77 protein-coding genes and 1 tRNA gene (2 of these 78 cut by a window edge) are annotated in these 54,071 nt (G+C 35.5%); 28 read left to right on the top strand and 50 right to left on the bottom strand.

Annotation, left to right across the window (positions count from 1 at the left end):
* A protein-coding gene (locus ACQY2P_RS00710) for a chemotaxis protein (protein WP_428326517.1) crosses the window boundary here: on the top strand, positions 1-1,128 show its 3' portion. The gene continues 402 nt to the left of window position 1, outside the view; the window shows 1,128 of its 1,530 coding nt (coding positions 403-1,530); its start codon lies off the left edge, out of view; the stop codon is at positions 1,126-1,128.
* On the opposite strand, the gene ACQY2P_RS00705 is transcribed toward ACQY2P_RS00710, so the two are convergent.
* The 4 genes from ACQY2P_RS00705 to ACQY2P_RS00690 are packed head-to-tail and all read right to left on the bottom strand — an operon-like array spanning position 1,125 to position 5,394.
* Positions 1,125-3,197: a cellulose synthase family protein gene (locus tag ACQY2P_RS00705; RefSeq protein WP_428326516.1), complete on the bottom strand. Its 2,073-nt coding sequence runs from the start codon at positions 3,195-3,197 to the stop codon at positions 1,125-1,127. The genes ACQY2P_RS00710 and ACQY2P_RS00705 overlap by 4 nt on opposite strands.
* A gap of 54 nt (positions 3,198-3,251) precedes the next feature.
* A complete protein-coding gene (locus tag ACQY2P_RS00700; protein WP_428326515.1) occupies positions 3,252-4,199 on the bottom strand; it encodes a 4Fe-4S dicluster domain-containing protein in 948 nt (315 codons plus the stop codon).
* Positions 4,200-4,235: 36 nt separating this feature from the next.
* Positions 4,236-4,547, bottom strand: a complete 312-nt coding sequence (locus ACQY2P_RS00695) for a hypothetical protein (protein WP_428326514.1) — start codon at positions 4,545-4,547, stop codon at positions 4,236-4,238.
* A 1-nt stretch (position 4,548) separates the two neighbouring features.
* The gene (locus ACQY2P_RS00690) at positions 4,549-5,394 is read right to left on the bottom strand and encodes a sulfurtransferase (RefSeq protein ID WP_428326513.1); all 846 of its coding nucleotides are present in this window, start codon (positions 5,392-5,394) and stop codon (positions 4,549-4,551) included.
* Between the two features lie 61 nt (positions 5,395-5,455).
* Between ACQY2P_RS00690 and ACQY2P_RS00685 the strand changes: the two genes are divergently transcribed.
* Positions 5,456-6,292 carry an NAD(+)/NADH kinase gene (locus tag ACQY2P_RS00685; RefSeq protein ID WP_428326512.1) on the top strand — a complete coding sequence of 279 codons (837 nt, stop codon included), beginning with the start codon at positions 5,456-5,458 and terminating at the stop codon, positions 6,290-6,292.
* The gene (locus tag ACQY2P_RS00680; RefSeq protein ID WP_428326511.1) at positions 6,282-6,761 is read left to right on the top strand and encodes an NOB1 family endonuclease; all 480 of its coding nucleotides are present in this window, start codon (positions 6,282-6,284) and stop codon (positions 6,759-6,761) included. The genes ACQY2P_RS00685 and ACQY2P_RS00680 overlap by 11 nt, the downstream gene beginning before the upstream one ends.
* 2 nt (positions 6,762-6,763) lie before the next feature.
* Here the strand turns inward: ACQY2P_RS00680 and ACQY2P_RS00675 are convergent, their stop codons facing one another.
* From ACQY2P_RS00675 to ACQY2P_RS00630, 10 genes are all read right to left on the bottom strand, one after another.
* Positions 6,764-7,450 carry an ERCC4 domain-containing protein gene (locus tag ACQY2P_RS00675; RefSeq protein ID WP_428326510.1) on the bottom strand — a complete coding sequence of 229 codons (687 nt, stop codon included), beginning with the start codon at positions 7,448-7,450 and terminating at the stop codon, positions 6,764-6,766.
* A 51-nt stretch (positions 7,451-7,501) separates the two neighbouring features.
* Positions 7,502-7,891: a prefoldin subunit beta gene (locus ACQY2P_RS00670; protein WP_428326509.1), complete on the bottom strand. Its 390-nt coding sequence runs from the start codon at positions 7,889-7,891 to the stop codon at positions 7,502-7,504.
* A gap of 71 nt (positions 7,892-7,962) precedes the next feature.
* Complete coding sequence (locus ACQY2P_RS00665) at positions 7,963-8,715, bottom strand: sensor histidine kinase (protein WP_428326508.1); 753 nt, start codon at positions 8,713-8,715, stop codon at positions 7,963-7,965.
* A gap of 111 nt (positions 8,716-8,826) precedes the next feature.
* Positions 8,827-9,072 carry a KEOPS complex subunit Pcc1 gene (locus ACQY2P_RS00660; protein WP_428326507.1) on the bottom strand — a complete coding sequence of 82 codons (246 nt, stop codon included), beginning with the start codon at positions 9,070-9,072 and terminating at the stop codon, positions 8,827-8,829.
* Positions 9,056-9,268 (bottom strand): 50S ribosomal protein L37, encoded by a 213-nt coding sequence (locus tag ACQY2P_RS00655; RefSeq protein ID WP_012214817.1) that lies wholly within the window; start codon positions 9,266-9,268, stop codon positions 9,056-9,058. The genes ACQY2P_RS00660 and ACQY2P_RS00655 overlap by 17 nt, the downstream gene beginning before the upstream one ends.
* A gap of 1 nt (position 9,269) precedes the next feature.
* Positions 9,270-10,088, bottom strand: a complete 819-nt coding sequence (rrp42, locus tag ACQY2P_RS00650) for an exosome complex protein Rrp42 (RefSeq protein WP_428326506.1) — start codon at positions 10,086-10,088, stop codon at positions 9,270-9,272.
* Between the two features lie 2 nt (positions 10,089-10,090).
* The gene (gene rrp41 / locus ACQY2P_RS00645; protein WP_428326505.1) at positions 10,091-10,825 is read right to left on the bottom strand and encodes an exosome complex exonuclease Rrp41; all 735 of its coding nucleotides are present in this window, start codon (positions 10,823-10,825) and stop codon (positions 10,091-10,093) included.
* Entirely contained in the window at positions 10,825-11,505 is a 681-nt protein-coding gene (gene rrp4, locus ACQY2P_RS00640) for an exosome complex RNA-binding protein Rrp4 (RefSeq protein WP_428326504.1), read from the bottom strand. The genes rrp41 and rrp4 overlap by 1 nt, the downstream gene beginning before the upstream one ends.
* A complete protein-coding gene (locus ACQY2P_RS00635; protein WP_428326503.1) occupies positions 11,505-12,191 on the bottom strand; it encodes a ribosome assembly factor SBDS in 687 nt (228 codons plus the stop codon). Before ACQY2P_RS00635 ends, rrp4 begins: the two co-directional genes overlap by 1 nt.
* A gap of 102 nt (positions 12,192-12,293) precedes the next feature.
* Positions 12,294-12,647: a DUF6659 family protein gene (locus ACQY2P_RS00630; protein WP_428326502.1), complete on the bottom strand. Its 354-nt coding sequence runs from the start codon at positions 12,645-12,647 to the stop codon at positions 12,294-12,296.
* Between the two features lie 89 nt (positions 12,648-12,736).
* Between ACQY2P_RS00630 and ACQY2P_RS00625 the strand changes: the two genes are divergently transcribed.
* Genes ACQY2P_RS00625 through ACQY2P_RS00605 form a run of 5 tightly spaced genes read left to right on the top strand, consistent with a single transcriptional unit; the run spans position 12,737 to position 15,419 of the window.
* The gene (locus ACQY2P_RS00625) at positions 12,737-13,402 is read left to right on the top strand and encodes a DNA-directed RNA polymerase subunit D (protein ID WP_428326501.1); all 666 of its coding nucleotides are present in this window, start codon (positions 12,737-12,739) and stop codon (positions 13,400-13,402) included.
* 43 nt (positions 13,403-13,445) lie between these two features.
* A complete protein-coding gene (locus ACQY2P_RS00620; RefSeq protein ID WP_428326500.1) occupies positions 13,446-13,793 on the top strand; it encodes a 50S ribosomal protein L18e in 348 nt (115 codons plus the stop codon).
* Positions 13,786-14,250, top strand: a complete 465-nt coding sequence (gene rplM / locus ACQY2P_RS00615) for a 50S ribosomal protein L13 (protein WP_048069251.1) — start codon at positions 13,786-13,788, stop codon at positions 14,248-14,250. The genes ACQY2P_RS00620 and rplM overlap by 8 nt, the downstream gene beginning before the upstream one ends.
* Positions 14,247-14,696, top strand: coding sequence for a 30S ribosomal protein S9 (gene rpsI, locus ACQY2P_RS00610; RefSeq protein WP_012214808.1), 450 nt, complete (start codon positions 14,247-14,249; stop codon positions 14,694-14,696). Before rplM ends, rpsI begins: the two co-directional genes overlap by 4 nt.
* A gap of 3 nt (positions 14,697-14,699) precedes the next feature.
* Positions 14,700-15,419, top strand: coding sequence for a nucleotidyltransferase family protein (locus ACQY2P_RS00605; protein WP_428326499.1), 720 nt, complete (start codon positions 14,700-14,702; stop codon positions 15,417-15,419).
* On the opposite strand, the gene leuD (ACQY2P_RS00600) is transcribed toward ACQY2P_RS00605, so the two are convergent.
* From leuD (ACQY2P_RS00600) to ACQY2P_RS00585, 4 genes are read right to left on the bottom strand one after another with little or no spacing between them, the layout of a single operon-like run.
* A complete protein-coding gene (leuD, locus tag ACQY2P_RS00600) occupies positions 15,397-15,981 on the bottom strand; it encodes a 3-isopropylmalate dehydratase small subunit (RefSeq protein ID WP_428326498.1) in 585 nt (194 codons plus the stop codon). The two genes, ACQY2P_RS00605 and leuD (ACQY2P_RS00600), sit on opposite strands and share 23 nt — an antisense overlap.
* A 1-nt stretch (position 15,982) precedes the next feature.
* Positions 15,983-17,398, bottom strand: a complete 1,416-nt coding sequence (gene leuC, locus ACQY2P_RS00595; RefSeq protein ID WP_428326497.1) for a 3-isopropylmalate dehydratase large subunit — start codon at positions 17,396-17,398, stop codon at positions 15,983-15,985.
* Between the two features lie 8 nt (positions 17,399-17,406).
* On the bottom strand, positions 17,407-17,889 hold the full coding sequence (leuD, locus tag ACQY2P_RS00590) for a 3-isopropylmalate dehydratase small subunit (protein ID WP_428326496.1): 483 nt from the start codon (positions 17,887-17,889) through the stop codon (positions 17,407-17,409).
* Entirely contained in the window at positions 17,886-19,157 is a 1,272-nt protein-coding gene (locus ACQY2P_RS00585; RefSeq protein ID WP_428326495.1) for a 3-isopropylmalate dehydratase large subunit, read from the bottom strand. Before ACQY2P_RS00585 ends, leuD (ACQY2P_RS00590) begins: the two co-directional genes overlap by 4 nt.
* Positions 19,158-19,230: 73 nt before the next feature.
* Between ACQY2P_RS00585 and ACQY2P_RS00580 the strand changes: the two genes are divergently transcribed.
* Both ACQY2P_RS00580 and ACQY2P_RS00575 read left to right on the top strand, forming a co-directional pair.
* Positions 19,231-20,010: a coenzyme F420-0:L-glutamate ligase gene (locus ACQY2P_RS00580; protein WP_428326494.1), complete on the top strand. Its 780-nt coding sequence runs from the start codon at positions 19,231-19,233 to the stop codon at positions 20,008-20,010.
* 45 nt (positions 20,011-20,055) lie between these two features.
* A complete protein-coding gene (locus ACQY2P_RS00575; protein ID WP_428326493.1) occupies positions 20,056-20,610 on the top strand; it encodes a hypothetical protein in 555 nt (184 codons plus the stop codon).
* Positions 20,611-20,613: 3 nt separating this feature from the next.
* On the opposite strand, the gene ACQY2P_RS00570 is transcribed toward ACQY2P_RS00575, so the two are convergent.
* Positions 20,614-20,943 carry a hypothetical protein gene (locus tag ACQY2P_RS00570; RefSeq protein WP_428326492.1) on the bottom strand — a complete coding sequence of 110 codons (330 nt, stop codon included), beginning with the start codon at positions 20,941-20,943 and terminating at the stop codon, positions 20,614-20,616.
* Positions 20,944-21,045: 102 nt separating this feature from the next.
* Between ACQY2P_RS00570 and ACQY2P_RS00565 the strand changes: the two genes are divergently transcribed.
* The gene (locus tag ACQY2P_RS00565) at positions 21,046-21,579 is read left to right on the top strand and encodes a hypothetical protein (protein WP_428326491.1); all 534 of its coding nucleotides are present in this window, start codon (positions 21,046-21,048) and stop codon (positions 21,577-21,579) included.
* Here the strand turns inward: ACQY2P_RS00565 and ACQY2P_RS00560 are convergent.
* Genes ACQY2P_RS00560 through ACQY2P_RS00545 form a run of 4 tightly spaced genes read right to left on the bottom strand, consistent with a single transcriptional unit; the run spans position 21,572 to position 25,119 of the window.
* On the bottom strand, positions 21,572-22,012 hold the full coding sequence (locus tag ACQY2P_RS00560) for a hypothetical protein (RefSeq protein WP_428326490.1): 441 nt from the start codon (positions 22,010-22,012) through the stop codon (positions 21,572-21,574). The two genes, ACQY2P_RS00565 and ACQY2P_RS00560, sit on opposite strands and share 8 nt — an antisense overlap.
* A gap of 49 nt (positions 22,013-22,061) precedes the next feature.
* The gene (locus tag ACQY2P_RS00555) at positions 22,062-23,012 is read right to left on the bottom strand and encodes a 2-oxoacid:ferredoxin oxidoreductase subunit beta (RefSeq protein ID WP_428326489.1); all 951 of its coding nucleotides are present in this window, start codon (positions 23,010-23,012) and stop codon (positions 22,062-22,064) included.
* Between the two features lies 1 nt (position 23,013).
* On the bottom strand, positions 23,014-24,924 hold the full coding sequence (locus tag ACQY2P_RS00550; RefSeq protein ID WP_428326488.1) for a 2-oxoacid:ferredoxin oxidoreductase subunit alpha: 1,911 nt from the start codon (positions 24,922-24,924) through the stop codon (positions 23,014-23,016).
* A 48-nt stretch (positions 24,925-24,972) separates the two neighbouring features.
* On the bottom strand, positions 24,973-25,119 hold the full coding sequence (locus tag ACQY2P_RS00545) for a hypothetical protein (protein WP_182126628.1): 147 nt from the start codon (positions 25,117-25,119) through the stop codon (positions 24,973-24,975).
* Between the two features lie 51 nt (positions 25,120-25,170).
* Between ACQY2P_RS00545 and ACQY2P_RS00540 the strand changes: the two genes are divergently transcribed.
* Positions 25,171-26,139 carry a 2-hydroxyacid dehydrogenase gene (locus tag ACQY2P_RS00540; RefSeq protein ID WP_428326487.1) on the top strand — a complete coding sequence of 323 codons (969 nt, stop codon included), beginning with the start codon at positions 25,171-25,173 and terminating at the stop codon, positions 26,137-26,139.
* 193 nt (positions 26,140-26,332) lie between these two features.
* On the opposite strand, the gene ACQY2P_RS00535 is transcribed toward ACQY2P_RS00540, so the two are convergent.
* Positions 26,333-26,704, bottom strand: coding sequence for a ChuX/HutX family heme-like substrate-binding protein (locus tag ACQY2P_RS00535; protein WP_428326486.1), 372 nt, complete (start codon positions 26,702-26,704; stop codon positions 26,333-26,335).
* Between the two features lie 26 nt (positions 26,705-26,730).
* A complete protein-coding gene (locus ACQY2P_RS00530) occupies positions 26,731-27,012 on the bottom strand; it encodes a hypothetical protein (RefSeq protein WP_428326485.1) in 282 nt (93 codons plus the stop codon).
* Positions 27,013-27,099: 87 nt separating this feature from the next.
* Here ACQY2P_RS00530 and ACQY2P_RS00525 point away from each other — a divergent pair, with 87 nt between their 5' ends.
* Positions 27,100-28,413, top strand: coding sequence for an NAD(P)/FAD-dependent oxidoreductase (locus ACQY2P_RS00525; protein WP_428326484.1), 1,314 nt, complete (start codon positions 27,100-27,102; stop codon positions 28,411-28,413).
* A 2-nt stretch (positions 28,414-28,415) separates the two neighbouring features.
* On the opposite strand, the gene ACQY2P_RS00520 is transcribed toward ACQY2P_RS00525, so the two are convergent.
* The 17 genes from ACQY2P_RS00520 to ACQY2P_RS00440 all read right to left on the bottom strand — a co-directional run bounded on the left by ACQY2P_RS00520 (position 28,416) and on the right by ACQY2P_RS00440 (position 39,969).
* Positions 28,416-29,048, bottom strand: a complete 633-nt coding sequence (locus tag ACQY2P_RS00520; RefSeq protein ID WP_428326483.1) for a DM13 domain-containing protein — start codon at positions 29,046-29,048, stop codon at positions 28,416-28,418.
* 56 nt (positions 29,049-29,104) lie between these two features.
* On the bottom strand, positions 29,105-29,245 hold the full coding sequence (locus tag ACQY2P_RS00515; RefSeq protein ID WP_428326482.1) for a hypothetical protein: 141 nt from the start codon (positions 29,243-29,245) through the stop codon (positions 29,105-29,107).
* Between the two features lie 156 nt (positions 29,246-29,401).
* Positions 29,402-29,502, bottom strand: a tRNA-Ser gene (locus tag ACQY2P_RS00510).
* A 51-nt stretch (positions 29,503-29,553) separates the two neighbouring features.
* The gene (locus ACQY2P_RS00505) at positions 29,554-30,000 is read right to left on the bottom strand and encodes a hypothetical protein (protein WP_428326481.1); all 447 of its coding nucleotides are present in this window, start codon (positions 29,998-30,000) and stop codon (positions 29,554-29,556) included.
* Positions 30,001-30,004: 4 nt separating this feature from the next.
* Positions 30,005-31,003, bottom strand: a complete 999-nt coding sequence (locus tag ACQY2P_RS00500) for an RNA-guided pseudouridylation complex pseudouridine synthase subunit Cbf5 (protein ID WP_428326480.1) — start codon at positions 31,001-31,003, stop codon at positions 30,005-30,007.
* Positions 31,000-31,560, bottom strand: a complete 561-nt coding sequence (locus ACQY2P_RS00495) for an AAA family ATPase (RefSeq protein ID WP_428326479.1) — start codon at positions 31,558-31,560, stop codon at positions 31,000-31,002. The genes ACQY2P_RS00500 and ACQY2P_RS00495 overlap by 4 nt, the downstream gene beginning before the upstream one ends.
* The gene (locus tag ACQY2P_RS00490) at positions 31,557-32,180 is read right to left on the bottom strand and encodes an EMC3/TMCO1 family protein (RefSeq protein WP_428326478.1); all 624 of its coding nucleotides are present in this window, start codon (positions 32,178-32,180) and stop codon (positions 31,557-31,559) included. The genes ACQY2P_RS00495 and ACQY2P_RS00490 overlap by 4 nt, the downstream gene beginning before the upstream one ends.
* A gap of 3 nt (positions 32,181-32,183) precedes the next feature.
* Positions 32,184-32,762: an adenylate kinase gene (locus tag ACQY2P_RS00485; protein ID WP_428326477.1), complete on the bottom strand. Its 579-nt coding sequence runs from the start codon at positions 32,760-32,762 to the stop codon at positions 32,184-32,186.
* Positions 32,749-34,179, bottom strand: coding sequence for a preprotein translocase subunit SecY (secY, locus tag ACQY2P_RS00480; protein WP_048079194.1), 1,431 nt, complete (start codon positions 34,177-34,179; stop codon positions 32,749-32,751). The genes ACQY2P_RS00485 and secY overlap by 14 nt, the downstream gene beginning before the upstream one ends.
* On the bottom strand, positions 34,172-34,636 hold the full coding sequence (locus tag ACQY2P_RS00475) for an uL15 family ribosomal protein (RefSeq protein WP_428326476.1): 465 nt from the start codon (positions 34,634-34,636) through the stop codon (positions 34,172-34,174). The genes secY and ACQY2P_RS00475 overlap by 8 nt, the downstream gene beginning before the upstream one ends.
* Position 34,637: 1 nt before the next feature.
* Positions 34,638-35,105, bottom strand: a complete 468-nt coding sequence (locus ACQY2P_RS00470) for a 50S ribosomal protein L30 (RefSeq protein WP_428326475.1) — start codon at positions 35,103-35,105, stop codon at positions 34,638-34,640.
* Between the two features lie 6 nt (positions 35,106-35,111).
* Positions 35,112-35,831 (bottom strand): 30S ribosomal protein S5, encoded by a 720-nt coding sequence (locus tag ACQY2P_RS00465; protein ID WP_428326474.1) that lies wholly within the window; start codon positions 35,829-35,831, stop codon positions 35,112-35,114.
* A gap of 1 nt (position 35,832) precedes the next feature.
* Positions 35,833-36,315, bottom strand: coding sequence for a 50S ribosomal protein L18 (locus ACQY2P_RS00460; RefSeq protein ID WP_428326473.1), 483 nt, complete (start codon positions 36,313-36,315; stop codon positions 35,833-35,835).
* Positions 36,316-36,351: 36 nt separating this feature from the next.
* Positions 36,352-37,227 carry an ornithine carbamoyltransferase gene (gene argF / locus ACQY2P_RS00455; RefSeq protein WP_428326472.1) on the bottom strand — a complete coding sequence of 292 codons (876 nt, stop codon included), beginning with the start codon at positions 37,225-37,227 and terminating at the stop codon, positions 36,352-36,354.
* 35 nt (positions 37,228-37,262) lie between these two features.
* Positions 37,263-38,825 (bottom strand): signal recognition particle-docking protein FtsY, encoded by a 1,563-nt coding sequence (gene ftsY / locus ACQY2P_RS00450; protein ID WP_428326471.1) that lies wholly within the window; start codon positions 38,823-38,825, stop codon positions 37,263-37,265.
* Between the two features lie 3 nt (positions 38,826-38,828).
* Positions 38,829-39,266 carry a prefoldin subunit alpha gene (gene pfdA / locus ACQY2P_RS00445; RefSeq protein WP_428326470.1) on the bottom strand — a complete coding sequence of 146 codons (438 nt, stop codon included), beginning with the start codon at positions 39,264-39,266 and terminating at the stop codon, positions 38,829-38,831.
* A gap of 82 nt (positions 39,267-39,348) precedes the next feature.
* On the bottom strand, positions 39,349-39,969 hold the full coding sequence (locus ACQY2P_RS00440) for a superoxide dismutase (protein ID WP_299291028.1): 621 nt from the start codon (positions 39,967-39,969) through the stop codon (positions 39,349-39,351).
* Positions 39,970-40,099: 130 nt separating this feature from the next.
* Here ACQY2P_RS00440 and ACQY2P_RS00435 point away from each other — a divergent pair, with 130 nt between their 5' ends.
* Positions 40,100-42,070 (top strand): S8 family serine peptidase, encoded by a 1,971-nt coding sequence (locus tag ACQY2P_RS00435; protein ID WP_428326469.1) that lies wholly within the window; start codon positions 40,100-40,102, stop codon positions 42,068-42,070.
* Between the two features lies 1 nt (position 42,071).
* Here ACQY2P_RS00435 and pckA read toward each other — a convergent pair whose 3' ends face one another.
* Positions 42,072-43,613, bottom strand: coding sequence for a phosphoenolpyruvate carboxykinase (ATP) (gene pckA, locus ACQY2P_RS00430; RefSeq protein WP_428327295.1), 1,542 nt, complete (start codon positions 43,611-43,613; stop codon positions 42,072-42,074).
* Between the two features lie 213 nt (positions 43,614-43,826).
* On the opposite strand from pckA, the gene ACQY2P_RS00425 reads away from it, so the two are divergent.
* From ACQY2P_RS00425 to ACQY2P_RS00415, 3 genes are read left to right on the top strand one after another with little or no spacing between them, the layout of a single operon-like run.
* On the top strand, positions 43,827-44,231 hold the full coding sequence (locus ACQY2P_RS00425; protein ID WP_428326468.1) for a 50S ribosomal protein L32e: 405 nt from the start codon (positions 43,827-43,829) through the stop codon (positions 44,229-44,231).
* Positions 44,215-44,670 carry a 50S ribosomal protein L19e gene (locus ACQY2P_RS00420; protein WP_428326467.1) on the top strand — a complete coding sequence of 152 codons (456 nt, stop codon included), beginning with the start codon at positions 44,215-44,217 and terminating at the stop codon, positions 44,668-44,670. Before ACQY2P_RS00425 ends, ACQY2P_RS00420 begins: the two co-directional genes overlap by 17 nt.
* Positions 44,671-44,714: 44 nt before the next feature.
* Positions 44,715-45,110, top strand: coding sequence for a VOC family protein (locus tag ACQY2P_RS00415; protein ID WP_428326466.1), 396 nt, complete (start codon positions 44,715-44,717; stop codon positions 45,108-45,110).
* A gap of 1 nt (position 45,111) precedes the next feature.
* Here the strand turns inward: ACQY2P_RS00415 and ACQY2P_RS00410 are convergent, their stop codons facing one another.
* Complete coding sequence (locus ACQY2P_RS00410; RefSeq protein ID WP_428326465.1) at positions 45,112-45,411, bottom strand: methylated-DNA--[protein]-cysteine S-methyltransferase; 300 nt, start codon at positions 45,409-45,411, stop codon at positions 45,112-45,114.
* Complete coding sequence (locus tag ACQY2P_RS00405) at positions 45,408-46,184, bottom strand: D-aminoacyl-tRNA deacylase (RefSeq protein ID WP_428326464.1); 777 nt, start codon at positions 46,182-46,184, stop codon at positions 45,408-45,410. The genes ACQY2P_RS00410 and ACQY2P_RS00405 overlap by 4 nt, the downstream gene beginning before the upstream one ends.
* A 66-nt stretch (positions 46,185-46,250) precedes the next feature.
* Here ACQY2P_RS00405 and ACQY2P_RS00400 point away from each other — a divergent pair, with 66 nt between their 5' ends.
* The 3 genes from ACQY2P_RS00400 to ACQY2P_RS00390 are packed head-to-tail and all read left to right on the top strand — an operon-like array spanning position 46,251 to position 47,372.
* Positions 46,251-46,397, top strand: coding sequence for a protein translocase SEC61 complex subunit gamma (locus ACQY2P_RS00400; RefSeq protein WP_428326463.1), 147 nt, complete (start codon positions 46,251-46,253; stop codon positions 46,395-46,397).
* A 2-nt stretch (positions 46,398-46,399) separates the two neighbouring features.
* On the top strand, positions 46,400-46,858 hold the full coding sequence (locus tag ACQY2P_RS00395; RefSeq protein WP_428326462.1) for a transcription elongation factor Spt5: 459 nt from the start codon (positions 46,400-46,402) through the stop codon (positions 46,856-46,858).
* 34 nt (positions 46,859-46,892) lie between these two features.
* Complete coding sequence (locus tag ACQY2P_RS00390) at positions 46,893-47,372, top strand: 50S ribosomal protein L11 (RefSeq protein WP_048069213.1); 480 nt, start codon at positions 46,893-46,895, stop codon at positions 47,370-47,372.
* On the opposite strand, the gene ACQY2P_RS00385 is transcribed toward ACQY2P_RS00390, so the two are convergent.
* Both ACQY2P_RS00385 and ACQY2P_RS00380 read right to left on the bottom strand, forming a co-directional pair.
* Positions 47,373-47,561 carry a hypothetical protein gene (locus tag ACQY2P_RS00385; protein WP_428326461.1) on the bottom strand — a complete coding sequence of 63 codons (189 nt, stop codon included), beginning with the start codon at positions 47,559-47,561 and terminating at the stop codon, positions 47,373-47,375.
* Positions 47,562-47,590: 29 nt separating this feature from the next.
* Positions 47,591-47,731, bottom strand: a complete 141-nt coding sequence (locus ACQY2P_RS00380) for a hypothetical protein (protein WP_428326460.1) — start codon at positions 47,729-47,731, stop codon at positions 47,591-47,593.
* Between the two features lie 79 nt (positions 47,732-47,810).
* On the opposite strand from ACQY2P_RS00380, the gene ACQY2P_RS00375 reads away from it, so the two are divergent.
* Positions 47,811-48,086, top strand: coding sequence for a hypothetical protein (locus tag ACQY2P_RS00375; protein ID WP_428326459.1), 276 nt, complete (start codon positions 47,811-47,813; stop codon positions 48,084-48,086).
* Complete coding sequence (locus ACQY2P_RS00370) at positions 48,086-48,901, top strand: hypothetical protein (RefSeq protein WP_428326458.1); 816 nt, start codon at positions 48,086-48,088, stop codon at positions 48,899-48,901. Before ACQY2P_RS00375 ends, ACQY2P_RS00370 begins: the two co-directional genes overlap by 1 nt.
* Positions 48,902-48,927: 26 nt before the next feature.
* On the opposite strand, the gene ACQY2P_RS00365 is transcribed toward ACQY2P_RS00370, so the two are convergent.
* Positions 48,928-49,551: a class I SAM-dependent methyltransferase gene (locus ACQY2P_RS00365; RefSeq protein WP_428326457.1), complete on the bottom strand. Its 624-nt coding sequence runs from the start codon at positions 49,549-49,551 to the stop codon at positions 48,928-48,930.
* A 93-nt stretch (positions 49,552-49,644) separates the two neighbouring features.
* Here ACQY2P_RS00365 and ACQY2P_RS00360 point away from each other — a divergent pair, with 93 nt between their 5' ends.
* Complete coding sequence (locus ACQY2P_RS00360) at positions 49,645-49,830, top strand: hypothetical protein (RefSeq protein ID WP_428326456.1); 186 nt, start codon at positions 49,645-49,647, stop codon at positions 49,828-49,830.
* Positions 49,831-49,995 carry a hypothetical protein gene (locus ACQY2P_RS00355; protein WP_428326455.1) on the top strand — a complete coding sequence of 55 codons (165 nt, stop codon included), beginning with the start codon at positions 49,831-49,833 and terminating at the stop codon, positions 49,993-49,995.
* Here the strand turns inward: ACQY2P_RS00355 and ACQY2P_RS00350 are convergent.
* Positions 49,992-50,324 (bottom strand): hypothetical protein, encoded by a 333-nt coding sequence (locus tag ACQY2P_RS00350; RefSeq protein WP_428326454.1) that lies wholly within the window; start codon positions 50,322-50,324, stop codon positions 49,992-49,994. The genes ACQY2P_RS00355 and ACQY2P_RS00350 overlap by 4 nt on opposite strands.
* Positions 50,325-50,804: 480 nt before the next feature.
* Positions 50,805-51,245 carry an Lrp/AsnC family transcriptional regulator gene (locus ACQY2P_RS00345; protein WP_428326453.1) on the bottom strand — a complete coding sequence of 147 codons (441 nt, stop codon included), beginning with the start codon at positions 51,243-51,245 and terminating at the stop codon, positions 50,805-50,807.
* Positions 51,246-51,436: 191 nt separating this feature from the next.
* Between ACQY2P_RS00345 and ACQY2P_RS00340 the strand changes: the two genes are divergently transcribed.
* The 4 genes in view from ACQY2P_RS00340 to ACQY2P_RS00325 are tightly spaced (at most 52 nt apart) and all read left to right on the top strand, a layout consistent with a single transcriptional unit that may run on beyond the window.
* Positions 51,437-52,099 (top strand): 50S ribosomal protein L1, encoded by a 663-nt coding sequence (locus tag ACQY2P_RS00340; RefSeq protein WP_428326452.1) that lies wholly within the window; start codon positions 51,437-51,439, stop codon positions 52,097-52,099.
* On the top strand, positions 52,092-52,958 hold the full coding sequence (locus ACQY2P_RS00335) for a 50S ribosomal protein L10 (protein WP_428326451.1): 867 nt from the start codon (positions 52,092-52,094) through the stop codon (positions 52,956-52,958). Before ACQY2P_RS00340 ends, ACQY2P_RS00335 begins: the two co-directional genes overlap by 8 nt.
* A 38-nt stretch (positions 52,959-52,996) precedes the next feature.
* Positions 52,997-53,368, top strand: coding sequence for a hypothetical protein (locus ACQY2P_RS00330; protein ID WP_428326450.1), 372 nt, complete (start codon positions 52,997-52,999; stop codon positions 53,366-53,368).
* A 52-nt stretch (positions 53,369-53,420) separates the two neighbouring features.
* Positions 53,421-54,071, top strand: the 5' portion of a protein-coding gene (locus ACQY2P_RS00325; protein ID WP_428326449.1) for a hypothetical protein. Its footprint extends 420 nt past the window's final position; 651 of the gene's 1,071 nt are visible here — the first part of the coding sequence; the start codon lies at positions 53,421-53,423; the stop codon falls past the right edge of the window.

The following is a 54,071-nucleotide window of genomic DNA, read 5'->3' as shown; positions in this document are numbered from 1 at the left end:
TCAAAATCTCAAGAAATTTCCCAACAAGTAGAAGACAGTATGAATTCTATTAGAAATAATTCACAGATGATAATCAAGATTGCACAAAGAATTGATGAAGTACGAGATGATCTTAGAAAAGTTTCAGGAAAAACTGATTCTTTCTTAGAGGTTGGATCAGAAATGGACAAATTAAAAAACAGTATTGAAGAGATTTCAGGAAAAACTGCAAAACTTGAAACGGGTGCTCAAATTATTGAAAGTCTAAAGCAAGAACTTACAAAAATAACAGAAGGTGTTTCAGATAATTCCAATCTCAATTCAGAACTAGATGCAATCAAGGTAACAATTGATGCTATCTCATCAAAAGCATCAAAGATTGATTCACTTGGAGGTGTAATTGAAGGTCTAAAACAACAATTTGAAACAGTCGCATCAAAGGCAAATTCAGTTGACAATGTGAGCCTAGAATCAATAAAAGAACTATCAGGCAAGATTGACAAAATTGAAACTGAAATAGGCACACTATCACATAGAGCAGATTCAACTGCTTTTGTGGGTGAAGGACTCAAATCAGTTCAAGAAGATCTCTCAGAATTCAAACAAAACGTCTTTGATAAGACAAACAGCATTGAACAAAAAATTTCCTCAGCATCAGATATCATTAAAAGACAAGATGCATCAACTGCAGAATTTCATAAAAAGACTGAAAAATTGTTTGAGGAGATGCAGTCAGTTAGAAATGTTACAAACAAAGCATCAGATGATTCATCAAAAGAAATGATGGCTTTGCTAAAACTTTCAGAATATCAATCAAACATCAGAATGAATGCAGAATCAAAGTACGGAGATGCAAAAGATCTTGAAAAGATGGCATCTCAAACTGCAGACATTGTTAATCTGTTTGACAGAATTTCAATAGAGTCTGGAGAAAAAATTCCATTACCACATGAAGTAAGACAATGGGCAGTAAGCAAGATTCTTGATTGTGCAGACAGGTGGGAGATTAGATTTAGTGATGTTTATTCAATTTTAACAAATGCAATAGGACGAGATTTGTTAAAAGAAGCAATTAGGATTCAACAAATTAGAGACATTTATGGAATTAGAGCTGTTGATGAAATCAGAAAAGATCTAAATATTTCTTAGACTCCAACATCGTCTGCTTCTTTGAATTGCTCTTTCTTCCTTTTTAGTGCCGCAAAGATTCCCAATAAGGCAGCAATCCAAACTGTGGTAAACATTAGATTTGCAACACTAACATACATGTATGGAGTTGCATCCATGATATTGGTTTTGATAAGAAGAGCCCTATCACTAACATCAGACATTCCAGTATGATATGCAGAGCTGTCTTTTGGAACAGTAGATATTTTATCAACGCTTGCACGTAAATTATCTAGATTTTCTTGAATTCTAACAAAGTTTGTAGATTCTGTGGAAAACAACCAAACAGGATTTTTAGAAATTAGTTCACCATCAACGTTAGTTTTCTCAGGAATTAGATCATTTGCCATAATTCCATCTATATCAGCCTGAATTGCTATCAAATGAGTGCGAATTGCATCAGGATCAGAAGAGCCAATAATACCATCTAGATTACCTCTAATTCGATCAAGAGGGTAAATATCAACACTATAGCCATAAATTGCCATAAATCCTCCAAAAATAATTATTCCAACAATCCCAACCATGGAAAGTTTGTAAATTCTATTTGCCATCTTTTCTTTCTTGGTCATTACACGGTTAACACTTGATTTATTTCTTTTAAATCTAGTATGAGATAAGCTCAGATAGGCAATATAGAAGAATCCAATAGTTTGCAACGCAATTATTGGGACAAAGATAGGATTGTTTGAAAATATAGATACAAAGATTCCCAACATGCCATAAACACCAAAGAAAATTTCAAGAAGTGTTACTTGTGAGAAGGGTAAATTGTATGCATTGTCTTTCCAATCATCTTTTTTCTTTAGTACACCATATTTTGGAGTTCTAAGAAACTCATTCTTTTTTCCAAGTACTGCATCAAATACTGCAACAGTGTTGTTTACTGACATTCCAGCATTATACACCAACAATGCAGGCAGTATCTTTGCTTTTGACTTCCATGATTTGTGATACATGCTTTGTATTATCATAATGTATGCACCAGGACCCATTGCAAGATATGTTGCAATTGTTATTGCAGGAAGAAAACTAATCACATATAGATTAACTTGTCCTGCTAACAAAATTGGCAATGCCAAAAATTGAATCAGCATTAACGGATAAACAATATGACGAGTAAGCTGAATGAAAGCCTGAATCTTAGCTTCAACTGCAATTTTTCGTTTGATTGCAATATCAGTTAGCAATTTGATTGCGCATTGGATAGAGCCTTTAGCCCAACGAAACTGTTGTCTTTTTGCAGCATTCATCTGTACAGGTAATTCTGCATCAACTACAATGTTAGGTAAGAACACACATTTCCATCCTTTCATTTGTGCGCGGTAACTAAGATCAAGATCTTCAACTAAAGTAGCAGTGTGCCATCCTCCTGCATCTTCAATACAATTACGTTTCCATATTCCAGCAGTGCCATTGAAATTCATAAAAAGATGAGAGTTACTTTTTGCCTTTTGTTCAATTAGAAAATGAAAATCTAGACTAAGTGCTTGAGCTTGAGTAATTGCAGAATAATTTTCATTAACATGACCCCAACGACATTGTACAAGTCCAATGTTTGGTTTTGCAAAATGAGGAATAGCACGTTTTAAGAACCATGTGGGAGGAATAAAATCAGCATCAAAGATTGCTACAAGTTCTGTGTCAGTTGACTGCATTGCATATTTTAGTGCTCCAGCCTTGTACCCCTTTCGAGTTCCACGTCTTACATGTTCAATTTGAAAACCTTTCTTTTTGTAATCATTAACGGTATCTGCCAAAAGTTCTACAGTATCATCGTCTGAATCATCTAACACCATGATTCTCATTTTATCTTGAGGATAATCCAGATTACATACAGAATCAACTAGTCTTTTTGCAACATATTTTTCATTGTATATCGGCAATTGAATTGTAATTGACGGAGTTCCCAAATCAGCAGTAGTTAGAACATCTTTTCTTTTTCTTGACAGGAATGCGAGATAATAGAAATTGCAAGTATATGCAGTAATAATAATAGCAGATAGAATAAACAGATCAAATACCAATTGCGTGAAAGGGTTGAATGACATTTTCCCTAGCTCTGAGAATCACTATTCGCTATTTATACTTGCAATAAATTTACACTATTTTTGTTCAAAGATCTTGATTGCTTGTGGCGGACAAACACCTTCACATGCAAGACAGAATATACAATCAGGTTCTTTTGACATTAATGGTTTCTTTTCAGATGCAGGATTTCCTGGAGAATCAAACCACTCATAGACACCTACTGGGCAGGCTTCAATACATCCACCATCAGCTACACAAATATCATAATCAACGGATACAAATTCTCCCCAAACACCCATGATTCCATTACTGGTACCTTTTCTACCCCAAGTTTTGATTGTGTGTTCTGCTGCTTCATAAGGAGAAGATGCTTTCATTTTTTGTTTGTAATCAACATCAATTGGTCCAGGTTTTGCACCATCTGGAATCTCAATGTCACTTTCATCTTCATCTTCTGCATCTTCAGTAACCTCAACTGGTTTTGGTTTTGCACCAAGAACAATCTTTGCTAGTGGAGTAAGGTCTTCAAGTTTTTGAATTGCTGCAACTTCAGAAATTTTATCTGTCTTTGCAAAGTAAGAAATCATCTTGTCTGCCAAGATAGTATTACGTAATATAGTATCAATTACCATTTTTGCAAAATGGTCTGCCTTCTTTCTATAATCTTTAACCCAGTTAGGATCACCAAATTTTTCTATTGGAAAAATCTGATAAATAATATCTACAACTTCGCCAGTAACAATTTCAACTGTAACAGATAGTTCAACTTCTTGGTATCCTTTTGCATCAGGATCATCCATGTTTTGCTCTGTCCAACGATAGGTTGCAAAAACTCTATCAGCATACTTGTCCATCTCAAATGCTTTTTTGAGGCCGTCATGAACAGACTTTATCTCATTAGGATCTTCAAGATTGATTGGTAATCTGTACAATCCAAGTTTGAATCCATGTAATGGATAAACACCACGTTTTGCAGTAGGGGCTTCCATTGACCAAACTCGATCTTTGAGAAGTAAGGACATCTGAGTTTTCTCAATTGATTTTATTTAAAAAGGTTATCAGTCACCATCGTCAGGACATGTGAGTTCTCGTAGTTCTGTGTATTTTTTTTCCATTGCGTCAGCATGTACAGAAACAGCAGCAAGATCGTAGGAATCCTTTGGAAAATACCATCTAATTGGAACCCAATGACCAATCCCATCCATATCATGGATCATGCCTTTGTCAGCCTTGACATTGAGTTTTTCATCAACAGATGTTTCCTTGACTGTGAGGCCTCGTTTTGTCTTGTCTTCCATAACAAGATCATCATCAGAATCTTTGATAAAATAAAAAGATCCCTTTTTTAAAACAGGGAGGTCTAGTAACAATTTATTTTTCCACAGGGTTTCCTATCATGTTTCCCCATTCAGTCCAAGAACCATCATAGTTTCGAACCTTTGGATAGCCTAGTAGGTATTTTAGAACAAACCAACTGTGTGAAGAACGTTCACCAATTCTACAATAACAAATCACATCTTTGTCAGGTGTAACTCCTTTTGGTTCATAGTTTTGTTTTAGTTCTTCAACTGTTTTGAAAGTCCCATCAGCGTCATTTACTGCTGTTGCCCATGGAATATTATTTGCGTCAGGAATGTGTCCACCTCTTTGTGCATGTTCCATTGGATACTCTGGAGGTGCGGTAATCTCTCCAGAAAATTCTGCAGGAGATCTAACATCAACCATAACAGTATCCTCTTTTCCAAGTGCACGACTTACATCAAATAGATATGCACGTAAACCCTCATCTGGAGGTTGTGCATCATATGTGACTGATCCAAATTGTGGTTCATCAGTTGTATAATCTCTATTTTCTAATTCCCATTTTTTTCTGCCACCATTCATAATCTTTAGATTTTCATGTCCATAGATTTTGAAGACCCAGAAAACAAATGCTGCAAACCAGTTGTTAAAGTCACCATAAAGTACTACTTCAGTATCTTTTGTGATTCCATTTTTTGCCATTAACTCTTCGAATTTCTTTTTAGAGATAATGTCTCTTGTAACCGGATCATTGATGTCACGTTTCCACCAGATTAGACTGGCACCATTAATGTGACCTTTTTGATATCCATTTACAGGATCATAGTCAACTTCAACTAATTTTCGGTTTTCATTGGGAGTGTTTTGTGAAACCCATTCCGTATCAACTAATACTTCAGGATGTGCGTAACTCATGAGTTAATCGAAATCGTTTGCATACTTAATTGTTTTTCCAAAAAATATCATTTTTAAGTAAATGTTATTTCTAGAAAACTGGTTGAAATTACAAAACGTTGCAGTAGTAAGTAAAGTAGGAAACAAGGAATCAGAAAAAGCTGCAATCAATGTTGCAAAAAAATTATTGATAAAAAAATCCAAAGTATACACAATATCACCAATTCAAGTTGAAGGTGCAAAGCAAATTGAAACTCTAGAGGAGTTAAAAAAAGTAAAACTAGATCTTGTTGTTACTTTAGGAGGAGACGGAACAACACTTCGAGTTTTTAGGAATTTAGATAATGAAACACCAATTTTGACAATAAATGTAGGTGGAAATAGAGGAATTTTGGCTGAAATTACAATTGAAGAAATAGATGATGCATTAAATCAAATTCAAAAAGACAAATTTTTCTTAGACAAGAGAACTAGAGTTGTTGCATCATGTGGAGGAAAGGAATTTCCACCAGCATTAAATGAGATTTTCATTAACAGAGCAAACTTGACAAAAACTGCAGAAATTGAAATCAAGTTCCAAAATGATACAGTAAAACAAAAAATGGACGGAGTGATTGTTGCAACACCAAGTGGTTCTACTGGACATTCATTTTCATTGGGAGGACCAATTTTGCATGAAAGTTTAGATGTGTTGATAATTACTCCAGTTGCACCAGTGTATAGACTAGAGTCAATTGTTGTACCAGATGAAAAGATAGAGATAATCAGTTCACATGATTGCAATATTGTAATGGATGCACAAGTAGTAAAAACTGCAGGATTTGAAGAATCAATAACAATTAAGAAATACAAAAAACCTGCCGTGTTTGTCAGATTAAAAAAACGCGGTTTAAGACAAATGAGTAAACTTGGATTTTAGAATTTTAGATGCAAGTGCATTTTATGCAGGTGTTCCATTTAGATCATCTAGTGATTGTTATACAACATCACTAGTCTATGATGAAATCAAACACATAAAGAAAAATCATGATGCATTAGGAACATTACTTGAAACAAACAGACTAAAAATTAGAGAGCCTGATACAGATTCAACAAAAGCTGCCACTAATGCTGCAAAGAACACTGGAGATTATCCACAATTGTCAAAACAAGACTTGTCAGTTATTGCATTAGGTATTGAGTTGGAAGGAGAGATAATCAGTGATGATTTTGCCATATCTAATGTTGCAATGAATTTAGGCTTGAAAATTTCACCAATAATGACTCAGGGGATTAAAGATGTGGGAAAATGGGTTCATTATTGCCCAGGATGTAGAACAAATCATGAATCAGGAAAAGAGTGTCCTATTTGTGCCACACCTCTAAAAAGAAAACTACTCAAAGAATAATTTCAAGAATCATGTAATGTTTTTTGATTTGACTTTTTTAGATGCTTACTTTTTGTGTCAAGAACTTTTTTAATTTTTTTAGCTCTTGCTTCACCTAATCCTTCAACTTTTGCAAGTTCTGAAGTTGTTGCAGTAAATACTTTCAGAGGTGTACCAAATTTTTCAAGCATTCTTACTGCAAATTTTTCACCAACGCCAGGCAAACTGCAAAGAGACGATAGTTGTTGTCTCTCCAAATCAGATGATTTTTTTATTTTTTTCAAAAATGGTCCTTTGGATGCATCTTTTCGTGAACACATCGATACCAAAAGTTTTGCAGTATGTGTTGCACTTGGAGTAGGGATTACTGGGATTTTAAAATCAAGAACAACAGTAGAGATTGCACCATAAAATATCAAAGGGTTGTCAGTAATCTCTTCAATTTCATCTACGTTTCCTTCCATTAGAACAATTGGATGTTCAAAATGTTCTTTGAGTCTAGTGCATTGATCAAATAATCTACCATCAAAAACAGATGCCATCAAATCACGAATACTTTTTCTTTCAACTATTGTTTCAGGGGCTACAATGTAATCTCCAATTGGAAGAGTTTTCATCTCAAGATTAAGGCCAACTGATTTTAGTAGATCAGGGATTCCACTTTTTCTCTCTCTTTCATCTACAATAATTCTCAGGTTTTCTAATTTCACAAATATCTTTGAAAAGAATTGTTAATATCTTATATGAAAATGGTTCTAGAATTATTTTCTAGGATTATCTTCTGCAGGTTTTGGTGCCTCAGAACCGCTCTTCATCATTTCTGTAATTTTTGATTCTTGTTCTTTGAGAGTTTCTTTGACACGTGTTTCTTGTTTTTCTAGTACTGTTGTGCGGGTTTTTGCCATCTCTTGTTTTTCTTCTAACTCATCAACTAGTTCTTTTTTAGTTGATTTTAGCAAAACGGTTCCTGCTTGTTTGTAGACTGCATCAGCATCATCAACCTTCTTTAGTTCTTCAAGGGCTTTCTCAGTCTCAGCCTTCTCCATCTCAAGATGTTGTTTTTGAGTCATGATAGACTGGAGGTTTTGCTGAGATTGTTGTAATTTCATCAATTGTTCTTGAAGCCATGGAGGCATTTGTCCTGCTGACATGATTTATCACAATTTTTGTTTCATTATATCTTTAACTAAAATCAAAATACTCTCACGCACAGTATTTTCAATTAATTGTTTGGAAGAGTTATGGTAAATGTAGTAGGATTATTTTTTGCATGAATTGTTCCATTATGATTTTTTACAATATTTTTACAGCTTGCCAGTCCGAGTCCAGTTCCGGATTTCTTGTAGGTTACCAGGGGTTCAAAGATTTGTTCTAGTTTATCTTCAGGAATACCGTCACCAGAATCAATAATCTCTATTTTTGTTTCATCTGAACAAGTATTGACATGAATCTTAATTGAACCATTGTTTTGGATGGAATCTATAGCATTTGAAATTAAATTGGTGAAAAGTACTTCAAACTGAGTACGATCACATTTTATTTGAAAGGATTTTTCGAGTAAAGTTACTTTGATTGAATCAGGTATTTTTAACCGACCAATACATTCTTCTAAAATAGATTTTAAATCCCACGATTTCAACTCAGGTTCTTTTAACTTTACAAAAGTCATAACATCATTAAGTTGTTGAGACATTTGATCTATTCCTTGTTCAATTATTTCTAATTTTTCAACAGTGTTTTTCTCAGTTGCTTTTGATTTTAGCATTTGAGTACTCATATTGATGTAAGAAAGAGGATTTTTTAGATCGTGTGACAATCGAGATGAAAGTTCACCTATTGTTGCAAGTTTTTCTAATTTCAGATTTTTCTTAAATTCATTTTTAAAAATTTTTGAAATTAAAAGAATCAATCCCACATGAACTATGACATTTACTGCAACCAATATTACTTGTAAAATAATTAATGCATTATCCAAAATAATAACACTAAGAAAACTTCCCACGATTAGGGTAATTTGACATAAAACGATAATAGTAATTTTTGATTTTGAATTCAAGAATATCATCAAAAACGCTAAAAATAGTATTTATGCTTTAGTTGATTCTATAGTCTCATCACTAGCTTGGATTAATCTCAAAGTAGAGTTGAGATTTGCTCTCAAATGAGGAAGATGATCAGTTTCAACTGAGATTAAGATATTCTTATCTAGTTTGATTTTGGTTTTTACTGGATTTTCAGGATAAAATTCGTTGTCAGTATTTACAGAATCAAAAATTGCTTTTGTTTTATCTTCTGCATCTACGGTAATTTTTGCACTAAACTTTAACGTCATATGCGGTTCCAGCTATTTTGAAGCTGCATTTTTTACAAGACCAAATTCCTACTGCATCTCTACCAAATGTTTTAGAACCACATTCAGGACATGCTCTTTTCTCTTTTAATTGAAGATGAATTTTCGTATACTGTTTTCTAATTTTAATTCCGTATCTTGCACCAAGACCTTTAAGTGATTTCTTGCCCTTTGCCATTTTATTGACCTGCCTGTTGAGCTGCTTTTAATTTTTCTCTTATTTTTGCGCCTACTCTGACTGAGATTTCTCCGCATTGAACAATTTCATCTAATGTGAATCCGTCATTGCCTCCTTTTTGTAAGGCACAGATATTTCCATCTGAATCACTAGTAATTGTAATTCTTGCATCCATGCTTGCCCACTCATCACCATTAGGATCAACAATAATGTGTTTGCCGATTTTTGCCATAGTTACAGAAACTGGAATAGTAGTAATTGGGACATCAACGTCTTCACCTTCAACTAGTGTAGGAGCCTCATCAACCCAATTCCATTTTGGGCTTTTAGATGAAAGTAATGCAGCAGTTGCAGCATAAGAACATGCATCAAAGAGATTACCATCATAATCAACAACAACATTATCTGCAAAAACACCAATTACAGATTTGTCTTTTTCAATAACTAATTGAGAAACATCAATCATATGACTTTCTCTAATTCCTCTATCTACAACTCTAGCTAATTCAATTACTTCAGGTCCTGGAGGTCCTGTTTCAACTGTAGGATGCGATAGGGGTAATAATTCAGCAGTACAAATGAAGAGACCTTTGTCACCAGTATCAGGGAAAGGTCTGTCGGGTTGGATTTTAACTCCACAAACAACTTCAGTGTCTCCTAATCGAACTCTTGCAGAACCATTTGCTTTTGGAATTGCATTGGTTTCAATTGAAACTTCTCTTACTTCATCAAGTGCACGTCCATCTACTCTTTTTCCTTGTTCTAACAAGTCAAGAATTTGATTTCTCTTTAGTTCATCAATAACAGTATGTGAAGCCATGTCTAGTCTCCTTTAGTTCCAAAGTATTTGTCGTTAAGTGCTTTCTTTTGTAATTCATAAACTAGTTTGCAGCCATCTACTCCAACTTGAACACATTTTTTGTATTCTTCAGGAGTAAGTACACCATCTAATTGTAATAATGTAATTTTTTCAAGATTTGGCATGTATCCAATTGGCATGTCTGCTTGACCTGCTTGATCTTCTTCATTGTTAACATCAAGAATTACAGTATCTGCAACTTTTCCTGCTGCAATTGCGGCAACCATATCTCTCATTGGAATACCTGCATCAGCTAGTGCAACAGATGCTGCAGTAAGTGCTGCACATCTAGTTCCGCCGTCTGCTTGTAAAACTTCGATAAATACATCAACTGCAGTTCTTGGGAATTTTTCCAACATAACTGCAGGTTCTAATGCTTCTTTGATTACTTTAGAAATTTCAATTTCTCTTCTGGAAGGAGCTGGATTCTTTCTTTCACCAACAGAAAATGGTTCCATGTGATATCTAACTCTTAAAATTCCAGTATCAGTGTTAGACATGTGTTTAGGATGAACATCTCTTGGACCAAAAACTCCAACTAGGATTTTGTTATCACCAAATTCAATGTAAGATGAACCATCTGCATTTTTGAGTCCACCAGCTTTGATCATAATTCTACGTGGCTCGTCTACGGTACGTCCATCACAACGTTTTCCGTTTTCGTCCATAAGGACCATTGTTGCTTCTCTTCCACCCATTATGATTCACCTTTTTTATCTAACATTTCTTTCACTTGATCAGTCAAATTTGCAACGTGTGCTTGCTCATTAACCATTTGAATTGCTTTTTTAGCCTTTAATAATCCCTCTGGGGATTCACATGAAACTACAACCCATCCATTTTGACCAATAGTAATTGCAGCATCAGTAGCCTCTTCAATCATTTGGATCATACTACCTTTCTTTCCAATCAGGCGTGGAACTTTGCTTGGAGATATTTCCATCAAAACTCCAGAATCAATCTTTCCCAAGTCTCTATCAGAAATTGAAACTAGTGGATCTCTTGTTCTATCAAAGTTTGCAATTCTTGCAGCAACCAGATCTCCTGTTTTCAGTTTGGTTGCAAGTTCATCAGCATGAGCAGAAAAGTCACGTCCAAAGACATCTTGTGCTGGCAAAAATCCAACATAACATGAATTGATATCTAATTCCCAAGACAAGGATGTGTGAGAATTGACTTTACCAATTACAAGGTCATTGATTTTTGGAATATATTTTCCAGTTAATGGAATTACACGAACAGAGTCATCATAAATTTCAGAAATACCAATAGTTGTTGAGACTATTTTGTTTCCATCAAGTACCACATTTTGTTCAGGTCTAAAAGGTCCTGTGGTTACAACATCTCCAGGAATAACGTATTTTCTCTTATCTGCCATTATTGAATTACCTCAACTGAAGCAGAACCTTTGGTTATAGAACCTAATCTGTCTATCACGTTTGGCCTTGCTGCAGCGGGTATTTCAAGTATTGCTTTTAGAGAACCATTATTTTGCCATTCTTCTTTTTTTAGAGAACCTACTGATTTTAGAACAGCGTATGATTGTGAAGCGTATTGTGCAGGGATGATAATCTCTAATTGCAAGTTCTCAGACTTTAGAGCAATTATTGAACGGAGTTTATCTACGATGTCTTTTACTTGTTCATCTACACTTTTTTGCGGATCAACTGAAACTCTTCCATCTTTCATTGCTTGCTCAACTCTCAAAGGTGGATGAGGCAAGTGAGTTTTAGGATCGACGTATGTCTTTGCAATATATGCGACAATCTGTTTTTTCTTATCTTCAATCATTTTTCGTCTTTGATCAGTTGTAAGATTAAGATCACCTTTTTGCATAATTATTTGTGCAATCTCAGTTTGATCTTCAGTTTTGAAAGCTTTGAGTAGTTTTTCAGTTGAAGGTTTTGTACCCTTTCCTGAATCAGTGTAGATTTCATCTGAAACCAGAATTGCAGAAATATCTTTTTTCTTTCCAAGCTTGTACTCTAATGCTGGATCAGGTTTTACCAATATCTCAAATTTTTCTCCTTCAAAAGAGAATCTTGCAACTGTTACATCGGCCATTTCTAATGAATCTATTATAATTTGGTATTTATCTCTACATACCATAAAGGATGTAAAAATTATTTCAAGTGCGATACTATAACAAATTAAAAGAGAATTTGTCTAATTGTGAACTAATTCAAGTGTCTTTTTGATAATACTAGTATGATCAGCATCAATTTCAGTTGTAATCATTAAGAGGTGTTTCTCATCAATTGGAAATGTGATTCGTTTGATTTTGTCATATTCAGCTAGGGCATATTTTGCGGGACCAATTTTATGTTCAATGTTTTTCCTAGTCTGCCATCTTTGTGATGCATAGTAGTGCATCATCTGAAGTTCTTCATCACTTAGAATAGGAGTAATTTCTGATCTAAAACCACCGGCAATCTTGACACCAGTATTATTTTGAATTGCAGCATATCTAATTGAAGAATCTAGATTCAAAATGTCGAGATACAGTTTTTCAAAATCCACGTGTCTTTTAGAAAAAATACAGACTTAAGCATATCTTCAAGAATTCAAAAAAAGAAGCAATCTACACTCAAAACTAGCTAGATTTTTATGTGGACTTTGAAGATTTTCATCAAGATTTGTCATCCTTAGAAGTAATTAGCAAAGATAATCAAAAAATAGCTTTAAAGCTAAAAGGCGTACCATTACAATATGCAAATGCCCTTAGACGTGTTTGCCTCAATGGCGTCCCAGTCTTTGCAATTGATACAGTTGACATTATTGAAAATTCATCAGTATTACCAGATGAGGGTTTGGCACATAGATTAGGCCTCATACCACTCAAAACAGACTTGAGTAGATTCAATGAGCCATCAAAATGTGACTGTCAAAGTGAAACAGGATGTTCAAACTGCAAAGTAATGTTAGTTTTAGATTCTGGAGATTCAGATGTTACAAGAACAGTTCTATCAAACGAACTATCTTCTGAAGACGATTCAATCGCTCCAATATCAGACAAAATTCCAATTGTAGAACTTGCACCAGGTCAAAAAATCAAAATAGAATGCTATGCAAGACTTGGACGCGGTACAGAACATGCAAAATGGAATTCTGCAAACATTTCAATGCTAACTGAAACAGACAAGGATGATGAGAAAATTCTTACTGTAGAATCAACTGGCGCACTTAATCCTGAGCAGATCATTTTGTCAGGTGTAGAAGAAGTAGGTCACAGAATAGCCGAATTCAAAGATACAATAGACCAAATCAGCGAATAGAAAGCATATACGTTATATTTGGGTTTTAAACCGCATTATTCACATGACTAATCAAGTAGTTATACGCATGGCAAAGGATCTAAAGTCAGCATCAGCTAAAAACGATGCTCCAATTTGGGCAAAACTAGCTGAATATGCACTAAAACCATCTATTGCCAGAAGAGATATCAACTTGAATAAAATCGCCAAACTAACTAAAGAAAATGACACGGTTGTATTTCCAGGTAAAGTTCTTGGAACAGGTAACGTACCTCATAAAATCACATTATGTTCATTTTCAATTTCAAATTCTGCTGCATCCAAAATCCTCGAAAACGGCGGAAAATTAATCAGTTATTCAGAACTAATTGAGCAAAATCCAACTGGAAAAGGAGTAGTATTACTTGGCTAGTCAAGAGACAGTTGTTAGAACTGACAGACCAATTGTTGTAGATGCAACAGATCACATTGCAGGAAGATTATCATCAAATGTTGCTAAATTACTAAAACAAGGGCACAGAGTTTCACTTGTAAACTGTGAGAAAATCATGTACAGTGGAACTAGATCAAATTTAATTAAAGAATACAGGGCATTTTTAGAAATCAACAGTATCATTAATCCAAAACATGGACCTGTGCACTACAGAAGGCCTGATACAATCATTACAAAAATGATTCGTGGAATGTTACCATATGAGAAAAAACCATCAGGAGTTTCAGCACACAAAAGACTAAGAGCATACATTGGCTCTCCAAAAGAATTAAAATCACTTGAGAAAATTCAATTTGAAAAAGCAAAAATTAAAAAATCTGCATCAAATTATACCACAATGGGAGAATTGTGCAGAGTGATAGGGTGGACTGAATGACAACACCAAAAACTGAAATCTATTTTGCAACTAGAAAGACATCTAGTGCACATGTTTACATTACTAAAGGACAAGGTAAAGTTAGAATTAACAACGTGCCAGTTGAAATGATTCCACAAGAGACTGCTCGCGAAGTAATTTTAGCACCACTAGAAATCACAGGTGATTTGAGAGATAAAATAGATATCTCCGTTAGAGTAAGAGGAGGCGGTTTCATGGGACAAGCTAGTGCTGTTGCAACTGCAATCTCCAGAGCACTAACAGGATGGACTAAATCAAAGAAAGATCCAAAAGATCATCCATTCCCAAAATCAACTAGAGAAGACCTTAGAAAAAGAATCACAGATTATGACAAATATCTAATCAGCGGTGATGCCAGAAGAAAAGAGCCAAAGAAGTTTGGGGGACCTGGCGCAAGAAGAAGAAAACAAAAATCATACCGTTAGACTGTGAAGGCAATAATTTTAGCAGGTGGCAAAGGTACACGAGGCAAGCCATATACAGAATTCTTCCCAAAAGCAATGACTCCGATTAATGGGAAGCCAATGATTGATTATGTGATAAAATATCTTCAGAAATTCAATTTCATAAAAGAGATCATCATAATTTCTGATTTTGATGGTCTTGGGGGCCAAATCAAAAACTATTACGGAAATCAAAAAAATATTTCCTTTGTTCAAGATTCACAAAGTGGAACTGGGGGCGACTTGCTACATGTTGAGAAAAAACTCAAAGGAGAATCTGAATTTGTGTTATGGTTTGTAGATAATTTGTGTGCAGTAGATCTCAAAAAGATGAAAGAGGTATTTACAAAAAAGAGTAGTTCTGCATGTATTGCAACCAGAACAAAAAGAAAAGAAGAGACAGGATTTGCAATAGTAGAAGATGGAATCATCAAAGAATTCAAAGAAAAACCAGTAATGAAATTACAATTATCTGAATGTTTTGGAATCTATATGCTTGGAAAAGACATCATTCAAAAGATCAAGACAAAGAAAAAACAAAAAGAGATCAATCTCTCTTTTGATATCTTGCAACAACTATCAAAAGAAGGAAGGATTAGTGCTTTTGATGTAGGGGATAAAGAATGGATTGATGCTGAATCACCTTCATATTTAGAAAGAAATGAGAAGACAGTAAAAAAAATCATAAAACAGATGGGACTGTAGACTGTTTTTCAAATTCAGAAATTTTATCTTCAAATTGATATGTTTGTGCAATATCATCTAGTCCCTCTAAGAGAATTTTCTTTTTATGAGAATCAATTTCAAATGGTATCTCTTCAGAAGAAGTTTTGATTAATTGATTTTTTAAATCAACTTCGATTGGGTCTGATTCTTGTTGTAGTTTTTCTACAATGTTTTGCTTCAATGAGATTGGTAAGATTCCATTTTTGAAGCAGTTACTAAAGAAGATATCAGCAAATGAAGGGGCAATAATTACTGAAAATCCATAGTCTTGGAGTGCCCATACTGCATGTTCCCTGCTTGAACCACATCCAAAATTATCCCCTGCAACAAGAATTTTGGAATTATCATATTTTGAATCATTTAGTACAAAATCAGATTTTGGGTTTTCATTTTCATCGTACCTCCAGTTAAAGAATAGGAATTTTCCAAATCCAGATTTTTGAACCAGTTTCAGAAATTGTTTTGGTACAATTTGATCAGTATCGACATTAACTTTGTCAAGTGGAGTTACAATGCTTGTTGTTTTTTTGAATGGTTCCATATTAATTCAAATCCATCTTCCTTACATCAACAAAATGTCCATTAATTGCAGCAGCTGCTGCCATTACAGGACTAACTAAATGAGTTCGTCCACCAGTACCTTGTCGTCCCTCAAAGTTTCTATTTGATGTACTTGCACATCTTTCACCAGGAGATAAGATATCAGGGTTCATTCCAAGACACATACTGCATCCAGCTTCTCTCCATTCAAAATTAGCATCAGTGAAAATTTTATCAAGACCCATCTCTTCGGCTTGTTTCTTTACCATTTGAGAACCAGGAACTACCATTGCACGAACATCCGGAGATACTTTTTGTCCTTGAATAATTTTAGATGCTTCGATTAAATCTTCTAATCTTGCATTAGTACAAGAACCAATGAATACTCTGTCAATTTTTATATCTTCAATTGGCGTGCCAGGTTTAAGATCCATGTAATCAAGTGCTTTTTCTGCACCTTTCTTTTGATTGGAATCTCCATTTGAAAATTCATCAGGTGTAGGAACTGTTTCAGTTACATCGCATGTCATTCCAGGATTTGTACCCCAACTGACTTGAGGTGCAATATCATCAATATCCAATATGAATTGTTTTTCAAATGTAGCATCATCATCAGACTTTAGGTTTTCTCTCCAATAATCTACAAGAGATTCATAATTTTTTGGAGTGTATTGCCTGCCTCTAAGATACTCATAGGTTTTTTCATCAGGGGCAATCAATCCAGCACGAGCACCTGCCTCAATTGACATATTACATATTGTCATTCTCTGCTCCATAGAGAGATCCTCAATTCCCTCACCACGGTATTCTATAACGGTTCCAGTGCCACCACCAGTTCCAATATTTTTGATGATAGATAGTACAATATCTTTGGCAGTTACTGCATGAGGATTTTTTCTTTTTCCCTCCACTCTAATTTCAAAGGGTTTTGGCTTTTCTAGCCACAAGGTTTGAGATGCCAAAACATGTTCTACTTCACTTGTTCCAATTCCAAATGCAAGGGCACCAAATGCACCATGGGTGGATGTATGACTGTCACCACAAACAATAGTAGAGCCAGGCAAAGTAATTCCCAATTGCGGACCAATAACATGAACTATGCCCTGGTTGGGGCTGTTAATGTCAAATAGTTTGATTCCAAAATCTTGGCAATTTTTTTCTAATGTTTGAATTTGAACAGATGATGTTTGGTCTAAAATTGGAAGGCCTCTATCAGTAGTAGGAACATTATGATCCATTGTAGCAATGGTAAGATCAGGTCTTCGAACCTTTCTGTTATTCATTCTAAGACCATCAAAGGCTTGAGGAGAAGTCACTTCGTGGACTAAATGTCTATCAATGTAAATCAAAGAAGGGCCAGATTCTTTTCCAACCACAATATGAGCATCCCAAATTTTTTCAAAAAGTGTTTTTCCCATTTTGAATCCTATGGTTTGTAATTGAAAAGTCCACCAGCTTCAATTATTTTCCCAATAATCTCAGAGAAGGGTTTCATTTTGTATGTTTGATTTTTTGTCAAGTTTTTGATTTCGTTTTTGCTAATGTCAATATCAATCTCATCTCCTTCAGATATTCCATTGTATGCATCATCTTCAATTTCAATTGGTAACAAAAATGCACCATCAACAGAGTTTCTGTAAAATATCCTTGCAAAAGATAATGCCAATACAGCCTTGACTCCAGAATGAGACAACGCAATTGGGGCGTGTTCACGTGATGAACCACATCCAAAATTCTTTCCAGATAAAATAAAATCACCTTCTTTTACTTTGGAGTGAAAATCAGGATCTAGTCCTTCCATAGCATGAGTTGCAAGTTCAGCATAATCATGTACCTTGAGATATTGTCCAGGAATAATTACATCAGTATCGATGTTGTCTCTTTCATATTTTATGACATTTCCTTTCATTGTAAATCCCTCGGATCAGTGATTTTTCCAGTTACTGCAGAAGCTGCTGCAACCATTGGGGATGAAAGATATGTTTCAGATTCAACATGACCCATTCTTCCAGGGAAGTTTCTATTTGTAGTACTGATACAGATTTCATTTTTGGCCAATACACCCATGTGAGCACCACAACATGCACCACATGTTGGAGGACCTACAGTTACACCTGCATCTAGGAAAATAGTAAGCAATCCATTCTCCATTGCACGCTTGTAAATTGAGATAGATGCTGGAAGAATTTCTGTTCTAATCTTTACAGTCTTTCCTTTGAGAATTTTTGCTGCAGCCTCTAGGTCTTCATATTTTGCACCAGTACAAGAGCCAATGTATGACTTGTCTAATTCTACGGATGGTGCTTCTCTTACTACTGCAACATTTTCAGGTGAAAATGGTTTTGCAACAAGAGGTTCCATCTCAGATGCTTCATACTCGTAGACATTTGCATACTGTGCATCATCATCACCTTTGAACACTTGAGCATTTGTTGCACCTCTACTTGAAAGATAATCCACAACTTTTTGATCAGCTTCAACAATTCCATTCTTTGCGCCAGCTTCAGTGGTCATATTACACAAAGTCAATCTACTTTCAACTGACATCTCATCAATTCCAGAACCACCAAACTGCATTGTTCTATAATTTCCGCCATCTGTTCCAATGTCACCAATAATTTTCAAGATCAAGTCTTTTGCCATTACATGATCTGGGAGTTTTCCATTTAGTTTGAAGTAATCAGTCTCTGGAACCTTAAACCAGATTTGTCCGTTAAGCAAAACATATGCAATATCAGTATGACCTAATCCACATGCAAATGCACCAAGTGCACCTGTAGTGTTTGTGTGAGAATCACCACCAACATAGACATCGCCAGGCATTACCATTGCCTCTTCATGAGATAAGGTGTGGCAAATTCCATACTGACCCATTCCATACTTGAAATGTTTTTCAATTCCATAATTTTTTGTGAAATTTGATAATTTTACAATATTTTCAGCAGATACTTTTTCAGCAGAAGGAACAAAGTGATCTTCTGCGACCCATACCTTTGAAGGATCCCAGAGTTTGCTAACATCAACACCCTTGTTCTTTAATTTGTCAAATACTTTGAGAACTCCAGGTCCAGAAACATCATGAACCATTACTTTATCGACCTTTGCAAATATTACATCACCAGGAGCAACTTGAGATTTTCCTGATGCGCGTGCAAGAATCTTCTCTACAATGTTCATAATCAAAAACCACTCTTTTAGAGATTAAAAGCTTTTCAGAACAATAAAAAAGAAAAAGAACACTCACAGTATTGTGCAGTTAACCGTTTTACCACTTTTAGCAGACAGAATGAATGGGGAATTTGATGTTTTTGAGGTCTTTTTGAAGACATTGGGAAAAAACAAGACAAAACTAGAAGATGGGGATGTTTTAGTAATTTCAACAAAATACATCTCAAACTCTCAAGGAAGAATTGTAGATCTTGAGAATATTCAAATTTCAGATGAAGGACTAGATGTCTCAAAAAAATATCAACTAAAACCAGAGATTGCTGAAGTTGTAATTAGAGAATCAGATAAAATTTTTGGAGGGATTGGAGGATTTGTTATTACATCATCAGATAACATCATGGCACCTAATGCAGGAATTGACAAATCTAATGCAAAAAAAGGCAAAGTGATTCTTTATCCAGAAAACCCATATTTGGTAGCAGAGCAACTTCGAAGAAAGATATTTTTGAAAATGTCAATTCATGTTGGGGTTATTTTAGCAGATAGTAGATTAATGCCTGCAAGAATTGGAACATCTGGTGTTGCAATTGCTTGTGCAGGTATTGAACCAGTATTAGATATGAGGTCAAAAAAAGATCTTGATGGCAATCCACTCAAAGTAACATTTCAGGCAGTTGTAGATAATTTGGCAACAATTGCAAATCACAAAATGGGCGAAGGTGCAGAATCAAAACCATTTGCAATAGTTAGAAACTCTGGCGCATCTCTTACGGATAGAAAAATAGATTCTTCAGAGATGGCAATAGATCCAGATCAATGCGTGTATGTTAGAGGTCTATCAAATCCACCAAAAAACCAGTAATGTTGTTGTTCTGCTTTAAATAGAGGTATTTTGTCCACCAAAATATTGGAATATCTTACAACATATCCAAAGACAGTATCATTTCTTGATGGATTAAAACACAAGATAGATGTGGATAGTAAAGAAGGAGTAGAACAACTTCATGTCGTTGTAAAGAAGAGTTTTGATGAGTTGATGAAGATTTTCATAGAAGAGGGATTTACCAAGGTAAAATTCGAACACAAACAACCTGACCAAATAGGAAATGGTCTTAATTTGAAACTAAAGAAACCATGGGAGATGCATGTAAGAATGGTAGATCTCAAAAAAGGACTAATTGGAATTCATGCAGAAGTAGAAGTGTCAAGAGATTATCTTCAGCACTTGTTTTCACAAAGAACTCCAGTTGTTTATGAAGTAGAAGATATTCTAAAAAAATATCAAGTTGAATATTCCATTTGGCATGACAAAATTAAGAAAAATGTCCATGCAATTGTAGATAACTACAAAGTAAAACTTGCAACTCCAGCACTTCCAGTATTTGCATGGAAGCCAATGTTATTTGTCATTGGAACTGTTGCAGCATTTTATGGTTGGAAATATTTCAATACAATACTCTAAAGACTAAACGCCAAGAGATTCTGCTTTACTTAATTCTAAAAAGACCTTATCTCCAACAGAGAGACCCATCTCTTTGTATTCATGCATCTCTAGTTTTAGTTGAGTAATGCCACTTTGCATTCCCATTCCACCGCCCATTCCAGAAAGCATTTTGTTGAGATCTTTCATCATATCATTCATGTTTGAAAATCCCATAACTTTTGGACTTCCAAAAGGAGATTGAGGGTTTTGTGTCCCTTCTTTAAGATCTTTTACAGAAGATAAGGATACAATGACATATGGTGCGCCATCAGGGGCAGCATCAATACTTCTTACTACATACTCTTTTTTCATATCTAAAGTGACTGACGCTCCATCTAATTTTAATTTTAAGGTCAATTTCTTCTAGTTTTGGTATGTTGAAGCTTTAATTACAATTTTTGAGACTAGTAATTATTGACAGAATCTCTGACTACAACATTACGATACTATGGAATTTCACCATGGGAGATAGAAGTATTGTATGGATTTCTAAATTCTCATTTTACCATAAATCAAGAAGAGATAGAGGCAGATGACGAGGATTTTGTGAGTTTCTTGGATGTAAATATACCACTTACATTCAATGATGCGTTTTTTGAGTGGTTTGATTTTAAGCGTTGGGAAAAAGTCAAGGCAGTTTTCAAAGAGATGAAGAGAAGACGAGGTAGTGGTAATGCAATTAAGATTGTAATTAATTTCTCAGGCAGTCCAAAGATTGGATTTACAGTTGACACTGAAGACAAACAATGGTTTGATAATGCTGTAGAAAAGATTGATTCTGTTTTAGAATTATTGCCATATCATCTTGATCCGCAGAAGATTCCATCAGAAGTAACAGAAGTGTACTACAAGTTTGATTCAAAATCAATTAGATGGAGACTAAACACAGCAGCATCTACACAAAAACAATTTTCATTTAAAGGAGATGTTTGGAAAGAGATCAACTAAGATCTTTTTGTAGTGGCTCTAGTAATTCATGTAGTTCTTTGTATTTTGATTCTAAAAATTCCAAAGCATTTTCAAGTTTTTTTGATTTTCCATATTTGTAGCGAATTAACTCACGATGATGCCAGTATGTCTTTCCATCTTCTACTGAAAGAGTTGTAAAATAATCAGTACCCTTCAGGTTGTCAGGTAATTTAACATCATGTGGAAATAACATGTCGACAATAAACCATTCATCACCATCAGGATAATCAGCACCAGTCTCTACATCAAAGAAGATATGAAGCAAATCAGATTGCATAAGACCATTATCATTTATTGCAGGATGTTTTATTGATGATTTTTTAAAATCCAGGTTTACCAGTTGGGGTTCAAAAAAACCCTTGATGATTGATTTTCTAAAGATAGTATTTGCCTCGTTAATATTCAAATGCAAAATACACTTCTACAAAACTTGCCTATAACCTATTTGGTTTTGAAAACAACTAGACTTCAAGTGAGTCTAAGATATGTGAGATATTCGTATTAGAGAATCCGTTTTTTGCAATGTTTTGTTTTGCAGGAGGATTTTCCAGATAATTTGGAATTTTGTCTCTTAATCTAACAGTGTAAGGGGTAATGATTTCATTTTTGTAAAATACTCCAATTGGAATTTTGTTTCCCCATTCAAGTGATTTGATTAGAGCCTGAGTCAATCTTTCATTGACTTCTGCTTCTTCATTATAATGGACAACAGGATCATATCCATGCTCTTCTAGTTTGTAAATTCTTGAATGTCTCTTTTGAGCTTCATCCATCAAATCTTTCCCAGCATACCAATCTCTTGTGTTAAGATCATTGTAAGTCGGACAGGGTTGTAAAACATCCAAAAATGATAGTCCTTTGTGATTTACTGCTTGCACAATCAAATCTTTGAGGTGTCTTACATCATAAGAATAACCTCGTGCAACAAATGTAAATCCACTTGCAACTGCCAATCCGATCGGATTAACATTGTAATTGGTGTTTGGGGATGGGAGTGATTTTGTTTGCTCTCCGAGTTTTAATGTAGGGGATGCTTGTCCTTTTGTTAATCCATAAACTCCATTATCAAAGATAATGTATGTCATGTTGACATTACGTCTTCCTGCTGCAACAAAATGGCCCGCACCAATTCCTAAACCATCACCATCACCACCAACTGCAACTATGGTCATCTCAGGATTTGCAATTTTTGCACCTTGTGCAAATGTCAAGACTCGTCCATGTAGAGTGTGAACACCATAAGTATTGATGTAGTGAGATGTTTTTCCAGAACAACCAATTCCAGAAAATATGGCAGTCTTGTCTCGCTCTACTCCCATTTCAGCTAGAGCCATTTGAATAGCATTAACAATTCCAAAATCACCACAGCCAGGGCACCAATCATTATGTACATCAGTCTTAAAATCAGCCATCTTAAGCGCCATGCATCAAAACCTCCCTTTTGTTTGCCTTGTTTTCAACAATTTTCTTAAGTGAATCATAAACTTCAGTACTAGTCATTGCCCTACCAGTGTATTTTAAGATAGAATAATCAATGTCTCTATTCACATTTTGTTTGAATAGTTTTCCTAGTTGTGCGGAATGATTTGCCTCAACATCAATGATTGTCTTTGCATCTTTTAGTAAAGATGTAACATATTCACCAGGAAATGGATGCAATAGCTTTAGTTGTACAAATCCAATAGAAATTCCTTCTTTTTTGAGCATCTCAATTGCATCAAGTATGGGTCCCTTTGCCGAACCCCATGAAATTATGGTATACTCTTCAACACCAAATGATACAGCCTTTTCTACATCTGAAATTTCTTTTAGAATCAAATCAAGACGAGACATTCTCTTATCCATCATCTTTACACGTAAAATTGGATCTTCTGTGATGTGTCCTTTTTCATCAGATTCATCACCAGTATCCCAAAATATCCCGTTATCAATTCCCAATCTAGAACGAGGAGATATCCCATCATCAGTAAATGCAAATCTCTCATATCCATCTTCAACTTTGTCTAAGAGTTTTCCTCGATTAATAGAAATTTTAGATGGATCAAATCGATTACATGTTACAACAGAACTTGCAATGAATTTATCCATCAAATGAATTACTGGAACTTGAAAGACATCTGCATAATTGAAAACATTTCCAGTATCATAGAAACTCTCCTCAACATCACCTGAAGCATATACTATTTTTGGAAAATCTCCGTGTCCTGCAAAAACTGAAAATAACAAATCATCTTGTCCATGTCTAGTTGGCAGACCAGTTGAAGGTCCACTTCGCTGATAGTTTGTAATTACTACAGGCACCTCGTTTATGCCTGCCCAACCTAGCATTTCAGTCATCAAGGCAAATCCAGGACCAGAGGTACAAGTTGCAGAACGAGTTCCAGTTAAAGCACTTCCAATAGTCATACCCATGGCACAAATCTCATCTTCAGTTTGAATGACTGCAGTAGAACCAGGACGATCATCAATTATTTCCAAGATTTCATTTGATTCTAAAAATACAGATTCATCTGAAGCGGGAGTGATTGGATAGTAAGGTTGCATCCTACAACCACATGCCATCTTTCCTAATGCAGTTCCTTGAAATCCTTGAACCAAAAGAGTTCCGGGTTCTTTTTGAGTTCCAGTTAAAGTGTGATTGAATTCATCAAACTTTGCAGTGGCGTAATTGTAAGAATAGTTTGCAGTCTGTTGATTAATTTTTGCAATCTCTTGTTTCTTTGAGAAAATTGTTCCAATTGTTTTTTGCAAAGAGTCAGGAGGCATCTTGACTAATCCCAATGACAAAGAAACACCAATTACATTGAACATTCGAATTAATCCCTTTAGACGAGGATTTTCAGTTTCTTCTGCTAGTGCTTCAAGAATTGCTTTAAAGGATACAGGGTATAGTTTTGCACCGTTTTCTTTTGCAATCTCTAAAACACCAGCAATAGAAAATGGTTTGTTTTTGGATTCTAGTTCCTTGTGTAATCGTTCTCTGAATGGTGCATCAAATGTATGGACTTTGTCAGTAGTTGTGTCCTCAAGATCAGAATCATAAATTATTCCACCACCAGAAATCACTTCATCATAGTGACGGAAGATAGTTTCAGCATCAAAGGATGCCATTAACGTTACATCATTTACATTTGAATGGATTTTTTGATCAGCAATTCTTACTGTAAAGTAGCTGTGTTCACCTTTGATGTTAGAGTAAAATTCTCTCTTTCCAAATACTTGGTATCCCATCTCAGCGCATACTCTGGAGAATATGTTAGCACCAGATTCAACACCACTGCCTTGGGGACCTCCAATAAGCCATGTAAAGTCAGTAGAACTCATAGTAAATCACCTATGAAATGAATAGTAATAGTCAGTTTTACCAAATTCTTATCCTCCAGTTGCCGCATCAAATAATGCACATTTGCATTCATCTCGCTCTCCGCAATAAGGACAGACACAAACACATTTTTCAATAGAATTTCCACATTCTACACAAATTGCAAATTCCTCTTCCTCTTTTGCCTCAGAAGACATAAAGAATTTAGAAAGAAATCGTATAAATGGTTTGAGATAAATCTCATGTTTATGAGAAAGAAAGTATTTCTAACAAGAACACTTCATGATTTTGCTTTAAAGGAGTTAAAGAAAAAATATCAAATCGAAATTCATCGTGGAAAGATTCCAATTCCTCAAACAAAGTTGCGATCAAAAATTAAAGACGTAGATGGATTGATCTGTTTTCCATATGATACAATTAACAAAGAGACAATAGACTTGGCAAAAAATCTCAAAGTCATTAGTACCTATAGTGTAGGTTTTGATCATATTGATACAAAATATGCAAAAGAAAAAAAGATCAGAGTAGGGTATACTCCCGAAGTCTTAACTGATGCAACAGCAGATTTAGCTTTTTCATTATTACTTGATTCATTAAGAAGAATTTCAGAAGGGGACAGAATCATTCGCAATGGAAAATGGAAAGTAATCTATGGTGCACATGACTATATAGGACTAGATTTGCAAAATAAGACACTTGGAATTTTAGGATTAGGAAGAATCGGACAGACACTTGCAAAAAGAGCAAAAGCATTTGATATGAGGATAATTTATCACAACAGAAATCGCATATCAAAATCTAAAGAAAAATCCCTAGGAGTAAAATATGTCTCATTTGAGAGGCTAATATCACATAGCGACATAATTTCAATTCATGTTCCACACACAAAAGAGACAGACAAGATGTTTAACACCAAAATATTTAGAAAGATGAAAAATACATCATTTTTGGTTAATACATCAAGAGGCAGAGTAATCAATGAAAAGGATCTAGTTACTGCTTTAAAGAAAAAAATCATTGCAGGTGCAGGGCTAGATGTTTTTGAACAAGAACCAATAGGTAAGAATCACCCTCTCGTAAAATTACAAAATGTGGTGTTAGCCCCACATATTGGAAGTTCGACTAAAGAGACAAGAACTAAAATGGCTGAAATTACTGTAAAAAATCTCAATTTAGGGATGAATGAGAAAAAACCGATCTACTCAGTAGGATATTGAATTTCACGCCCAAGCTACTGTCAAAAGAAATGTGGAGTTTTTATATCTAAACGGTAGATAATAGTTAGATTGAAAAAATTCAAACATACAAACGAAGAATTAGAATTAGCTAAACTACAATCTGAAAAAGAAAAGAAGAAGAAATCTCAAGAATAATATTTTTTCTCCTTGTCTTTTTCAGACAAGGCTTTTTTTAAAAATTAATTTTAGAAGAAAACTTTTGGTTTAGTTCATTGTACATTTTTTTCCGTTCAGGAATTAATGTTTTAGAGTCATCATACATTTTTGTAAAAAATGCTGCCAAGACTCTTTGATTGTCTTTATTGTAAAATCTTACACTAAAACTTGTACGCTCTGGTTTTTCTTCTTGTACAAATTCTGCATGGCTAATCAATTCTGAATCAACATGCATGTGTGCAGGATCATCATTTTCACCCAATGTAATCCACTTCTCTTTTTGTCTAATGCTTAAAGGACTTCGCACCTCACTTGTTGCACCTTCACTTTTTACAACAAACAAGACATTCTCAACTTTTACAATATCAGATAGTAACTCAAAAAGCAATATTTTTAAAAAGACTAGAAATTATTTCAATTTTTACTTCGATTCATATCAATTTGGACAAAATCATCCTCATCTCCATGAATACAATCAGTTCCAACTGCTTTTACAGGCGAAAAAGTGATTTTTCCTTCATGGATTTTACCTTCTTTTTGTAAAAATCCAATTTTTCCAGAGACAATCTGTTTGTGTCTGCCACATGTTACACCAACCATATACTCATCTTTTCCATCCACAATTGATACGATAAATTCAGGTGGACTGGGGCACTGTTTTCCTTCTTTGCTAACAGAACACTTGTCAGGTAACATGGTTTGATTTTGAATCTATTAGATATTAACCTTGATTGTTATTGATTCCATTTATTATCAACTAAAACAAAATCAGATTGAAAACAATTGGCACATAATTTTGATGTTGTAATTATTGGTGGAGGGATTCTTGGCACATCTCTGTCCTATTTCCTATCATTTCTAAACAAATCAAAAAAAGTAGCAGTAATAGAGCAAGCACAAAATGTTGCATTTCATACAAGCGGTAGAAATACAGGCAAAGTACATGCACCTTACCTATACAATCCTGAAAAAAAGAAGCTGTTTGCAAATGCAGCATTTCACGGATTCGACATGTGGGAAAAATATTCCAAACTACATGATTTACCATTTAAAAAAGATGGAGTAATAGAAGTTGCACTAGATAGAAAAGGAATCAAAGTTTTAGAAAAATATCTCAGATGGGCAAAACAAAACGGATTAGAAGAAAACGATATTGAGTTGATGGACAAGTCAGAAATTAAAAAAATAGAACCAGAGATAAAATGTGAAGCTGCACTTTATGTTTACAGAGATGGCTCAGCAGATTATTCTGCATATACAGAATCACTAATGAAAGACAGTAAGGATAATGGAACAACATTTCTTTTAGATACCAAAGTTACAGAGACAAAAAAAGAAAATGGAAAATGGAAAATCACACTAAATGAAGAACATGAAATTTTTACAGAATTTTTAATCAATGCTGCAGGTGGAGAGGCAGTAGATATTGCACATAATGTTGGAGTAGCAACAGAACTTACGGATGTTCATTTTAGAGGAGAATATTGGAAGGCACCAAAACAATACAACAAATTAACTAAAACTAGCATCTATTCAGTACCAGAATTTCCAGATTATCCATTCTTGGATCCACATTGGATTATTCGAGTTGATGGAAGTTGTGAGATAGGACCAAATGCAGTTCCTGTTTTTAGTCCATATGGGTATAACAAAGCTGAGAACATCAAAGAGTTTGTTCCAAAGATGTTAGAGATGTTAGGTTCAGGTGCAAGAAAGGCAATCTTTGACAAACAATTTCAAGAACTTGCAATGAATGAGATACAATCATCAATGTCAAAATCAACAATGGTTGAAAGGGTAAAAAGATTCTTGCCAAAAATTGATCCAGAAAAAATTGTAGAGAAGGGAACAGCAGGTATTCGCTCATCAATAATTAATGAGAAAGGAAAATTTGAGCCAGATGTGATTTTACTTGATGACGAAGCATCATTTCACATTCTAAATTACAATTCACCTGGAGCAACAGGAGCATTGCCATTTGCAGCACATATTGTAAATCACCTCCACAAATCAGGGTTATTTTCAAGTGAAACTAATGATGCACAGTGCGGTCCATGGAAATTCTCTGAAATTATCGAAAAAATAGAAAAAAAGTAGTGTTATGATAGTTCTGCACTACCAAACAACACGCTAAATGCTTGACACCAAATCAAAACTTTGTTGTATTTGGTCAAATCAGCATCATCAGGAATCTCATAATTTTGATTACCCTTGTTTGCTTTGAGTTCACCTAGATTCAAAAACTCTGAGGCATTATCATCAGTTGCCAAGTAGACATACAAATCAGGACCATTAGTGGATTTGAAATTCTCTAATCGTAAGATATTGCTACCATCTTCAAGAGGAATAGTATATGCATCACCTTGTGCGTCATGAATTCCATCACCTACACCAATAAAAGTTCCAGAATAAGAAACAGGAACCATCTTTTCCATCATAGTTTCCTCCATCATAGTTTCCTCCATCATAGTTTCCTCCATCATAGTTTCCTCCATCATAGTTTCCTCCATCATAGTTTCCTCCATCATAGTTTCCTCCATCATAGTTTCCTCCATCATAGTTTCCTCCATCATAGTTTCCTCCATCATAGTTTCCTCCATCATAGGTTGAACAACTGCACCAGTAGGCAATGCCTCATCAATACTAGATTCTGTAAAGTAAGGAGATATTGCAAATATAGATACAGGTCCAACAATCGCAATTGCAATAATTGGTATCAGATATTTGTTCATGAGAGAGAAACGATGTTTTTAGTATAAAGGGGATTTTCCAAATGATTACCAGATCTTTAAACATGTTTTTTTAAAATATCAGTAACTGTTTTAGAAAAACTAACAGCTGTTGCAGATTTCTTTATTTCAGCAGCTTGTTTTACTCGTAATTTTTTGTAAAGTTCATCATCAATAAGTAAAGTAATTCTCTTTGACATGTTTAGTTTAGGGAGTTTTCCGTATTTAATGGACACGGGTTTTTACTAATCTAGAAAATCAATATGGAGATTTAGATTAATTTAAAATTCTGCAACAATACCAAATATCTAGGAATAAAATTAGATTTTCACATTATGATTATTTTTTTAAATAAATGGCGCCGGGAGGGAGATTTGAACTCCCGTTCCCTTGCGAGAACGCGCTTTATGGTTAACAATTTCCAGGCGCGCGCCCTACCAGGCTAGGCGACCCCGGCACAAGTCTTGCGACAAATCTAGTTTTTAGAATCTGATTATAAATTGTGTTACTACTTCCAAATTGTCACAGTGGTTGAACGTTCTACTTTGTCCCCTATTGGATCAAAACCGTTTACTGAAATCTTGTAAAGACCTTCTAAAGCATCATCACCGTCATTTTTGATTTGATCCCATGAAAATTCAATCTCATCATTTGGTTTTAGTTCTGATTCTACTTGTACAGATGTTGGAGTATACATCAGTATTCCAGAAAGTCCCGTAATTCGCAATCCATATGATGCATCAGAAAATGTTAGTGGTACAGTTCCAGTGTTTATAATTTTGATTTTAATCTCTTCGCCTTTCTTAAAATCAAATTTTTCAGTTACAATTGAAATGCCAGCACCCTCAACGTAAACAAGTTGACTGGTGTTTTTCACATCAATCAGATAGACTCCAAATAATAATCCAGAGATTATTCCAATTCCAACAAAGATAACTAGACTTTTTGAGAGCAATTTCTTATTCTTTAGAAGTTGGTTTTGTTCTCCATTTTTTAGGATAAGTGTTTGGAGCCATGATTATTCTCTTTGTTTCAAATGCATATCCCTTTACTGCATCTTGAATTTCTTGACCAGACATTGTTGCTTCTGCTAATGCCACTGCTTCTCCTTTCTGAGTGTAAATACCAACAATGTCACCTTTTTTCAAATTTGGAGATATCTGTAAAATTCCAGGAATTGCAAGTTGTGCACCATGACACATTGCATCAATTGCAGAATCACGAATTACAACTGATTTTAATTCACTTAGTGCATATTCTACAGGTTTTATCATACTCTTTAGTTTAGAATCGTCTTTCTTTTCTTCCCACAATGCAAATGCATTTGCAAGCTCATGAAGAGTTACCAGTCCATCGATTTCTCTGAACTGATCAACTCTAGTTCTGCGAAGCTCAATCATAGTGGCTCCGGGCCCTAGAATTTCACCAAGATCATAGTAGAGTTTTCGGATGTATGTTCCAGCCTCACATAGTACACGAGTTAACAGTAATCTTTCTTTTTGTTCTAGTACTTCAAATTCATAGATTGTTCTTGTTCTTGTTTGTCTAACTACTGCAGAACGTTGTGGTGGTTTTTGATAAATTTCTCCAGTTAGTGATTCAATTACTTCATGAAGTTTTTCTTTTGATGGAAGAGAATGCACCCTACCTAACGCATGGTATTCTTTTGGTCCAAAGAGCAACACACCTAATGCTTTAGTTGCCTCACCCAATCCCAAAGGTAAGACTCCTGAGACTTGTGGATCTAGTGTTCCACTGTGTCCAATCTTAGGCAGTTTGAGAATTCTTTTGGTCCAAGCTACTGTCTCATGACTTGTAGGTCCTGGCGGTTTGTCTAAAATAATAATTCCATAATTTAGTAGTTGTTCTATTGTTCTTTTATCATAGTATGTACCGTATCCATCATCAGTAATGTCTTGATCAACTTCAATTAGATTCTCTAGTTGTTTTAGAGTCATAGTAATTTTCTCACCGTTTCTTTTGCAACATCAATTACTTGTTGTGCTGTAAGATTGTCAGTGTTAATTATAACATCAAATACAGATTTGTCATCACCAAAATCAAAATCATATAGTTTCTTGTAGAGTGCCTTATTTTTGTCAAATCGCTGTTTCGTAATTTGATATGCATCTTCAGGGCTCATGTCGTCTCTTGTCTGCATTCTTTTTGTGCTGCTCTCATGGGATCCTTCAAGCCAGATTCTGATTCCATCTTCGATTAGCCAAGGAAGAGTGTAACTGGTAATTACCATACCCCCCTCATTGAATAGTTGAGTTAGTTTTTCATCTAGTTTTTTGTCAAATTCAGAATTCTCTTCTCGCTGATTAAGAAACTTCATTCCGTCTTCTGTATCCCACCAATCATCACCTGCTGAATCAAATCCTTGTTCTTGCGCCATCTCTTTGAGGACATCACCACCACTAAGATATTGTAATGAAAATTCTTCTGCCAATCCTTTGGCAACAGTTGTCTTTCCTACTGCAGGAGGACCTGAAATTACTATGGATTTTGTCAACTGAGATCCATGGAGGTTTTGGTTAGCTTCATAATAATGCCACTAAATGCAATTGAAGACAAGAAATACCAAGCCCAAAGGAACAATGCATTTTCTGTAGTACAAACATGTTCAGGGTCTGCTGCTTGTTCTGCAGTGCATGTTAGTTGGAATAAATCTCCAGGGATTACATTTAGAGGAATTGGAGAGACTGCTACAGTGTAAGCAAATAGTTGTGGCAATACAAGATAAAATATCAAAATCAATGGAACAAATGTAATCATCATTGGTCTCATGTTCATCTGCATCATCTCCATTGACATCTTGTTCATGTATGCAGATTTTTTGTTAAGTTCAGCAGTCTTTGCAGTATCTTTTGCTCTCATTGCAGCCATTCTTTCTTTTTGCCATCCACGAGTCTCTTTCATAATTCGTTTCAGTTTTACTTGATCAACCATCTTCTTTCTAACTGCTGCATTAAAGATGTTAAGCAAGATACCAAATCCTGTAACTGCAAACATTGAGAGAATCAATCCTTTGACGATGGGGTCATCACTTCCTAGTGCACCCCTTTCACCTCCAAAGAAATCAAACTGGAGTGGAATTGATTCGATAAATAGTAGAATAAAGTTAAAGTCCATTTTTTACAGTCCTAATGAATTGATTATCTTTTCTGCTGCTTCATCAACCTTTCCCTCACGATTAAGGATGTATTTGACTGGTGAGCCTGTAATTACTGCACATGCCGAAATCATGCCTGATTGGACGTCTAGTTCTTTTTTGACATTTGCAAGTGTGATTTTGTCTCGATTTCGGGTATCATCACTCATTCTTCGACTATAGATTTCTTCAGGTTTTGCAGAGACTGAAACAAAGTTTGATGGTTTGATGATTTTTAGAACATGTTCTGGTAGCCCAGGATAATATCCTTCTGGAGAGCTGATAAATGCATGAGTATCAATAATTACAATTTCCTCAGTGTGTGCTGCAATCTTTTCTGCTGCAAGTTTTTGTAATTCTTGTTGTTTTACAATAGGTAGTTTTCGTAATTCATCTCGGTCATTAAGACCATTTTCTTTTGCGACCTCAAACATCAAAGTTCCATAACTTACAACGCTAACGCTTTTCTGATGATCTTTTATGTGATCTACAATTTTTGATAATAGAGTAGTCTTCCCAACCCCAGGGATTCCAACAAGGATTATTCTTTTACTTTCTGCCAAGTAAAGCACCCAAACGCGGCATTACAACTTCGACTTGTTCTCTAACTAATTGTGTGTAGTAGTTGATGAGAATATCTACCATAAGTAAAACTCCGATACCAGAACCAAATACACCTAAAACATCAGATGCTCCTGCTAACAGACCCAAAATAGCTGAGCCAATAATGGTGACTGATGGAATGTACTTGTTCAACAATGCTTCAACTGGTTTGTTTGATCTTCTAAATCCAGGAATCTGTACATCTGCATCAAGTAAGTTTTGAGCTGCACTCTTTGGTGAAAGACCACCAAGTTCTACCCATAACCTGCCAAATACAATTACAATTCCAATCATGAATAGAACATAGCCAACTGCACGTCCGGGATCCAAAGCTGCAACATCTAGACCTCTAGGTGGTGTGATGTAATAGATGAGACCACCAATTGGCGTAGACGGACTCGTCGGGTCAAATTGCGCTATGAAATTCATAAAGAAATTATTGTTACGCGGGTTCGCATTAGCCCACAACATCTGGAAGATAAAGACGGCGTTTGCAGTAAGTGCAGATGCTAAAATAACGGGAATGTTTGAGACATACATCATCTTAATTGGATAGACTGCGGAGAATCCTCTGTACTTTGTAGATACAATTGGAATCTCAATCTTCATTCCTTGTGTGAAAACAAGGATCAATATCACACCCGCTGTCAGACACAGACCAAAGATGCTCGGCAATTGGTTTGAACGGAACATGATGTTTGAGAGATCACCTCCCATTATGGATTGTCCAATGTACGGAATGATACCAATCGTTCCTCCATCACCAGCTGGTAACGGGCTAAACAGACTCCATAGAATTTGTTGAGCAACACCTGCCATAATGAAGAGACTGATTCCACTGCCAAGTCCCCAACCTTTCTGAATTAATTCGTCTAAGAACATGATAATAATCGACGCTGCCATCAGTTGCCCTACCATGACATACAGTATGTTAGGATCTGCGACTCCAGGACCATACACAGCTACACCATATACAATAGATTCAGCTACAATTACAACATAAGTTACCAACTTTGTTGCGGTTTGGAAGATACCTCTTTCTTCCGGTTTCTTAAAGTCAAATTTGAGAATGTCCGAACCTCTCAACAACTGCATCAAAAGTCCAGCTGTTACAATCGGCCCAATACCTAATTCAACAAGAGTACCTTGTTGTGATGCAAAAATTACTCTAGCAAATGCGAGGAAGTCAAATTCGGGTGTTGTTGCACCAAATAATGGTGTCTGTCCCATTACCATGTAGATGAGTAATGCAACTCCACACCAGAGCAATCTAGTGGATAATGGAATCTTCTTTTTTGGTTTTGGAACTTGAGGAAGATATGGTTCTGCCTTAAAGACGACCTTTCGGATAATTGTGGTAACTGTACCCTCAGCCATCTTCTGTGACTACCTCTTCCCCATCAGTTTTTTCTTTTGCAGCAGAGATAACTTCGCCGCCAACTGCTTTGAGTTTCTCTTCTGCAGATGCAGTATACTGTGTGACTTTGACAGAATAAGCATTTGATACTTTTCCGCCGCCAAGGAGTTTCTCGTATCCTGCACTTTCAAGGTCTACGACTTTTTTTCCTCCTTCTTCTTTACCGAACTTAGTAAACAAGTCATCAAGATCACGGACGCTAGCCCATTTCTTGGTAATATTTGGGTGAGGTGGTTTAGTTGAATCATGGCCATAATGATCTGGTTCTTCTTTTAGTGTGGTACTCCAATGATGTTTCATCATTCCAGTAACTCCAAGACCACCCTTGTGACCACTTGCACGATGTTGACCTACTTGGCCCCATCCCATGTGGCGTCCTCCCCTAAGTCGTCTTGTTTTTCTTAATCTTGTTGCCATGTTAAATCATATTCCTTACAATTGTTCCAAGTTCTTTGTTTCTTCCAAGGATTCCTTTTTGTCCATACAATTTCTTTGTACTTCTTTTGAATCCGTGTCTTGGTGGTGCCAATGCAAACCAAGGCTTTAATGGTTTTAATTTTGATAACATTGTTTTTCCTTCAGTTAATGCTGCAGCTAATTCTGTAGAACTTGCATATCCTAATTCTTTAAGATCTTCTGGTGTTACTTTTTTGTAGCCTGCTTTTCTTGCTTTTTTGTCGATTAGTTCTTTTGCCAAGTCTGCATCAAGGTCAACCCATGAAACATAATGTTGTACTTTTTTTAGCATTCCAAGTAAGTTATCTTTTGCAGGAAGAATTACTGCACGATATTTTCTTTCTAGTTTTAGTAAATCCATTGTAGTTGATGCCCAGTAAGGACAGTCTGCTTGGCCTTTGATTCTAACAACTAGTACTGCATTTGCCATTTCTCATCAACCCTGACTAAATGTCTGTCTAAGACAGTCCAAAATAGCTTTTGAAGTGGAATTCATTGTAGGTGTAGAACCTTTTGCTGTAGTCCAAGCGTCTTTTAGACCAGCTAATTCCAATAATCGTTTAATTTTACCACCTGCTACAAGACCTAATCCACGAGGTGCAGGAATAATTTCAATCGTAACACTTCCACCTTTTCCCTTTACTTTGAATGGAACAGAGTGTTTTTGGTCACATCTGCATTCCCAACTGCCGCATCCCAATTTGATTGGGTTGACGTTAAGATAAGCAGCGTTTGTTGCTTTTTCAATTGCAATTCTCATTTGTTTTGATTTTCCTTGTCCGATTCCCAAGTAACCATTCTCATTTCCAGTTGCAACGATTGCCTTGAATCTAGTTGATTGACCATTTGATGTCATCTTTTGGATAATTCCAACATCGACTACTTCACTCTTCAAGTCAGGAAGTAATTTTTTGATAATTCCTGCTTCTTGAATTCTTAATCCTAATTCAATAATTTCTTCTAATGTTGAGATTTCTCCTGATGCGACTTTTTGTCCTAAGATTGTTTTTGGAACCCAAACTTCTTCTTCGGGTTCTCTTCTTCTTCTTGGTCTGTCTCCACCTTTTGATCCGCCAGGTGGACCTCCACCATAAACTGGTGCAGATCTTCCTCTCTGTCCCCCTTGTTGTGGTTTAGATTCTGTTTTTTGACTCATTCTATTTTACCTCAGTATCGATTGTAGATTTCATTTTAGAAACTTCATTTTTAACAGTAAGATGATCTCCGTTGATTCTCTCTTCGGATGGAAATGTTTCTTCGTTTGCTGGAACTTCAAGACCTGCATCAATTACTCCTTTAAGAGCTGCTGCCATTCTTTGTGTATATTTTTTAGTTCCAGTATACAAGATTGCGTCCTTTGCACCTTGTCCAAGTGCTTTCTTTCCTGCCAGATATCCTGTAAGATATGCTGCTGGAACACTTTTTCTAGAACCTTTCCAACCTTTTTCAAGTAGATATCTAGAATGTGCAGATGCAACAACCTTGTCCCCAGTCATGCCAGGTTTTAGAATTTGGACTTGAGTATTTTCATTAGTAATATTTACAGTGATAAAGTCACGCTTACCCATCAACATTGTACCGCGCTTACGGTAATTGGTCTTCTCTTCTCTAAGTCTCCTCAATATTTTTGAATAGGCCATGTATAGAATTCGAGTTTGAACGTGCTCTTATATACGTTAAGCGCGAATGAGCGAGGCAAGCAATGCCTTTTGAGAATGAAGACGATTCTCTGCCTCATCCCAAACAACAGATTGGCGACCATCAATTACAGATGAAGTAACTTCTTGATCTCGCTTTGCAGGAAGACAATGCATAAAGATCGCGTCTTTCTTTGCAGATTTCATTAGTTTATCGTTGACTTGATATTTTGGAAGGAATTTTTTGATTTTCTTTGGATCATCATCATGAATAGAAGAATATGTATCAGTTACTACAACATCAGCATCTTTGACTGCCTTTAGTGGATCGGATGTCAATTCTATATTAGTTGATTTTTTTGCATCTTTGACTGCCTTTTTGGCTGGTTCAAAGCCCTTTGGAGTTGCAATCGACATTGTGGAGCCAGCTAGCGCTGCACCATAAATCATAGAATTACAGACGTTATTTCCATCGCCAATCCATGCAATCTTGATTCCCTTGATTTTTTTCTTTTTTTCTTTTATTGTCATAAAGTCTGCCAAGATTTGGCACGGATGGAAGGTATCAGATAATCCGTTAATTATAGGGATGGTTGTATTTTCAGATAACTGTTCTAGTAACTCATGATCATAAACACGAGCCATTATACAATCAGTGTATCGTGAAAGAGTCTTTGCAGTATCTTCAACTGATTCACCTCGAGATAGTTGCATGTCATTTGATGAGAGGTTAACTGCATAACCACCAAGCTGTGACATTCCAATTTCAAAACTAACTCGTGTTCGAGTAGACGGTTTTTGGAAAATCATTGTCAGTGTTTTGTTTTTTAGTACAGGTTTGTTGCCACCTTTCTTGAGTTCTTTTTTTAGTTTGATTGATTCATCAATTAAACCCACAAATTCCTTTGGGGACAATTCCGCTAAAGTGAGTAAATTTTTTGTTTTTAGTTTCATCTTCTAAAGAACCCGAACCTACCCTTTTTCTTTTTGGGTTCTTCTTTATCATGTTTGTGAATTTCTTCTTCATCTTCTGCCTCGTCATCATATTCTTCGTCTTCTTCATCTTCATCGGGTTCTGGTTTTCCATCCTTAATCCATTGACGAATCTTTTTACCTAGTTTGAAAGCTTCATCATCATTTACTGGTGGAGGCACATCAAACAAATCGGAATAAGTTGCAATCTCATCATCTTTGATTCCTTCAAACGGATCATCTGGTGTTGGTTCAGGTTCTGGTGTTGGTTCAGGTTCTGGTGTTGGTTCAGGTTCTGGTGTTGGTTCAGGTTCTGGTGTTGGTTCAGGTTCTGGTGTTGGTTCAGGTTCTGGTGTTGGTTCAGGTTCTGGTGTTGGTTCAGGTTCTGGTGTTGGTTCAGGTTCTGGTGTTGGTTCAGGTTCTGGTGTTGGTTCAGGTTCTGGTGTTGGTTCAGGTTCTGGTGTTGGTTCAGGTTCTGGTGTTGGTTCAGGTTCTGGTGTTGGTTCAGGTTCTGGTGTTGGTTCAGGTTCTGGTGTTGGTTCAGGTTCTGGTGTTGGTTCAGGTTCTGGTGTTGGTTCAGGTTCTGGTGTTGGTTCAGGTTCTGGTGTTGGTTCTTTCTTTATGTCAACATCTTCAAGAGTTCCAAATACAGTTTCAAGGAAAGTTTTCTTATCAAAAGGCTTTAGATCAGGATATTCTTGTCCAACTCCAACATACATCACAGGAGTTGATGTTACTTTGACAATAGATAGTGCAGCACCTCCTCTTGCATCAGCATCACTCTTGGTAAGAATTGAGCCATGAAATTTTGTATGTGCATGAAATTCACGGGCTTGATTTACAGTATCATTTCCTGCCAAAGAATCACCTACAAAAATTTTCAAATCAGGGTTTACAACTTTGGTAATTTTTTCAATTTGTTGCATTAAGTTTTCACTCGTTTGCATTCTTCCTGCGGTGTCAATCAAAACAACATCTGTTTTATGGGATTTTGCATACAATACTGCATCACGTGCAACTGCTGCAGGATCAGAATTGTAATTTTGCGCAACTAGTTTTAAGTTAAGTCGATTAGTGTGTTCTCGCAATTGTTCAATTGCACCAGCTCTAAAAGTATCAGCAGCCGCAACAACAACAGAATATTTTTCTTGTTGCAACATGTGTGCAACTTTAGCTAGTGATGTTGTCTTTCCAGTACCGTTAATTCCAAGGAATAAAATTAGAAATGGTTGGCCTTGTTCTTTTTTTTCATTAATTTTTCCAAAAAGATCAACTTCTCCTGCCGCATCAAAATGTGCAGATATACTTGAAATCAAACTATCTTTAACAAATTTTTCGATCTCTTTTTTATCAACTTTATAGCCAATCAGTTTTTCTTTTAGATCATCTTTGATTGAATCAATAACTTCAGTTGCAACATCAGATTCTAAAAGTGATATTTCTAATTCAAAAAGGATGTCTTCAATGTCTTTTTCGTTAAGTTCTTTTTCACCAAAACTTTTCGCTGCATTAGAAAACGCACTACGAAGTTTATCAAACATTGCTTATCCCGATTGTGGGGGTTGACCAGGTTGCTGCATGGCTTGCATCATTTGATTGACTTGTGCCTTACCTTGTTCTAATCTTTGGGCAGCATCTTGTTTTTTTGCTGCAGTATCTTGTATTGCAATTTCAATTTCCTTGATTCTTTCTTCAAGATAATTAATTGCAGATGCAAAGTCTTTTTCAACTGCTACTCCTGCACCAATGTTTAGAATTATTTTGCTATTAGATGAAATTTTTGTTGGAACATAAGTTCCCAGTCCAATTGGAACAAGAGTATCAGATTCAGGATTTTTACTAAGAGATTTTATCGATTCGATAGCTGCAGTTGCTTCTCTAAATACACCAAGGAAGGTGTTTTCTCTTTGAGATAAATCTGCAAAATATGTTTCAAGCATTTGCATTTGCTGCATCAGTTGTTCTGCTTGTTCTTGACTCATTTACAACATGGATCTATCTTATGGTTATAAATTCATTCATAGAAAGTGAATCAAAAAATGAATAAAAAATAAAGAATGAACTTTATTTTGCTTTAGAGAATCTGCTCTCTACCTCATCCCAATTAACTACATTCCACCATGCTTCAATGTAAGCAGGTCTCTTGTTTTGGTAGTTGAGATAGTATGCATGTTCCCAAACATCACAGCCTAACAATGGTACTAATCCTTCAGTTCTAGGACTTGTTTGGTTTGGCATTGATTTGTACTCAACCTTTCCAGAAGAAGGATTGTATACTAACCATCCCCAACCACTGCCTTGAATTACTGCTGTAGTGGATGAAAATTTCTCTTTGAAGTCAGAAAAGCTTCCAAAAGAATCGTTGATTGCATCAGCAATTGATCCTCCAGGTTCTCCGCCTCCATTTGGTTTCATGTTATTCCAAAATAGCCTGTGGTTATCATAACCGCCACCGTTGAAATTAATTGCACCTCTTTTGTCTTCAGGAACTGAATTGATATCAGACAAGATGTCTAAGATATCTTTGTCTTGAATTTCAGCTGGACATGTTTCAAGAGCTGCATTTAGTTTGTCAGTGTATGTTTGATGATGCTTTGTGTGGTGAATCTCCATTGTTCTTGCGTCAATGTGAGGTTCTAATGCATCATAAGCATATGGCATTTCAGGAAGTGTGTATTTTCCCATGAGTGCATTTGAGAATTTATTCCATTTATTGGTTTACAGGTAATCATTTTTACTTGTTAAAATTGTTAGAAGATTTGTGAAATTCTTAGTGATTTTTTCTTTTATTGTTGTAATTTTGATGGGGTTAATTTTGACTCAAGCAATGAATTCTGAAAATCAAATCCACACATACTTGGAAAGAAGTGTTCCATTTGTTGGAACAGATATTCCAAGAATTCAAGGAATTGATGGAACAGGAATCAAGATAGCAATTATCGATACTGGGGTAGACTTTAACCATCCAGACTTGTTTGGTTGGGGCCCAGATGGTAAAGTCATTGGAGGATACAACTTTATTCAAAAAGGCCAACCACCAATGGATAACAACGGACACGGTACCCAGGTTGCAGGAGTAATTGCAGCTGACGGTCAAGCTGTAGGCGTAGCACCCAAGGCAAAAATCTTGGCCTACAAAGTTTCTGAAGATGGAGAAGGAGTCTCATCAGATTTGATAATCAGAGCTATTGAGAAAGCAATTGAAGATGATGCAGATATTATCAATATCAGTTTAGGAGTAAACAAAACCAACACAAAGATTGAGAGAGCAATAAATCAAGCACTAGAAAAAGAAATTTTTGTAGTAGCTGCAGCTGGAAATGACGGTCCAGAGTTGGGAAGTATTGGGAGTCCTGGAAGAAATTTTGGTTCAGTTACAGTGGGTGCAACTTACAACAATCTTACATCAAGTCTGGTTGCAACACTAGAAGTCAATGATAAACCATACACGGTAATTCCAATGGCAGGAAATAAAAAAACAGAAGACGCAATTTCGGGTAAATTAGTTTTTGGAGGATATGGTAAAGTAGACGAGTTAAGAGATCTAGATGTAAAAGATTCCATATTGATTGTTGAGAGAGGAAGCGATGTTGAAGGAGAATTATTGTATTTTTCAATAAAGGAAACAAATGCTGCAGATGCAGGAGCAAAGGCAATGATTGTTTACAACAACATTCCAGGAATTTTTCTTGGAGAGTTAGTGCATGAATTTGTTGAACCAGACTATTCACCTAGAATTCCAGTAGTGTCAATTGACAGAGAAGAGGGATTAGAGATTGTTGAATCAATTAACGGAGATGAAGCGACATTGAATCTGTTTTTCAATCCAGATTATCTTGCACACTTTAGTTCAAGGGGACCTGTCTCACCATTTTATATCAAACCAGAAATTGTGGCACCAGGTGCATACATCAACACCACACAAAGTAATGCAGGATACAACTTTACTAGCGGAACTAGTTATGCGGCCCCTCACGTAAGTGGTGCTGCAGCTCTGTTATTGCAAAAAAATCCAGAATTACACCACCACGAGATAAAATCACTGTTACTTACCACAGTTGAGCCTGTGTCTGATGCCTATGGGGATGAATTCTCAATACAAGAGTCAGGAGCAGGGAGACTAAACATAGCAAAGGCATTTGATGCAAAATTGATCATAGAGCCACCAAACTTTGTAATATTGGCATCATCAGATAACAAAGTCATTGAGAAACAATTCCAACTAAAATCATTGGATGAAACATGGAGTGGTTTTGATGTTACATTTGATGGACCAGAATTCACAAAGTTTGATGGAGAATTAGTCGATGAGAATATTTTGAACGTAAGGATGAGAGTGATAGAAGACAACTTTGGAGAACATGAAGGAAAGATGAAAATAAGTCATGAAGGAATGCAATATGTTGTTCCGTTTGTGTTGCATTATACACCAGGTTCAATTTCAATAGTTCAACAAAATGAGAAATTACTCTTTGATGTTTACCATCCAGAAGAGTGGAGTTTTGCAAAAATTTCAATTACAAACAGTGAGGATGGAAGAATTGATACTAGAACTGCAACACCAGACAAAACTGCATCAATTAATGTTTATGAAAATGCAGAATATTGGGTAGATGCAAAAATCAGAATCAACGGAAACACATCAAGTGCATACAATACCATTGATGTTAAAACACTTGAAGAAAGAGAAAGATGGAATCTGGACATGCCAGAAAGACAGATGGTAATAATTGCAGGGGCAATTATTATAATTGGAATGACAGGTATTGTTCTAAAAAGAAAATAGTTTATTGTGGGGGTTTTGGACCAGCATCAACAATTTCTTGTGCAACACCATCAAATTTCTTAAAGTTTTCAACGAACATCTGAGCGAGTTTCTTTGCAGACAAGTCATATTCATCTTTGTCAACCCAAGTGTTTCTTGGATCTAAAATCTCAGGGGGAACTCCTTCAACTTCAGTTGGAACATCTAGATTAAACAAGTCATTGTGAGCGTATTTTACAATATTAAGACCACCAGAAAGTGCAGCAGTAACCATTGCACGACTGTACTTTATCTTGACTCTGCTGCCTACACCATATGGGCCACCAGACCAACCAGTGTTGATGAGATAGACCACAGTATTGTGCTCATTGATTTTTTCTCCAAGTAATTTAGCGTAAACAGAGGCAGGTCTAGGCATGAATGGTGCTCCAAAGCACTGAGAGAATACGGATTTTGGCTCTTTGATTCCTCTTTCAGTTCCTGCAAGCTTGCTGGTGTAACCTGACATAAAGTGGTACATTGCAGCTTCTTTTGTTAATCTAGATACAGGAGGCAATACACCCAATGCATCTGCTGTCAAAAATATAATCACTTTAGGATTTCCACCAACACTTGGAATTACAGCGCCTGGAATGAAATCTAAAGGATAACCAACACGAGTGTTTTCAGTTAAAGAGTTATCATCATAATCAGGGACATTGTCATTTAGAACTACGTTTTCTAAAAGTGCACCAGGTTTGATTGCATTCCAAATTTCGGGTTCTGCTTCTTGACTAAGGTTGATACATTTTGCATAACATCCTCCTTCAAAGTTAAAGGTTCCATTGTCTGACCAACCATGTTCATCATCACCAATTAGTTTTCTATTAGGATCTGCTGAGAGAGTAGTCTTTCCAGTACCAGATAAACCAAAGAACAGCGCAGTGTCTCCTTTTTCACCAATGTTTGCAGAACAGTGCATTGGGAAGATTCCTTTGTCAGGTAAGAGGAAATTCATTACACCAAACATTGACTTTTTCATTTCACCTGCATATTCGGTTCCACCAATTAAGACAATCTTTCTTGTCAAGTCGATTAGAATGAATATGTCAGTTCTTGTTCCGTCAATTTCGGGATCTGCCTTAAAGTCATTAATACAAAGAATTGTAAATTCTGGGTCATGTTTTTCTAGTTCTTCATTGGTAGGACGTATAAACAAATTACTTGAGAACATGTTTTGCCAAACATGGTCATTGATTACTCTAATCGGTAAACGGGTTTCAGGATCAGCTCCTACAAATCCGTCAAAGACGAAGAGTTCCTTATTGTCAACAAAGTTCTTCATTTTTTCTAATAATTTTTCAAATTTGCCACTTGGGAACTGATGGTTGATTTTACCCCAATCAATTGTTTCATGAGTTTTATCATCATATACGATAAATCGATCATCAGGGGAACGACCGGTATATTTTCCAGTATTTACTGAAAGAGAGCCTGTGGAGTTTACTACACCCTCTTTTCTCTCAACTGCAAGACTAACCATCTCATCTGTGCTGAGATTTCTGTGTACTTTGGCAGGGTTTATTCCAAAGTCCTTGAGTTGGGCTGAAAATTTGTCAGTTGTAGCATTACCCACTACTTGTGTCAGAGGGTTACGCCTCCAAAAATGATGTCATTAATCCCAGGTTTGTTCATGAGATATTTCGATCCGACTTCCATTTCCTTATTATCTCTTACCAATTGAAATTATTTTGACCGTCTAGGAACGTATTTATTCCAAAATTCAAGAGTCAATCTGATGCCGATCAACAAAGACAAGATTGCAAAGAGACAGGAGATTAAAGAACACAATCCTGATTTTGAAAGACCAGAGAGCTGGCGTTACGTTAGACTCCAAACTGGTTGGAGAAAACCAAAAGGTATTGATCATCATCAGAGAAAACAATGGAGTAGAGGTCGTCCAGGCCTAGTTAAAGTTGGATTTGGCGGACCAAAAGAAGCAAGAGGATTACATCCATCAGGATTTACAGATAACTTAGTTCATAATTTAGATGACTTGGCAAAACTTGACCCAAAGAAAGATGGAGTCAGATTAGGTCACGGTGTCGGTACTAGAAAAAGAAAAGAAATTGTTTCAAAAGCAGTTGAACAAAAATTCAAAATTTTCAATGCGAGAGTGAGTGCAAGTGGTAGTAAATCTTAAAGCTAAGAAAAGACTAGCAGCCAGAGTTACTGGTGTTGGTATTCACAGAATAAAATTTGATGCAGACCATCTTACTGATGTAGCTGATGCAATCACAAGAGAAAACATACGTAGTCTAATTACAGCTAATACAATTAGAATTGATTCATTCACTGGAACTTCCAGAGGAAGGGCACAAACCAAAAAAGATCAAAGAAACAAGAGAGGTACCAAACAAGGTTCTAAACAAGGACGTAAAGGTGCACGTGTTGGTAAGAAAGAAGTCTATGTTGCAAAAGTCCGCTCATTGAGAAGATTGTTAAAGATTGCAAAAGACAGAAAGGATTTGACTAATCCAGAGTTTTGGGCACTTTACAAAAAAGTAGGGGGTAACACAGTCAGAAACAAGGCCCACTTGAGACAGTTAATGGAAGAGATTGTCGCAAAAAGAAAGAACTAGAACTTTTCAAAAATCCTTTTGATTCCAGAAATCGAGTTTAGATTATGACAGATATTCTCAACGCAACATCCATGGACCACGTCAACATGAATGTAAGAAATTTGGCAAAAACAGTAGAATTTTACAAAAATTTGTTTGGATTTGAGATTAGAAAAGACGATAACTCACCAAACAAGATGGATGCACCATCAAAGATTATCGGAAATGATTCAATCAAGCTTTGTTTGTATGAAGACTCACAAGTAACTCCTACTGGGGGAATCGCACATTTTGGATTTCATGTTGAAAACTTCGATGACATTATGCAAAAGTGTAAAGAGCTTGGAGTGGAAGTACTTTATGACGGACCAGTAGATTTTGAGAAGTCAAGTTCAGTATACATAAGAGATCCAACAGGATATGATATTGAGTTAAGCAAAGTGTCTGGCGGCGGATTGTAAATTAGAATCTATACACAGTTTTTTCCCAGTCTAAAATTTTACCATTTTCAATTTTTATGCCTTCATCATTTAGCATCTTTGTTTTGATATGCTCACCATATGCATACCCACCAACTTTTCCATTAGACATTACAACTCTGTGACATGGAATGATTACAGGGTATGGGTTTTTGTTCATTATCTTTCCAACTGCCCTTTGCCCATTCTTTAAACCGACAGCCTTTGCAAGTTCACCATAAGTTGTGATCTGACCTTTAGGAACTTCTAGTAATTTTTTGTAAATTTTTTTTTCAAGATTCAAAGTTTGACTACCTCAAGTTCTGTAGATTCAAGAAGGTCAAGAACTTTTTGCTTGTTTGGCCCCAACCCATTCCAATCTAACAAGGCAAATGTCGCCATATTGTTTTGCTTAAGAATATGAGAAAACAACTCCTCATCAAGATTGTCAAGTGCATGTTTTGGAATTACGGTTCCAAGTGCATACTTGCCATCAAGTAGTTGTTGTGTAAATTTTGTAGGATAATGAGTCCCACCAAAACACAATGCTACGGGATTTTTCGGAATATCATTTGACATTACCTCATGGACTAGTTTTGCGACTCTGTGACACAGATTTTCATCAGTCCATTGTTTTTCAGTGGTTCCAATTTCAATGAATATTGCAGGTTTTTTGAGATCTGTTGGTCCATGATGAGTTGCCTCTATTGTAATGTCAAACTCTGCAAAATCATACTGGTGGGCCTTCAGAGTCTGAAGATATTTCTTTTGTAAATCAGGATGCGGGATTGCAACTTGTCTATTTTTTCCACCAAACTTTGCCTCTGAAAAATTTCCAGTACTGTGACAAGTAAGAGCTAAAACTCCAGATTCAGCTGCATGTTTTGATAAAAATACAAATCCATCATAATCATATTTTTCTTCTAACCAATCTGCAGAAATTGCAGGAGTTGGAATAATTATCAAATCATAAAAATCTCCACGAAATACATCACCGTCTTGAGTCATGTTTTTGCAAAGAAATTTTGCCATATTGTGACCAGCAGGATCATCGGCATATGCAACTAGCAGTTCCATGAAATAAGAGATATAAAGAGACCCTATTAATTTCCACCAATGAACCCGAAGCAGAAATTGAAAGATATGGCAAATACTCTAAAAATGGCAAAAAAGCCAAACAAGGATGAGTATCAGCAACATCTCAGATTAGTGTTGTTAGGTATTGGAGGTATAGGCTCTATTGGATTTATCATTCAATTTGTCTTTTCGGTGATCACGTTTGGAAGGTAAAATTGTCAGAAGAAGTAAAGTCACATTTGTTTGCAATTAGAACCACTGGTGGACAAGAAAAAGTGGTAATGAGATTATTAGAAGCAAAAGCTAACGCTAATCAAATCAATATCCAATCAGTATTTTGGGTGAGTGATCTTAAAGGATATGTCGTCATTGAAGCAGTCAATCCAAGTGATGCATATATGGCAGTAGAAGGTGTAAGACACATCCGAGGTCAATTAAGAGGAGAATTAGAGTTCAAAGATATCGAAGGGTATTTGGTAAAGAAATCAACAGTTTCAACACTAGCAGTAGACAATGTTGTAGAAATCACTGGAGGTCCATTCAAGGGAATGAAGGCAACAATTACCAGAATTGACTCAGATAAAGAAGAAGCCACAGTTGTTTTGCTTGATGCATCATATCAATTACCAGTTACAGTCGACGCAAACTATCTAAAACTATCAACTGAGGGTTAGGAAGGATTAAATTTTCATTTAGAGGCGATAAAACATGGGAGAACAAAAAATATCATCACTTGTAACAGGAGCAGCAGCATCTGCAGGTCCACCATTGGGTCCAGCACTAGGTCCACTTGGTGTCAACATTATGGAAGTTATCAATGCAATTAACGATAAAACTAAAGACTTTGAAGGAATGAAAGTTCCAGTCACAGTAATTGTTGATAGCGACACAAAAAAGTATGAGATTGAAATTGGCATCCCATCAGCAGCTGCACTAATCATGAAAGAAGCAGGAATCCAAAAAGGTTCAGGGGCTTCTGGAACTGAATGGGCAGGAGATGTTACAATGGATTCAATTGTTAAAGTTGCAAACACTAAACTTGAGAAATCTTATGCATCATCACTAAAATCAGTTGCAAAAACCATCATTGGTACATGTGTTGCTCTAGGAGTCAAAGTAGAAGGAAAGACTCCAAAAGAGATTACTGCTGAAATCAATGAAGGTAAATGGGATGAGAAATTCCAATAACTAGACTCGAGTTTTATCCACATCATCTAAAATTTTCTGCATACAATCATGACAAATAACATCATGTTCAGATAGATTTCTAATCACATCATGATCTTGAACTTTAGAGTCATAAGTTGCAGAGACTACTATCTTGTTGCTCCAGACATCAAAGTCTTCTTTTTTCTTGGAGCATACAAAACAGTTCATGATACAATTACAGGTTTTGTGTATAAAACCTAAACATCATTACCTGTTACTACCCATTCAAGTGCTCTTAGAACACCCTGATAGTACTTCATTGCATCCATTGATTCTGCATTTACCAATCTTTGTTCAATCTCTTTTCGGTATTCTGCAACTTCGTTTTCTGTTTTCATAGATTTACTAGAAAAATCAAGGGTAAAAAAGATGGAGATTTACAATAAATTGTTATAGAAGATTGTAGGAATATAATCATTGGATGAACTTAATAAAAATTTGATATCTTTGGCAGTAGAGAGAGCTCTGCTGGAAATGGGGAATGTTGAATTAAAAATGGTAGAGTCAAAACTAAGAAATGATTATCAAATCAAAATGAGTGATTGTTTGGAAAATCCAACTTGTTTAAAACAAGTATTACAAGAATTGTTTGGAAATGCTTATGAAGATATTCTAAAATCAATAGAAAATAGTTTTGAGAACCTTACTCTTGATAGAGAAATGGCTGATTTTATTCTTGTTTTGAGAAAATAATGATAAAAACTCAAAGGCAATCACGCATCATAGATAATGTAATTTTTGCAATTTTTGGATTTGTAGGAATTTTATTTTTCTTTCTTATAGTTAATGCATTTGATCTAGAAGAATATCCAATAGTTGAAGACTGGTATGCAACAGATATTCTATTCACGATTTTACCAGTTATAGTGATTATCTTAGGGATGATTCTTTCTGTTGAATATAGATTCAAAGGTAATCATGGAAAGGCTTGGGTCTTTTTCACATTAGCTATAATGATTTGGTTTGTAGGAGAACTGACATACTCGTATGATACAGAAGTTGATCCTCAAGACACATCAACACTAACTAGTGATATTTTCTATATTTCTGGATATCCTTTATTTTTCATATTTACAATTTTTTATCTAAAATCAAGATCTAAAATAATTTCAAGAAAGATGATAGTTGGTGCTGTTATACTCAGTACTGCTTTTGCGATACCATCACTGTATTTGACAATAGGTATTGACGATGAGTTATCTGATTTTGAAGTACTACTGTATGGAACATACCCACTTTTAGCTACATTACTTTTAGGACCATCAATAATTGCAGTGTCTTTGTTTTTCAGAGGTCATGTAGGACTATTATGGTTATTAATGATGATGGGAACATTTACAGATATTATTGCAGATACATTATACCTAACACAGGAAATTGAAGGTAGTTATGGAGTAGGAAATATGATAGATGTATTATATTTGTGGTCATATGTTTTCTATGCATTAGGAGCTTGGAGTTTTATTAGAACATACAGGGATACAGTAAAACAAAACCAACAAGTTTGAATTTGAATGCGGAAGAGTTACAGGTTCTATTTTTTCTTTAACACTGTAAACAATGCTTTAGGTTCAAACTCAAGAGTTCCACGAAAAACACTATCTTCAAATTTTTCTATGTTAAAATTTTTTCTAAAGGAATCAACTATCTCTTGTTGAGATATTTTGTGAGGCATGTCGTTATCTGGAAGATTTTTTTCATTGATACTCATGCATTTTAGAAATAAAATGCCATTATCATTTAAAATCCGAATTATTTGCTTCACATATTGGGATCTTTGAGATACATCAAAAACATGAAACACCCCTCGGTCAAAAATAAAATCAAATTTACAGTCAGGCAGTTTAGAATTTAGAACGTCATCTACTAGAAAGTGTACTTTATCAGATAATTTCTGGGCTTTATCTATGGCGTGTTGAGAAATGTCAGTTCCAGTTACAATAAATCCATATTTTGATAATTCTATGGCTTGAGTTCCAGGTCCAGTGCCCAAATCTAAGAAGCTTCCAGAATTGTAATTTTTTGATTTAATTTCATTTTCAACATCATGATCTAAATTCTTTTCATACCATGGCATTGTCTGAACATCTGTCTCTTTATAGTAATCATCCCATCCAGGAAAAGATTCTTTAAAATTCTCTAATTCATCATTGTTCATACAGAAAGTTCAAAATTACTATTCATAAAGAATTCTAATGAATCAATTCAAAGTATACGTAAATGTTAAACAGTCTTGAAAAATTTGATTTACATGAATAAGAAAATTTTACTTATGTTAATTATTGCAGGTATAGGAATTATAACTCAGATGATTTTGACTTCGTTTTATCCTGCATCAGAATACAGTTTCACATTAGGAGTTGCTTTGGCAATATTTGGAATAATAATAGCAATTCAGACAACACTGTATAACAAGGCAAAAAAGAGGATCTCATAAATGGATATTTGGAAAAAATTACAAAATTACAGTTTCAAAAAAATGTCAGTAATTTTTCTCATAGCAATAGCAATTGTATTTCTTGGAATCTATGCTACATGTGGAACCCTTTACAAGGTTGATTGCCATGAAGTATTATTGCGTAAAGTTCCAAGAGGATTCTAGTTAGAGTTTACCAGCTTTTTTAGAACATTAAATGCAGTACTATGTTTTTCAGGAGTTATCCAAAGTCTTTTGTATACAGAATAATCAGTTTCAAGTACAATTGCCTTAGATTTTGTTGGTCTGGAGGCATCAAAGTGAAACCAATCTCTAAAATTATTGGAACCAGAGATTCTCAACCTTCCAGATAGCAACCCCATCTTTTTTTCAGATACTTTTCTTACATGAGATAGCATCACATCTTTTTTGCCCCAAGGAAGACACCAAGACTTGAATCGTATCTTGTCAGGGAAAATTTGTATGTGTTTATCATTGTATAGAGTATTTGCCATGATTGTTTTCATTCCATATTAGATAAATGGATTTTTGATAAAACCGTTTGCCAAAAGAATTACAATTCCTACTGCAGTTCCAGTTCCACCAATAATTCCTACTAAAAATGCAGCATCTCGTTTATCCATAAAATGATTCAAGAATTTGCAACTTATGAATTTAGAGTTTAGGAAGCTGGCCTGTTTTATCTAGATTTGATTTACATACCTTGCAATATAATCTGACTTCGCTTGAGGGGAATTCAGCGCCACAGTTTTTACATATGTAAAGTTTAGTTTCCCCCATGAATCCATAACACATGTTATAGACTTAAGCATTGATAATTTCGTATTTAATGTGGTTTTTCAGATTTTTCTTGTGCAGTATCAATACCGTACTGTTCTTTTCTCTTCTTGTTTGATAATTCACAATAGAAAATTTGTTTTTCTTCAGACATGTTAGTTTCTAGTTTGTTTGATTATTAATAGATGATGTATGAATTATGATGTCAATTCATTAAGATATACTGGATCTTTGTCTGTTTTTTGTAGTTCAACAAATGTCTCTGTATTTTGAATTCCTTCAATTTTTCCAATCTTTTCAATTACTATGGAGTGAAGGGATTCAAGATTCTTTGAATATACTTGGATCATAATATCAAATCTGCCAGTAACTTCAGAGATTGAAACTACTTCAGGAGTTTCCATGAATTTTTTGTGAATTGCGTCCTTGAATTTTGGATCCCTATTGATTCCAACATTTGCCTTGACACCAATTCCTAGCAAGGAATCATCAATTTCAACTGTGAATTTCTTTATCAGTTTCTTTTTGACTAGCCTCTTGATTCGGCTATAAAGTACAGATGCGTTGATTCCAAGTTTCTTTGAGAGCACTGGAACTGAGATCGAACCATCTTTAGTCAATTCAAATAGCAATTTCATATCAAGTTCATCAAATCTGTGCAAGGTATTCGAAAACCCTCGTTGTGATTTAATATATGTAGGTTTTGAGACAAATTTGTTGTGGATTTTCAATTATTTTGGGCAAAAAATGAAATTTTTTAAAATAAACTGTACCAACTGAATTCCTGCCTCTAAACGATTTTAAGTAGGCTTTCTCGAAATTGTTCGTAATGATTACAGAGTCCCAGTTAGTGGATATGATAAAAGAGGCAAAGGCTGCAACTAAAGCAAAGAAGTTCAAGCAGTCAATAGAGTTAATTGTCAATTTCAAAGATATTGATGTCAAGAAAGGATTTGCACTCAACGAAGTAGTTCAGCTCCCAAAGACTAGTTCTCCCGCAACAGTATGTGTTATTGCAACAGGAGACATGGGAACAAAAGCCAAAGCAGCAAAAGCAGACTCTGTTATCGGGAATGAAGAATTAGACAAATTTGGAGCAAACAAAAGAGAGTCTAGAAAGTTCATCAACAAATATGACTTCTTTTTGGCAGACACACAAATCATGCCAACAGTCGGTAAAACTTTGGGTCAACTATTAGGTCCTAGAGGAAAAATGCCAACACCAGTTCCATTTAATGCACCTATTGAATCATTTTTAGCAAGATTTAGATCATCAATTAAAGTTAGAACAAGAGCATCACTTTCTGTCTCATGCAAGATTGGAGATGAGTCAATGGAAGATGCAGACTTGGCAATTAATGCACATGCAGTGCTAAGTGCAATTGAAAAGAAATTGCCAAATGGTGAGAAGAACATGAAAAGAGTCATGATAAAAACCACAATGGGAAAACCAATCAAACAGATACAAGAGGTTAAGAAGAAATTTGCATGAAAATAGAACCACTTATCCTAAAAGAAAAGCTCAGATGTATCAGCAATTACAAGAGCTTCCAAAAAAATACAAAGTAATGGCAGTTATCAAAATGAACAAGGTACGTTCTACTCAGATACTACCTTTAAGAAAAACTCTCAAAGAAGATGTAGAGTTTTTTAGTATAAAAGACAAAGTTGCACAAAAAGCATTAGAGAATTCAGACATTCCTGGAATGAAAGACATGGTTGGAGAATTCAAAGGACAAATAATGCTCATGTTTACAAACATGTCACCATTCAAGCTTAACGTACTCTTGGCAAAGAACAAAATCATGATGATGGCAAGGGGCGGAGATATTGCAAGTATTGATGTTGTAGTTCCAGCAAAGAACACAGGAATTGCTCCAGGACCAATGCTTACAGAGTTCAAAGAAGCAGGAATCCCAACCAAGATAGACCAAGGTACAATTTGGATTGCAAAAGATTCCACACCAGTAGCCAAAGGTGAGGCAATCAATGAGAAACTTGCAGCAATTTTAGGTAAATTAGATATCAAGCCAGTAGAAGCTGGAATTACATTATTCACAGCACTTGAGGATGGACTCAAGTACGCTGAAGAAGAGATGGTTATCGATGTTGAGAAGATAAGAGACCAATTTGCACAAGCACACCAAGAAGCAATTTCATTGTCTATCGAGGCAGCATATGTCACACCAGATAACATCGAACAGATCTTGGCAAAAGCAGCACAATCAGCACGTTCTGTATCGATTGAATCAGGTTACATGACTGACGAGACAAAAGAGCAAATCTTGCAAAAGGCAGATGCTCAAGCAAGAGCAGTTGCAGGTCAAGCAAAAGATTACACTCCAGCATAGACCAAAAACAATTTCTCACAGAATTATTGTAAACAATCATGAGACAATCATTTCAGTTTTTGATTAGCATCATTGTAATTCTTGGAGGAGTACTATTTCTGGTAATTATAGAGTATAATGAATTGCGTTCATCATATGACTTATTGGAAGATGAGAAAGTCCAAGTTGATGAGATCATCAATGCATTCCAAGAAAGATATTCCAATGAAGGGGTAAAAGAAGATCTTGATTCAAATGGTATTCCTTACAGGTACATTGCAATTACCAACTATAACAGTCAGGTGGAATTACTTTTGGGAGAAGACAGAGTCATTCTAAGACAGATTGGAACATCTGACAGTGATACAATATGTGTAGTAATAGATCCACATCCCAAAGATGTTTGGGATACATGTCCTTCCAAATGGTAACTCTCAAAAAAAGCCGAATCACTTATGAAGATCATAATATTTTTTGAGGTTATTGACTAGCGAGGTTTTACAAAGATCACAGGTAAAACATTCTGCAATTGTGTTTTTTACAGCACTAGTTGGAACTACCCTTGCAATGTGGGGAGCAAGTTGGGACATTACATCTCACTTACTAAGAACACCTGAAACATTTTTTACACCATCACATGGAATACTGTATCTCGGTGTTGGAATTAGTGTAATTAGCGCAATAATGAGTTCTACAATATACCTTAGACGAAAGGAACTCAGAGTAGAATCGTTTTCAACTGGACTCAAGTTGATAATAATTGGTGCCATAATTCAAATTATTGCAGGTCCTGGTGACTTTTACTGGCATGAATTATTTGGAATAGATGGACTACTTAGTCCAACTCACATCACACTTGCATTAGGAATTCTCACAACATTAGTAGGAGCGGTAATTGGTTTTTCAAGAATCAATTTCCATTTACAAGGAAATAATTTCATCAAAATTATCTTGCCAATAACTTATGGAATATTTTGGTTTAGCACAATGTGGTTAATCTTTTTCTTTGTTTTGCCAATTTCTGAAGGAGATACTCATGACTTTAATCCAGATCCTATTGTGGCAGTGGTTCTGAGTTTTATTTTAATTCCATTTGCGTATTCTCTAGTATTTTGGACATCATCAAAGGCTCAA

The sequence above is a fragment of the Candidatus Nitrosopumilus sp. genome, assembly GCF_965262695.1.
GTDB lineage: Archaea > Thermoproteota > Nitrososphaeria > Nitrososphaerales > Nitrosopumilaceae > Nitrosopumilus.
The sequence above is the reverse complement of the archived record's forward strand: the minus strand, read 5'-3'. Positions and strand labels throughout refer to the sequence as shown.

Bases quoted from the DNA above. Each gene is read 5' to 3' on its own strand.
- ACQY2P_RS00635 (WP_428326503.1), bottom strand. From the start codon at position 12,191: ATGGCCGATGTAACAGTTGCAAGATTCTCTTTTGAAGGAGAAAAATTT.
- rrp4 (WP_428326504.1), bottom strand. From the start codon at position 11,505: ATGGCAGATAAGAGAAAATACGTTATTCCTGGAGATGTTGTAACCACA.
- ACQY2P_RS00520 (WP_428326483.1), bottom strand. From the start codon at position 29,048: ATGAACAAATATCTGATACCAATTATTGCAATTGCGATTGTTGGACCT.
- leuD (WP_428326496.1), bottom strand. From the start codon at position 17,889: ATGAAAGGAAATGTCATAAAATATGAAAGAGACAACATCGATACTGAT.
- ACQY2P_RS00550 (WP_428326488.1), bottom strand. From the start codon at position 24,924: ATGAGTTCTACTGACTTTACATGGCTTATTGGAGGTCCCCAAGGCAGT.
- ACQY2P_RS00570 (WP_428326492.1), bottom strand. From the start codon at position 20,943: ATGAAAAAAGAGTATGTAGTAAGAAGTATTGATGCTGCCCCTGATGGC.
- ACQY2P_RS00515 (WP_428326482.1), bottom strand. From the start codon at position 29,245: ATGTCAAAGAGAATTACTTTACTTATTGATGATGAACTTTACAAAAAA.
- ACQY2P_RS00655 (WP_012214817.1), bottom strand. From the start codon at position 9,268: ATGGCAAAGGGCAAGAAATCACTTAAAGGTCTTGGTGCAAGATACGGA.
- ACQY2P_RS00460 (WP_428326473.1), bottom strand. From the start codon at position 36,315: ATGGCCTATTCAAAAATATTGAGGAGACTTAGAGAAGAGAAGACCAAT.
- ACQY2P_RS00440 (WP_299291028.1), bottom strand. From the start codon at position 39,969: ATGGGAAAATACACACTTCCTGAAATGCCATATGCTTATGATGCATTA.
- ACQY2P_RS00380 (WP_428326460.1), bottom strand. From the start codon at position 47,731: ATGAAAACAGAAAACGAAGTTGCAGAATACCGAAAAGAGATTGAACAA.
- ACQY2P_RS00470 (WP_428326475.1), bottom strand. From the start codon at position 35,105: ATGGCAAATGCAGTACTAGTTGTTAGAATCAAAGGCCAAGCAGACTGT.
- ACQY2P_RS00465 (WP_428326474.1), bottom strand. From the start codon at position 35,831: ATGAGTCAAAAAACAGAATCTAAACCACAACAAGGGGGACAGAGAGGA.
- leuC (WP_428326497.1), bottom strand. From the start codon at position 17,398: ATGGGAAAAACACTTTTTGAAAAAATTTGGGATGCTCATATTGTGGTT.
- ACQY2P_RS00660 (WP_428326507.1), bottom strand. From the start codon at position 9,072: ATGACGTTAAAGTTTAGTGCAAAAATTACCGTAGATGCAGAAGATAAA.
- ACQY2P_RS00490 (WP_428326478.1), bottom strand. From the start codon at position 32,180: ATGGACTTTAACTTTATTCTACTATTTATCGAATCAATTCCACTCCAG.
- ACQY2P_RS00475 (WP_428326476.1), bottom strand. From the start codon at position 34,636: ATGGCAACAAGATTAAGAAAAACAAGACGACTTAGGGGAGGACGCCAC.
- ACQY2P_RS00705 (WP_428326516.1), bottom strand. From the start codon at position 3,197: ATGTCATTCAACCCTTTCACGCAATTGGTATTTGATCTGTTTATTCTA.
- pfdA (WP_428326470.1), bottom strand. From the start codon at position 39,266: ATGAGTCAAGAACAAGCAGAACAACTGATGCAGCAAATGCAAATGCTT.
- ACQY2P_RS00355 (WP_428326455.1), top strand. From the start codon at position 49,831: ATGGATATTTGGAAAAAATTACAAAATTACAGTTTCAAAAAAATGTCA.
- ftsY (WP_428326471.1), bottom strand. From the start codon at position 38,825: ATGTTTGATAAACTTCGTAGTGCGTTTTCTAATGCAGCGAAAAGTTTT.
- ACQY2P_RS00685 (WP_428326512.1), top strand. From the start codon at position 5,456: ATGTTATTTCTAGAAAACTGGTTGAAATTACAAAACGTTGCAGTAGTA.
- ACQY2P_RS00365 (WP_428326457.1), bottom strand. From the start codon at position 49,551: ATGAACAATGATGAATTAGAGAATTTTAAAGAATCTTTTCCTGGATGG.
- ACQY2P_RS00350 (WP_428326454.1), bottom strand. From the start codon at position 50,324: ATGGCAAATACTCTATACAATGATAAACACATACAAATTTTCCCTGAC.
- ACQY2P_RS00585 (WP_428326495.1), bottom strand. From the start codon at position 19,157: ATGAACATTGTAGAGAAGATTCTTGCACGCGCATCAGGAAAATCTCAA.
- ACQY2P_RS00330 (WP_428326450.1), top strand. From the start codon at position 52,997: ATGAGACAATCATTTCAGTTTTTGATTAGCATCATTGTAATTCTTGGA.
- ACQY2P_RS00500 (WP_428326480.1), bottom strand. From the start codon at position 31,003: ATGACTCTAAAACAACTAGAGAATCTAATTGAAGTTGATCAAGACATT.
- ACQY2P_RS00385 (WP_428326461.1), bottom strand. From the start codon at position 47,561: ATGAACTGTTTTGTATGCTCCAAGAAAAAAGAAGACTTTGATGTCTGG.
- ACQY2P_RS00390 (WP_048069213.1), top strand. From the start codon at position 46,893: ATGGGAGAACAAAAAATATCATCACTTGTAACAGGAGCAGCAGCATCT.
- ACQY2P_RS00670 (WP_428326509.1), bottom strand. From the start codon at position 7,891: ATGTCAGCAGGACAAATGCCTCCATGGCTTCAAGAACAATTGATGAAA.
- ACQY2P_RS00530 (WP_428326485.1), bottom strand. From the start codon at position 27,012: ATGTTACCTGACAAGTGTTCTGTTAGCAAAGAAGGAAAACAGTGCCCC.
- rpsI (WP_012214808.1), top strand. From the start codon at position 14,247: ATGACAACACCAAAAACTGAAATCTATTTTGCAACTAGAAAGACATCT.
- ACQY2P_RS00360 (WP_428326456.1), top strand. From the start codon at position 49,645: ATGAATAAGAAAATTTTACTTATGTTAATTATTGCAGGTATAGGAATT.
- ACQY2P_RS00340 (WP_428326452.1), top strand. From the start codon at position 51,437: ATGATTACAGAGTCCCAGTTAGTGGATATGATAAAAGAGGCAAAGGCT.
- ACQY2P_RS00405 (WP_428326464.1), bottom strand. From the start codon at position 46,184: ATGGAACTGCTAGTTGCATATGCCGATGATCCTGCTGGTCACAATATG.
- ACQY2P_RS00370 (WP_428326458.1), top strand. From the start codon at position 48,086: ATGATAAAAACTCAAAGGCAATCACGCATCATAGATAATGTAATTTTT.
- secY (WP_048079194.1), bottom strand. From the start codon at position 34,179: ATGGCTGAGGGTACAGTTACCACAATTATCCGAAAGGTCGTCTTTAAG.
- ACQY2P_RS00345 (WP_428326453.1), bottom strand. From the start codon at position 51,245: ATGAAATTGCTATTTGAATTGACTAAAGATGGTTCGATCTCAGTTCCA.
- ACQY2P_RS00620 (WP_428326500.1), top strand. From the start codon at position 13,446: ATGACTAATCAAGTAGTTATACGCATGGCAAAGGATCTAAAGTCAGCA.
- leuD (WP_428326498.1), bottom strand. From the start codon at position 15,981: ATGGAACCATTCAAAAAAACAACAAGCATTGTAACTCCACTTGACAAA.
- ACQY2P_RS00700 (WP_428326515.1), bottom strand. From the start codon at position 4,199: ATGTCCTTACTTCTCAAAGATCGAGTTTGGTCAATGGAAGCCCCTACT.
- ACQY2P_RS00425 (WP_428326468.1), top strand. From the start codon at position 43,827: ATGCCGATCAACAAAGACAAGATTGCAAAGAGACAGGAGATTAAAGAA.
- rrp42 (WP_428326506.1), bottom strand. From the start codon at position 10,088: ATGGCTTCACATACTGTTATTGATGAACTAAAGAGAAATCAAATTCTT.
- ACQY2P_RS00690 (WP_428326513.1), bottom strand. From the start codon at position 5,394: ATGAGTTACGCACATCCTGAAGTATTAGTTGATACGGAATGGGTTTCA.
- ACQY2P_RS00400 (WP_428326463.1), top strand. From the start codon at position 46,251: ATGGCAAATACTCTAAAAATGGCAAAAAAGCCAAACAAGGATGAGTAT.
- rrp41 (WP_428326505.1), bottom strand. From the start codon at position 10,825: ATGGGTGGAAGAGAAGCAACAATGGTCCTTATGGACGAAAACGGAAAA.
- ACQY2P_RS00540 (WP_428326487.1), top strand. From the start codon at position 25,171: ATGAGAAAGAAAGTATTTCTAACAAGAACACTTCATGATTTTGCTTTA.
- ACQY2P_RS00555 (WP_428326489.1), bottom strand. From the start codon at position 23,012: ATGGCTGATTTTAAGACTGATGTACATAATGATTGGTGCCCTGGCTGT.
- ACQY2P_RS00415 (WP_428326466.1), top strand. From the start codon at position 44,715: ATGACAGATATTCTCAACGCAACATCCATGGACCACGTCAACATGAAT.
- ACQY2P_RS00545 (WP_182126628.1), bottom strand. From the start codon at position 25,119: ATGTCTTCTGAGGCAAAAGAGGAAGAGGAATTTGCAATTTGTGTAGAA.